Annotated in this window: 51 protein-coding genes and 1 riboswitch (1 of these 52 only partly in view); of the genes, 43 read left to right on the forward strand and 8 right to left on the reverse strand. The window is 49.7% G+C overall.

The features are described 5' to 3' along the window. The first annotated feature begins 68 nt into the window (after window positions 1-68). From AC506A_RS27455 to AC506A_RS27495, 9 genes are all read left to right on the forward strand, one after another. Entirely contained in the window at window positions 69-989 is a 921-nt protein-coding gene (locus AC506A_RS27455; RefSeq protein WP_495464188.1) for an ABC transporter permease, read from the forward strand. A gap of 3 nt (window positions 990-992) precedes the next feature. Continuing rightward, window positions 993-1,877, forward strand: coding sequence for a carbohydrate ABC transporter permease (locus tag AC506A_RS27460; protein ID WP_495464189.1), 885 nt, complete (start codon window positions 993-995; stop codon window positions 1,875-1,877). Between the two features lie 92 nt (window positions 1,878-1,969). Further along, window positions 1,970-3,517, forward strand: a complete 1,548-nt coding sequence (locus tag AC506A_RS27465; RefSeq protein WP_495464190.1) for an extracellular solute-binding protein — start codon at window positions 1,970-1,972, stop codon at window positions 3,515-3,517. Between the two features lie 69 nt (window positions 3,518-3,586). Then, complete coding sequence (locus tag AC506A_RS27470; protein WP_495464191.1) at window positions 3,587-4,840, forward strand: FAD-dependent oxidoreductase; 1,254 nt, start codon at window positions 3,587-3,589, stop codon at window positions 4,838-4,840. Window positions 4,841-4,900: 60 nt separating this feature from the next. Continuing rightward, on the forward strand, window positions 4,901-6,538 hold the full coding sequence (locus AC506A_RS27475; RefSeq protein WP_495464192.1) for a response regulator: 1,638 nt from the start codon (window positions 4,901-4,903) through the stop codon (window positions 6,536-6,538). Beyond that, window positions 6,531-8,351, forward strand: a complete 1,821-nt coding sequence (locus tag AC506A_RS27480) for a sensor histidine kinase (RefSeq protein ID WP_495464193.1) — start codon at window positions 6,531-6,533, stop codon at window positions 8,349-8,351. Before AC506A_RS27475 ends, AC506A_RS27480 begins: the two co-directional genes overlap by 8 nt. Before the next feature lie 516 nt (window positions 8,352-8,867). After that, window positions 8,868-9,332, forward strand: a complete 465-nt coding sequence (locus tag AC506A_RS27485) for a DUF8821 family protein (protein ID WP_495464194.1) — start codon at window positions 8,868-8,870, stop codon at window positions 9,330-9,332. A 156-nt stretch (window positions 9,333-9,488) separates the two neighbouring features. Beyond that, window positions 9,489-10,382: a PIG-L deacetylase family protein gene (locus AC506A_RS27490; RefSeq protein WP_495464195.1), complete on the forward strand. Its 894-nt coding sequence runs from the start codon at window positions 9,489-9,491 to the stop codon at window positions 10,380-10,382. Window positions 10,383-10,490: 108 nt separating this feature from the next. After that, the gene (locus tag AC506A_RS27495) at window positions 10,491-10,847 is read left to right on the forward strand and encodes a VOC family protein (RefSeq protein WP_495464196.1); all 357 of its coding nucleotides are present in this window, start codon (window positions 10,491-10,493) and stop codon (window positions 10,845-10,847) included. Window positions 10,848-10,986: 139 nt separating this feature from the next. Here the strand turns inward: AC506A_RS27495 and AC506A_RS27500 are convergent, their stop codons facing one another. The 6 genes from AC506A_RS27500 to AC506A_RS27525 form a co-directional block, all read right to left on the reverse strand. Beyond that, window positions 10,987-11,616, reverse strand: coding sequence for a YfbR-like 5'-deoxynucleotidase (locus AC506A_RS27500; protein WP_495464197.1), 630 nt, complete (start codon window positions 11,614-11,616; stop codon window positions 10,987-10,989). Between the two features lie 173 nt (window positions 11,617-11,789). Continuing rightward, the gene (locus AC506A_RS27505; RefSeq protein WP_495464198.1) at window positions 11,790-12,083 is read right to left on the reverse strand and encodes a Dabb family protein; all 294 of its coding nucleotides are present in this window, start codon (window positions 12,081-12,083) and stop codon (window positions 11,790-11,792) included. 109 nt (window positions 12,084-12,192) lie between these two features. Continuing rightward, window positions 12,193-12,963 (reverse strand): TIM barrel protein, encoded by a 771-nt coding sequence (locus AC506A_RS27510; RefSeq protein WP_495464199.1) that lies wholly within the window; start codon window positions 12,961-12,963, stop codon window positions 12,193-12,195. A 71-nt stretch (window positions 12,964-13,034) separates the two neighbouring features. Further along, complete coding sequence (locus AC506A_RS27515; RefSeq protein ID WP_495464200.1) at window positions 13,035-13,877, reverse strand: AraC family transcriptional regulator; 843 nt, start codon at window positions 13,875-13,877, stop codon at window positions 13,035-13,037. Between the two features lie 27 nt (window positions 13,878-13,904). Next, entirely contained in the window at window positions 13,905-14,969 is a 1,065-nt protein-coding gene (locus AC506A_RS27520) for a zinc-binding dehydrogenase (protein WP_495464201.1), read from the reverse strand. 135 nt (window positions 14,970-15,104) lie between these two features. Next, entirely contained in the window at window positions 15,105-15,473 is a 369-nt protein-coding gene (locus tag AC506A_RS27525) for a DoxX family protein (protein WP_495464202.1), read from the reverse strand. 301 nt (window positions 15,474-15,774) lie between these two features. Here AC506A_RS27525 and katG point away from each other — a divergent pair, with 301 nt between their 5' ends. The 28 genes from katG to AC506A_RS27665 all read left to right on the forward strand — a co-directional run bounded on the left by katG (window position 15,775) and on the right by AC506A_RS27665 (window position 48,664). Beyond that, entirely contained in the window at window positions 15,775-17,949 is a 2,175-nt protein-coding gene (gene katG, locus AC506A_RS27530; RefSeq protein ID WP_495464203.1) for a catalase/peroxidase HPI, read from the forward strand. 447 nt (window positions 17,950-18,396) lie between these two features. Then, window positions 18,397-20,814, forward strand: coding sequence for an RNA polymerase recycling motor HelD (gene helD, locus AC506A_RS27535; RefSeq protein WP_495464204.1), 2,418 nt, complete (start codon window positions 18,397-18,399; stop codon window positions 20,812-20,814). Window positions 20,815-21,018: 204 nt separating this feature from the next. After that, window positions 21,019-22,494, forward strand: coding sequence for an S-layer homology domain-containing protein (locus AC506A_RS27540; protein ID WP_495464205.1), 1,476 nt, complete (start codon window positions 21,019-21,021; stop codon window positions 22,492-22,494). A 138-nt stretch (window positions 22,495-22,632) separates the two neighbouring features. Beyond that, on the forward strand, window positions 22,633-22,995 hold the full coding sequence (locus AC506A_RS27545) for a DUF1304 domain-containing protein (protein ID WP_495464206.1): 363 nt from the start codon (window positions 22,633-22,635) through the stop codon (window positions 22,993-22,995). A gap of 155 nt (window positions 22,996-23,150) precedes the next feature. After that, window positions 23,151-23,525 carry a GntR family transcriptional regulator gene (locus AC506A_RS27550; protein ID WP_495464207.1) on the forward strand — a complete coding sequence of 125 codons (375 nt, stop codon included), beginning with the start codon at window positions 23,151-23,153 and terminating at the stop codon, window positions 23,523-23,525. Window positions 23,526-23,528: 3 nt separating this feature from the next. Further along, window positions 23,529-24,245, forward strand: coding sequence for an ABC transporter ATP-binding protein (locus tag AC506A_RS27555; protein WP_495464208.1), 717 nt, complete (start codon window positions 23,529-23,531; stop codon window positions 24,243-24,245). Continuing rightward, window positions 24,245-24,988 carry a hypothetical protein gene (locus AC506A_RS27560; RefSeq protein WP_495464209.1) on the forward strand — a complete coding sequence of 248 codons (744 nt, stop codon included), beginning with the start codon at window positions 24,245-24,247 and terminating at the stop codon, window positions 24,986-24,988. Before AC506A_RS27555 ends, AC506A_RS27560 begins: the two co-directional genes overlap by 1 nt. Next, entirely contained in the window at window positions 24,985-26,088 is a 1,104-nt protein-coding gene (locus tag AC506A_RS27565; RefSeq protein ID WP_495464210.1) for a DUF4097 family beta strand repeat-containing protein, read from the forward strand. The genes AC506A_RS27560 and AC506A_RS27565 overlap by 4 nt, the downstream gene beginning before the upstream one ends. Further along, a complete protein-coding gene (locus AC506A_RS27570; protein ID WP_495464211.1) occupies window positions 26,085-27,011 on the forward strand; it encodes an ABC transporter ATP-binding protein in 927 nt (308 codons plus the stop codon). The genes AC506A_RS27565 and AC506A_RS27570 overlap by 4 nt, the downstream gene beginning before the upstream one ends. Continuing rightward, window positions 27,008-27,949 (forward strand): ABC transporter permease, encoded by a 942-nt coding sequence (locus AC506A_RS27575; RefSeq protein ID WP_495464212.1) that lies wholly within the window; start codon window positions 27,008-27,010, stop codon window positions 27,947-27,949. The genes AC506A_RS27570 and AC506A_RS27575 overlap by 4 nt, the downstream gene beginning before the upstream one ends. A gap of 236 nt (window positions 27,950-28,185) precedes the next feature. Beyond that, on the forward strand, window positions 28,186-29,130 hold the full coding sequence (locus AC506A_RS27580) for an ABC transporter permease (RefSeq protein ID WP_495464213.1): 945 nt from the start codon (window positions 28,186-28,188) through the stop codon (window positions 29,128-29,130). A gap of 15 nt (window positions 29,131-29,145) precedes the next feature. Next, window positions 29,146-30,075, forward strand: a complete 930-nt coding sequence (locus AC506A_RS27585) for a carbohydrate ABC transporter permease (protein WP_495464214.1) — start codon at window positions 29,146-29,148, stop codon at window positions 30,073-30,075. 98 nt (window positions 30,076-30,173) lie between these two features. Then, window positions 30,174-31,676: an ABC transporter substrate-binding protein gene (locus tag AC506A_RS27590; protein ID WP_495464215.1), complete on the forward strand. Its 1,503-nt coding sequence runs from the start codon at window positions 30,174-30,176 to the stop codon at window positions 31,674-31,676. Between the two features lie 157 nt (window positions 31,677-31,833). Next, the gene (locus AC506A_RS27595) at window positions 31,834-33,594 is read left to right on the forward strand and encodes a sensor histidine kinase (protein ID WP_495464216.1); all 1,761 of its coding nucleotides are present in this window, start codon (window positions 31,834-31,836) and stop codon (window positions 33,592-33,594) included. Then, window positions 33,569-34,330, forward strand: a complete 762-nt coding sequence (locus AC506A_RS27600) for a response regulator transcription factor (protein ID WP_495464217.1) — start codon at window positions 33,569-33,571, stop codon at window positions 34,328-34,330. The genes AC506A_RS27595 and AC506A_RS27600 overlap by 26 nt, the downstream gene beginning before the upstream one ends. A gap of 7 nt (window positions 34,331-34,337) precedes the next feature. Beyond that, entirely contained in the window at window positions 34,338-35,861 is a 1,524-nt protein-coding gene (locus AC506A_RS27605) for an ABC transporter substrate-binding protein (RefSeq protein WP_495464218.1), read from the forward strand. A gap of 149 nt (window positions 35,862-36,010) precedes the next feature. Then, complete coding sequence (locus AC506A_RS27610; protein WP_495464219.1) at window positions 36,011-37,639, forward strand: ATP-binding protein; 1,629 nt, start codon at window positions 36,011-36,013, stop codon at window positions 37,637-37,639. A gap of 246 nt (window positions 37,640-37,885) precedes the next feature. Continuing rightward, window positions 37,886-38,971: an ABC transporter ATP-binding protein gene (locus AC506A_RS27615; RefSeq protein WP_495464220.1), complete on the forward strand. Its 1,086-nt coding sequence runs from the start codon at window positions 37,886-37,888 to the stop codon at window positions 38,969-38,971. Next, entirely contained in the window at window positions 38,964-39,836 is an 873-nt protein-coding gene (locus tag AC506A_RS27620) for a carbohydrate ABC transporter permease (protein ID WP_495464221.1), read from the forward strand. The genes AC506A_RS27615 and AC506A_RS27620 overlap by 8 nt, the downstream gene beginning before the upstream one ends. Window positions 39,837-39,850: 14 nt before the next feature. Then, a complete protein-coding gene (locus tag AC506A_RS27625) occupies window positions 39,851-40,669 on the forward strand; it encodes a carbohydrate ABC transporter permease (protein WP_495464222.1) in 819 nt (272 codons plus the stop codon). A 37-nt stretch (window positions 40,670-40,706) separates the two neighbouring features. Next, entirely contained in the window at window positions 40,707-42,044 is a 1,338-nt protein-coding gene (locus AC506A_RS27630) for an ABC transporter substrate-binding protein (RefSeq protein ID WP_495464223.1), read from the forward strand. Window positions 42,045-42,068: 24 nt separating this feature from the next. Beyond that, the gene (locus AC506A_RS27635; RefSeq protein ID WP_495464224.1) at window positions 42,069-43,019 is read left to right on the forward strand and encodes a CehA/McbA family metallohydrolase domain-containing protein; all 951 of its coding nucleotides are present in this window, start codon (window positions 42,069-42,071) and stop codon (window positions 43,017-43,019) included. 98 nt (window positions 43,020-43,117) lie between these two features. Then, window positions 43,118-43,876 carry a DeoR/GlpR family DNA-binding transcription regulator gene (locus tag AC506A_RS27640; protein WP_495464225.1) on the forward strand — a complete coding sequence of 253 codons (759 nt, stop codon included), beginning with the start codon at window positions 43,118-43,120 and terminating at the stop codon, window positions 43,874-43,876. Between the two features lie 35 nt (window positions 43,877-43,911). After that, a complete protein-coding gene (locus AC506A_RS27645; RefSeq protein ID WP_495464226.1) occupies window positions 43,912-44,715 on the forward strand; it encodes a histidinol-phosphatase HisJ family protein in 804 nt (267 codons plus the stop codon). A gap of 546 nt (window positions 44,716-45,261) precedes the next feature. After that, entirely contained in the window at window positions 45,262-45,759 is a 498-nt protein-coding gene (locus tag AC506A_RS27650) for an RNA polymerase sigma factor (RefSeq protein WP_495464227.1), read from the forward strand. Further along, window positions 45,740-46,606, forward strand: coding sequence for a DUF5666 domain-containing protein (locus tag AC506A_RS27655; protein ID WP_495464228.1), 867 nt, complete (start codon window positions 45,740-45,742; stop codon window positions 46,604-46,606). Before AC506A_RS27650 ends, AC506A_RS27655 begins: the two co-directional genes overlap by 20 nt. Before the next feature lie 450 nt (window positions 46,607-47,056). After that, window positions 47,057-48,262, forward strand: a complete 1,206-nt coding sequence (locus AC506A_RS27660; protein ID WP_495464229.1) for a ParM/StbA family protein — start codon at window positions 47,057-47,059, stop codon at window positions 48,260-48,262. An 18-nt stretch (window positions 48,263-48,280) separates the two neighbouring features. Beyond that, window positions 48,281-48,664: a hypothetical protein gene (locus AC506A_RS27665; RefSeq protein ID WP_495464230.1), complete on the forward strand. Its 384-nt coding sequence runs from the start codon at window positions 48,281-48,283 to the stop codon at window positions 48,662-48,664. A gap of 593 nt (window positions 48,665-49,257) precedes the next feature. Here AC506A_RS27665 and AC506A_RS27670 read toward each other — a convergent pair. Both AC506A_RS27670 and AC506A_RS27675 read right to left on the reverse strand, forming a co-directional pair. Then, window positions 49,258-49,965, reverse strand: coding sequence for a DsbA family oxidoreductase (locus AC506A_RS27670; RefSeq protein ID WP_495464231.1), 708 nt, complete (start codon window positions 49,963-49,965; stop codon window positions 49,258-49,260). Window positions 49,966-49,998: 33 nt separating this feature from the next. Further along, window positions 49,999-50,640: an NAD(P)-dependent oxidoreductase gene (locus AC506A_RS27675; protein ID WP_495464232.1), complete on the reverse strand. Its 642-nt coding sequence runs from the start codon at window positions 50,638-50,640 to the stop codon at window positions 49,999-50,001. 146 nt (window positions 50,641-50,786) lie between these two features. Here AC506A_RS27675 and AC506A_RS27680 point away from each other — a divergent pair, with 146 nt between their 5' ends. The 6 genes from AC506A_RS27680 to AC506A_RS27705 all read left to right on the forward strand — a co-directional run. Beyond that, on the forward strand, window positions 50,787-51,149 hold the full coding sequence (locus AC506A_RS27680) for a winged helix-turn-helix transcriptional regulator (protein ID WP_495464233.1): 363 nt from the start codon (window positions 50,787-50,789) through the stop codon (window positions 51,147-51,149). Next, window positions 51,146-51,742, forward strand: a complete 597-nt coding sequence (locus AC506A_RS27685) for an ankyrin repeat domain-containing protein (protein WP_495464234.1) — start codon at window positions 51,146-51,148, stop codon at window positions 51,740-51,742. Before AC506A_RS27680 ends, AC506A_RS27685 begins: the two co-directional genes overlap by 4 nt. Before the next feature lie 151 nt (window positions 51,743-51,893). Beyond that, on the forward strand, window positions 51,894-53,849 hold the full coding sequence (locus tag AC506A_RS27690; protein ID WP_495464235.1) for a GTP-binding protein: 1,956 nt from the start codon (window positions 51,894-51,896) through the stop codon (window positions 53,847-53,849). Window positions 53,850-53,884: 35 nt separating this feature from the next. After that, entirely contained in the window at window positions 53,885-55,120 is a 1,236-nt protein-coding gene (locus AC506A_RS27695; RefSeq protein ID WP_495464236.1) for an MFS transporter, read from the forward strand. Window positions 55,121-55,275: 155 nt separating this feature from the next. Beyond that, on the forward strand, window positions 55,276-56,838 hold the full coding sequence (locus AC506A_RS27700) for a tetratricopeptide repeat protein (protein ID WP_495464237.1): 1,563 nt from the start codon (window positions 55,276-55,278) through the stop codon (window positions 56,836-56,838). 106 nt (window positions 56,839-56,944) lie between these two features. Continuing rightward, window positions 56,945-57,137: riboswitch (cobalamin riboswitch) on the forward strand. 126 nt (window positions 57,138-57,263) lie between these two features. Further along, window positions 57,264-57,671: the beginning of an S-layer homology domain-containing protein gene (locus tag AC506A_RS27705; RefSeq protein WP_495464238.1), read on the forward strand. Its footprint extends 1,242 nt past the window's final position; only the first 408 of its 1,650 coding nucleotides appear in the window; the start codon lies at window positions 57,264-57,266; its stop codon lies off the right edge, out of view.

Consider the following 57,671-nt stretch of genomic DNA (forward strand, 5'->3'; position numbering starts at 1 on the left):
CGATGGTTTAGCTTCTACAGCGATTTAGACTTGTTCCGTACAATAAAGACACACAGACGGAAGAGGTGATGGATTTGGGCAAGGTAGGACGCCAATGGAAAGTCATCCGAAGCAATCTGGATATGTATGCTTTGGTGCTGCCGGGGCTAGCCTTTCTGCTGTTATTCAAATACACGCCGATGTATGGCATTCTGATCGCGTTTCAGGATTTCAACATTTTCAGCGGTATTGGCGGCAGCGAGTGGGTTGGGCTGAATCAGTTTGAGAAGCTGATTCGCTCGGACGAGTTTTATCAGGTTTTGACCAATACGCTATTGATCAGTTTATACAAAATTGTCATCTTGTTTCCGATTCCGATCGTCCTCGCGCTGCTTCTGAACGAAGTGCGCCGCATGTTCTTCAAGCGCGCGATCCAGACGATCATTTACTTGCCCCACTTTCTTTCGTGGGTCATTATCTCGGGTTTGTTCATCAATATCCTTTCGCCTACGAGCGGAATCGTCAATGGGCTTATCAAGTGGCTGGGCGGAGAGCCGATCTCCTTCCTTTCCGACAATGACTTTTTCCGCAGCATCATCGTATTCACGGCAGGCTGGAAGGAAATCGGATGGAACGCGATTATCTTCATCGCCGCAATCGCAGGCATTGAGCAAGAGCAATACGAAGCAGCCGCCATCGACGGCGCGGGCCGGATCCGGCAGATGATCTCGGTTTCGCTGCCAGGCATGCTGCCGACGATTGTCCTCATGTTCATCCTGCGCATCGGCAGCCTGTTGGAAGCGGGAACCGAGCAGATTCTCACGATGTACAATCCGCTCGTGTACGAAACTGGCGACGTCATCGGAACATTCGTGTACCGCATGGGCCTCGGGCAGCAGGATTACAGCTTCAGCACGGCGGTCGGATTGTTCAACTCCGTGGTGGGCTTCCTCTTGATCGTCATCGGGAACATGCTCAGCAGAAAATTTCTTCATCGAAGTATTTGGTAGGGGGTGAGCCGCTTGCGTCATAAAAAAGCCGGCGATTATGTGCTCGATATCGGAATTTATATCATCTTGACCTTTATGGGGCTAATCACCTTGCTTCCCTTCGCTAACGTCTTATCCAAGTCGGTGAGCGAAGAGTGGGCAATCGTCGCAGGTAAAGTCGGTGTATTCCCGAAAGGCTTTCAGCTAGATACGATGCGGTTCGTCGTTACGTCGGACCAATTCATCCATTCTTTTCTGATCTCCGCGTTCGTTACCATTGTTGGAACGCTCGCTTCTATTCTGATCACGGCCATGACGGCGTACCCGCTTTCGAAGAGGGAGCTTCCCGGCATGGGCATTCTGATCGTCTTGTTTATCTTCACGATGATGTTTAGCGGAGGCATTATTCCGAATTACCTGCTCTTGCGCGAATTGGGCATGCTCAACCATCTTAGCTCGCTCATCTTGCCTGCTTTAATCAGCGTTTTCAATCTACTGGTGGTCAAAAGCTATTTCGAAAGCTTGCCGCCGAGCTTAGAAGAGTCGGCCAAGCTTGATGGGGCCAAAAACTTCGGCATCCTGTTCCGTATCATTCTGCCGCTGAGCGGACCGGTACTGGCGACAGTCGGTTTGTTCTACGCCGTCTATTACTGGAACGACTACTTCAACCCGATGCTCTACATCAACAGCACATCCTTGAAGCCGCTTCAGCTGTATTTGCAGGATATCGTCATGAACGCCGATACGTCTTCGGCCTTGAGCATGAGCGCTGACGACATGATGAACGTGCCGGCAGAGGGCATCCGGGCAGCGACCGTTATCGCTTCGACAATTCCGATTTTGCTCGTATATCCGTTCCTGCAGAGGTACTTCATTAAAGGCGTGCTGATCGGTTCCGTTAAGGGGTAGGTTGGCGAGAGGCAACTATAACCGTGCATTAACTTTTTCAGGTATACCTGATGTTAATGATATAATTATAATATTCTTAGGAGGGTCATGCATTGAGGAAACTACCGAAATTGCTCACGCTTGCCGCTATGACCGTCATGCTTGCCGGATCTTTGGCGGCATGCGGGTCGAAGGAAAACGGGAACAACACTTCCCCGGATTCAACAGGCAATACAACAGCCGCAGAAAGCAACGCGGCACCGGAAGCAGAGAAACCGACCTTGAAACGATTGAACGTCTTTCAAGCGGAAGATTATGCAACCTATCCCGTAGCGAAATTCCTAGAAGAGAAAACGGGCTATAAGGTTCAGTATGATGTCCTTCCGCAAGACAAGACAGCCGAAAAACTCAATCTGATTTTCGCTTCCGGCGAGCCTTACGACTTCATCACGTTCTACAACGATTTGGCGCTCTACTCCGACTATGCTCAAAAAGGTGCTTTGACGGATTTGACCCCGCTGATTGACCAATATGGACCTAACATCAAGAACGCGGTTTCTCAGCAATCGATGGACGCGCTCAAAATCGACGGCAAGCTGTACGCAATCCCGGCTCCGGTTACGCATGAGGTCGGCTTTAGCATTCTGATGCGTACCGATTGGCTGGAGAAGGTCGGTATGTCGATGCCGACGACGACCGATGAACTGGTGAATGTTTTGAAAGCGTTTAAAGACAAAGATCCGGGCGGCAATGGCGACCAGAACGTTCCCCTGACGATCAAAGGCGACCAAGCTATGCTCGAGAACATCGTAGGCGCATTCGGCATGCCGAACCCTTGGAACGATGTGAACGGTCAATTGACTCCGCGTGTGTTTGACCCGAACTATCCGGACTATGTGAAATACGTGGCCGATTTGTACAAACAAGGCTTGCTGGACAAAGAGTTTATCATCAATAAAGACGCTACCGCCAAAGAGAAGTTCGCAAGCGGCAAAGCAGGCGCAATCATCGTTCATTGGGCGGATATCCCGGGTCTGAACGATGCGCTGATCAAGGTCGTTCCAGATGCGAAATTTGCGTACGTAGGTGCTCTGAAAGGTCCGAAAGGGCAAGCAGGCTTCGGCGCAAACTCGGGATTCGACCGACTGACCTTTATTCCGAAATCCGCGGAAAATCCGGTTGAAGCGATTAAGTACATCAACGAATTGCTGGAGCCGGCAACGTTCAAAGAGCTGGCGATCGGACAAGAAGGCAAGCACTACAAGTTTGAGGACAACGCATATATTCCAATCTTGCCGATTTTCTCCGATGAGCGTAACCAAGCGAACAACTACATGGCCGGCGTAGACGAAGCGAACTATCCACAATACTGGCAAGCTCGCGTCCGCAAAAACCCGATCATGTTCGAAGGCTTCGACTTCTTGAACAACAAGCAGCCTGCAGAAGTGAAAATTCGTAACACGCTCGGATGGTCTCCGTATTTGCCAGAGCATGCGAAGAACAATATGCGTCTGGAAGTAATGGTCGGCGAATATACGGTGAAACTGTTCGCTGGCGCCGAGTCGCTGGACGATTTGGCGAAATTCCAAGAGAAGTATAAAGCTGCCGGGGAAGAAGTCAGCGCGAAAGAAATCAACGACTGGTACGCAACTACCAAATAAAATTATTTAAGGAGGCGGCGGTTCGTTCAATGGAACTTGCCGCTTCCTTCCATTGGAGGAGAAGCCCTTATGCACCCTAATTCCTATTCATTCGAACGTCAAATCGAAACTTACGCATACGCAGATGTCGTTGTTATCGGAGGTGGGCCTGCGGGTACAGCCGCTGCGATCGGCGCGGCGCGTTCCGGCAAGAAGGTCGCACTGCTCGAGAAATCGGCGCAGCTCGGAGGTATGGGCACGCTCGGCAACGTCAGCATCTTCATGCCGATCGGCAACGTAACCGGCATCTATCGGGAAATTATCGCGGAAATGCTGGCTGAGTACTTGCCGGAGGGTCATGACGAGTCGATTGCACCGCAATACTCCCCATTCCTGCTTCGGCATTATTTGAACGAGAAAATGAAAAAGGAAAACGTTCACGTTTACTTCCATACTGAATTCGTCGGAGTGATCCGGGAAGATAATAAGATCAAAGCCGCTATTATGTCTACTCGCGAAGGCTTGAAGGCTTTCGAAGGAGAACGGTTCATCGATTGCACGGGTGATGCCCGTGTCGCCATTGACGCCGGCGTTCCGTACACGACGGGGCGGGAAGAGGATGGCTTAACGCAGCCGATGACCTTGATGTTCCAGATGACGAATACGGGCAGCCCCGTCACGCCTTTCCTACCGGAAGGTTGCTACGAGTACAAGGAAGTGTCTGACCTGCCGCAAGGGCGCAGGCTGTACTGGGAGCATAACAACAACGGCACGCTGCTCGTCAACATGTCTCGCGTCAAAGCAAACGGTGCGAAGATTGAAGAAGTGAACTACGCGGAGACCGAGGCGCTGAAGCAAGTATTCTCCATCGCCTATTATTTGCAAAAAACAGGGTACGGCAACTATTCCCTCTCTCATATTGCATCGCAGACCGGCGTGCGCGAAACGAACCAAATCGAAGCGCTCTACCGGCTGACGGAGCAGGATTTGGTGACCGGAGCACGCTTCGCGGACGTGGTGGCGCAAACAAACTACGAAATCGACATTCATAGCCCGGATGCGGCAAAAACGACAGATGAGCGTAAAATCGATGGGTACGATATCCCTTACCGCTGTATGGTTCCGGAAGCGATCGACAACCTCCTAGTGGCAGGTCGGTCGATTTCCGCGACGCACGTGGCTATGTCCTCGATGCGCGTGCAAGCAACGTGCTATGCGCTAGGCCAAGCAGCAGGCGCGGCGGCAGCGATCTCGATAGATCGCGAGACCGCAATGAGAGAAGTTCCGATGAATGAGCTGCATGAACAATTGAAGAAGCAGGGCGTCAAGTTTTTCGTTAAATAAGAAGTAAGCCGAATGGAGCTATCCACCAGATGAGACAACAAGAGCCGGGGAGGACTTTGAGTGTATAAAGTATTGATCGTGGATGACGAGCCGACGGTTAGAACCGGCTTGCGTTCCTATTTCAATTGGTCCTCCTACGGCATCGAAGTCATCGGCGAAGCGGACGACGGTGACGTGGCGCTTGAGTTCGTCGAGAACGAACTACCGGACCTTATCTTGTCTGATGTCCGGATGCCGAACATGGACGGGATTACGATGGCGCGGCAAGTTTCAGCGAAATACCCCGATGTTCAGATTATTTTCGTAAGCGGTCACGACGACGCTGAATATTTGAAATCCGCGATGAAGGTCAGCGCGGTCGACTACATCTTCAAACCCGTTAATCTGCAAGAGTTGACGGAGGTCATCAAGAAGGTTGTTGCAGATCTGGATTCGAAACGGTATGAGCAGCGCCGCAAAGAGGAAATGCGGATTAAGCTGAAGGAAGGCATGCCGCTGCTGAGGGAGAAATTCCTGCTCTCGTTGATCGGCAATGTCGCACCGAAGCACAACCTTCAAGAGCGCCTAGCTTTTCTAGGGTTGGATTTACCCGTCGAAGCGTCCTATTGGGTCATGGCGATTTCCGTCGACGATCTGGGGGAAGTGACCGCAATTCGTTCTGAGGTGGATCGGCAGCTCTTATGGTATTCGGTGCTAAACATTTGCAGGGAACTGATAGACGTTCATATGAGTGGATATGCTTTCGAGCATCAGAGTGGGGAGTTCGTTGGCATATTGCGGGCGGAGTCAGAGGAAGGCGGCGCTCAGGATGCCGCGAACGCTTTGCTCACACTGGCCGATGATATACGAAATAATTTGGAACGCTGGCTCAAAATCGGCGTGACGATCGGAATTGGCGATCGGGCGGATTCCTTGGCGGGGCTGGCTCACGGGTACAAGCAGGCGCGGGAAGCAGTCGATCACAAATGGTATTTAGGAAAAAATCGGATTATTACGATGAATAGCCTCGAAAACCCCGAGACGGTGGGCGGCGGCATTGGGAAGTTCGATCCCGAGCATCAGGAGCAGCTGGCTTCGGCACTGAAAGCGGCCGATTCGGACAAGATTCGCGAGGCGCTCGATCTACTGTTCGAGGACTTGAACCGCAATCGGCCAGACGGGCTGAAATACGGACGCAACGTATGCTTGCAGATCGCCCTCGTGGTCGGGCAGCTGTTAATGGAGCTGAACGTGCAGTCCCCCGAACTGGAATCGGCTGAATCGACATTGTGGGAAGCGTTGTTCCAGCAAGAAACGATCGGCGAGATGCGTCAAATAATCGAATCCCACTTGCTGTCGGCTTGTACTCGTATTCGCGAGAAGCGAATCGGTAAAGTTGCGAATTTGGCGGAGCGGGTTCGCGTCATTATTGACCAGAAATACGCAGATGGCAATTTGACTGTCGAGGCTATCGGCAAAGAAGTCTATCTAACGCCGACCTATGTCAGCTTGTTATTTAAGCAGGAAACGGGACAAACGATCAATGAGTATTTGACTCAAGTGCGCGTGGAACGAGCCAAGGAAATGCTTCGCGATCATCGTTATAAATTTTATGATATTTGCTATGCCATCGGGTATACGGATCCGAGTTACTTTACGAAGCTGTTCAAGAAAGCGACCGGCGTAACGCCGAGCGTTTACCGGGATAGCTATGTTTAGGACAGGCGCGTTCGGACGTTTCATTCGCCGCTTCTCAATCCCGAGGCAGTGGCTGTTAGCCTACCTGTTCTTGATCGTGGTACCCGCGGGAGTTATTTTGTACGGGTTTTATGAGCGTTCCGCCACGATTCTCAAAGATGAAGTCATTCGGACGATGCAGCAAGCGCTTAAGCAGGCTGGGAGCAATCTTGCGTACCGATTGGAACATATCGAGGACATCAGCAATTCGGTGATCATGAACGCCAATCTTCACGAGTACCTCTCCGTCGGTGAGAACGACAAGTTGATCGGCATTCAATTTCAGGTCATCAAAGATTTGCGGAATTTGGTTGAGTCTGTGCAGTCGAATTCCGATGTGTTCCATGTTCGGCTGTTCGTCGATAAATCGAAGCTCTACGCGGGCGAAAGAATTAATTTCTTCTCGCTGGAAAGCTTGAAGACCGGATCCTGGTACGAGAAGATTATTACGCAAAACGGCGGAATTGTATGGTCGGGCAGTTACGAAGAACGTTATCTGGATACCGGGAATGCCCGTATTTTCTCGGCTGCCCGGATGCTGAGGGACCCTAACGAATACGCGAAGGTGTCAGGCGTGCTGATGATCGACGTGAAGGAGCAAATGGTGACGGACATTTTGTCGACGCTTCAATTCTCGCCGGGAACGAATGTCTACCTCGTGGATCCGTACGGAACCATCGCTTATCATCCGGACAAGGCACTCGTCGGCTCGAAAGTCAGCCCAGACATGCAGGAAGCGCTTGGCAGTGGAAGCGAAGGAACGCTCTCGCTCAAGCTGGATGCGGAAGTGAATGATGTCCTGTATACGACCGTCGGCCCGACCGGGTGGAAGCTGGTCGCGCAGGGTACGAATTCACAGCTGTCTCATCGCGCGGTGAAGCTGACGCAGATGACGGGATTAACCACGCTCTTGGAATATATCGCGTTGTTCCTTCTTCTGCCTGTCGTCCTGCTGGCCATCATTGTGCGGGGAATGAATCGCAGAGTCAAACGCGTCATCACTACCATACGTAAAGAAGGCACCGACACCCCGGTGGATGTTCCGGCAGAGACAAGCGATTTCTTGCTGCTTGAACGGAGCGTCGAACACATGCTGTTGCGGGTGCGAACGCTGGTCGAGGAGAAGTACATGGCCCAAATCCATGAGCGCGAGGCCCAGCTTCAAGCGTTGCAAGCCCAGATTAACCCGCATTTCTTGTACAATACGCTGGATACGATCAATTGGATCGCGATTGGCAAGGGCGCGACCGACATCAGCCAGATGATCGACAGTTTGGCGAAATATTTCCGGCTGAGCCTTAACAAGGGCAGAAGTGTCGTCAGCGTAGAGGACGAGTTGAATTTGGCTCAAGTGTACTTGGAAATCCAACAGAGCCGGTTCCCGAATACGTTCGACTTTCAGGTGGATATGAAGCCCGGTCTCGAGGCGTATCAAATGCCGAAGCTGATCTTGCAGCCGATTGTCGAAAATGCGCTGTTACACGGGATCCGTAAAGCGAAAGCGAAGCGTGGCTCCATCGTCATCACTGTGCGGGAGGATGACGGAGAACTCCTCTTCGCTGTGTCCGATAACGGGATCGGCATGGAGGAACAGAAAGCGCTGCAGCTGCTGTCAGTGGCACCGTCCGGCGACAAATCCGAAGAATCCGGAAGCTCCTACGGACTTTACAACGTCAATGAACGCATCAAGCTTTATTCCGGGGACGATAAGTATGGTTTAAGTATCTCCTCCCAGCTTGGCACCGGGACGATCGTTACGATCCGGTTCAAGGCGGAGCCTGCGAACGGCAATTAAGAGTAATATGCTGTCAGAAACGAAAAAGTCTTCGCTCTAACAACAAGATCGCCTTTACCTTCCTGCTTGGACAGGTGGTTGGCGATCTTTTTTATAGAAGTTCTCAGCATGCTGAAAGCATCGATGCCTTGTTTGGAATGCTCTAACGAACCGTACGGCGCTTATTTGCCCATTAATGGCTTCGATATAATTGTAACGAACCGTAGAGGCTCTATTTGACGGTTTTGAAGTGATTGGGAGCCGATTATCCCCAAATAACGCCTCTACGGTTCGTTAGATTTTCGAAGCCCCGAAAATCGGCCAAATAACGCCTCTACGGTTCGTTAGATTTTCGCGGAACGCAAGATGAGGAGTGAGAGATGAGATTTGTAATATAGCGATAAGAGGGCCAACCATTCCCATTATTTTTCTCTTACATCATTTTTGGTATAATATCGGAAGATAACAGGATACATTTGAAATTTGGCTATATGCGTGTTTTGTTAGGAAATTAATGAGAGAAGATGAGGGATGGAAATGTCGTATATCGTTGATTTTAAAAATGTGTCTACGGTTGGTTTAGAGTCTTCGCCTGTTGCAGAAGCGCTTGCTGGTTTGCGTGCGAATGAAGCCCGTTACTTTATGAACAAATACGAGCATGAATTTACGGTTGTACCCGCTAGCGAAAGTCAGGAGAGCCTTGATTATGCGCATCGGATCTTGAAAGAAGAACGTGATATCGAGTTCGCGGCCAAACCGTTAGAGACGTCGCGATTTCAAGTAGAGAATATCCAATTTACCTACGTTTTCTATGAGGATGGTCTGTCGATCAATGTCATGTATACGGTTGATGACCCTAAGAAGCGAGCCGTTGGTTTTAAGCTTTCTGAGGGGATGGAGATACCAAGGGAGTTAGAAACGAAGTTTAAGTTTGCTAGGCAGAAGTCTAAATTAGCCGGAACCATTCGGGGCTCGTTTTTCGTTATTAAAGGGCAATATTAAAGGAAGCAGTGTGTAAAATATAAGTCTCTATTCCGAGTGGCGGAATAGAGGCTTTTTTGTTTGCTGCCAGCTAGCTAGAGCGGATAGATCGTGATAGGATACAAAAGTACGGAAACAACTATGCCGTAACCCCGCAACCAGAAGGAGCATCGCAACATGGACTATTTACAACGAAGACCTCGCCCTCGGAAAAGAAAATGGATCAAGATTTCGATGTGGATCGTCGCTTTACTCATTTTAATAATTGTAAGCGTCCCCATTGCGTTGAACATTTACATTAACGATCGTTCTATCGACGTAGTCGAGACGTTAATTAAGGAAGGGCAACCGAACAAGGCACTTATTATTTTCCCTCATCCAGACGACGAAGTCAGCGTTGCCGGTACTTTAAGCAAAATGCAGCACGATAACGGCACGGAACTGACGATCGTCCATTTAACACACGGAGAAGCGGGTCCAACCGGCGGGTTAGTAACGCAGGATAAACTTGGCGCAGCCCGTGAGCAAGAAGCCAAAGAGGCTGACCAGCTGCTGGGGGCCGCTCACGATGAAATATTGGATTACGGAGACGGCAAGCTGAAAGATGCTGATCCGGAGGTCATCAAGGCGGAAATTCGCCGATTAATCGAAACGTATCGCCCTTCGACCATTATCACCTACGACGATAAAGTCGGACTTTACGGACATATGGATCATCTACTGACGGGTAAATACGTTCGCGAAGTTTTTGAAGAAGATATGGGAAAGGCCGATTTTCCGGCGACCCGTTTATACTTCACGACGCTTCCCAACCCGATGATCAAAGTTGCGCTTAAAGTTTCCTCCACTTTCAAGGATAGATATCCGACAGAGCCGGGGATGGGCTTGCCTGAGCCGAACGTAGCTGTGAAAATGGCGTCGCAATCCTCAGTAAAAGGCGCCGTTGTTCGTGCGCATAAGACGCAGTGGCAAGTTATGGGCGATCTTCAGCCGATGTATGACAAAATGTCGCCGTGGTTGTACTACCGCATTTTCGACCGTGAGTATTTCACGCTTGTTGCTGAGAAATAAGCCTAGAGCAGGCGAAACGTCCCTTAAAGTGGGGGAGTGTTTGAACAGAATGGTCTAAGCCATACTAAAGGATCAAACCATTCAATGGAAGGGTAGTGGAAATAATATATGATCAACGCAGCACATATTATTTTATATAGTTCGGACGCGGATGCGGATCGGGTTTTCATGCGAGACGTACTCGGACTAGCAGGTGTTGACGCTGGTGGCGGGTGGCTGATTTTCAAACTTCCCCCTGCCGAAATTGCTGTACATCCTACAGATGGACCCAGCAAGCATGAGTTCTATTTTATGTGCGATGACATCGAGAAAACGCTTATGGATTTATCCGCTAAAGGCGTGACGATCTCGCAGCCAATCAGCGATCAGGGGTGGGGGTTGCTGGCCTCCATCAAGCTTCCCAGCGGTGCAGATCTTTCCATTTACCAGCCGAGTCATCCCGTGGCTTACGACCTTGAGAGCTGAGTTCATACACAAGTTAAGGCCATCCTGTAGTAGGATGGCCTTTATAATACCGTTATAAAGTTCCGTGGATTTGGGGAAGAAACCCGAATGGTTCTGGCAAATAACGCGCAAGTTAAAGCAATAAGGGGTGCGAGCAGGGTTAGGCTGCCAAAGCTTCCTTCGTGATCTGCTCGATGTCGATCGGAGAGCGTGCGCCTTCGCTTACAAGGTCCGGCAAAATGTGCTGCAGGAAGTAATCGACGCAGTGCAGCCGGATGTCTTTGATCTTAATCAAAGCATGTCGGTACATGACGATGAATTCTTGCTCGGAGTTCCCTTTCTGCAGCTCGGCGAATGCTTCGTAGATTTGATCCATTTTATCGGCGACTTCAAGGATTTGCCCTTCCACGGAATCATCTTTCCCTTCGCGCAGTTGTCTGCGGAAGATGGACTTGAACTCTTCGGGAATACGCTCTTCGATGAAATGGGCCACCATGCCTTCTTCGACCTGCTGTAACATGGAACGAAGCTCCAGGGAGTAGTGCTTGACGGGCGTCTTAATATCGCCGATGAAAATTTCACCGTAGTCGTGACTGCTGGTGATCTCATAGAGCTTCTTCCAGTCCACAGTGACACCATGGCTTTCTTCGATATCGGCCAGTGTTTTGGCATATTGGATGACTTTCCACGAATGCTCGGCAACGCTATGTTCTTGGAATTTGAATTTGCCGGGACAACGAATGATTCGCTCCAAGTCGGTCAACGATTGGAAATACGCATGAATGCCCATACGATCAGATTCCTTTCTTAGATAAAGGATTGGTTTGCTGCTGTCGTAGGTCCAGTATAAAGGCGAATTGTTAGCGGATCGTTAATTCGAAATTGGCAATCGGTGGCCGGATCCGACAGAATAATGAAAGAAGCTGACACCGATTGCGTATCGGCGCCAGCTTCAGTTATGCCTTAAACCTCAATATCTACACCGATACTGTCTAATCGGCCAACTTCTCGAATATAGGAGACGACGGCTTGGTGCTCTTCGTTGATCGTGTAGGCATCCAATGCGTCTTGATTCTCGAATCTCACCATAAGCACAACTTGATATTCCTTGCTTTTCTCAGCTATGTTGAGCCCCGCTTGAATGTCAGCAATCCCTGTGATTGCGACCTTTAGTGCCTTGAAGCGTTTCACGACCTCTTGAAGCTGTTCGGTTGTTGTTGTCTCAGCAAATTTCAAAAGCACGGTACGTTGAATCATGTCGTTTCCCCCTGTAATGCGGCAGTAGTAGTTTCTTGTTCATCTTACCGATTGACTGAATAGATAACAAGAGGGACGGAGCCTCGTAAGCTCCGTCCCTTTTCTGCGTTTACCCTTCAACGCGAGACAAGATCTCGTCTTTGAACTGTTGAATGGCTGCGTCGGTGTCGATCGTGTAGCCGCCTTCCAGGCCGACAAAACCGGAGAAGCCGGTACCTTTAATCGCATTCAAAATGTTTACGTAATTCAGCTCGCCTGTACCCGGCTGCTTGCGACCGGGGTTGTCTGCAATGTGGTAGTGATTAATGCGTTCGATGTAGCCCGTCGCGTTACGGATCACGTTGCCTTCTGTAATCTGCTGATGGTAGACGTCGAACACGAGCTTCACGCTTGGACTGCCCACTTGATCGATAACGTCCACGGATTCGTCCGAGCGCTGCAGGAAATGGCCTCTATGATCTACAAGTCCGTTAAGCGGCTCTAGTTCCAGTACGACGCCGGCTTGCTCGAGCAGTGGCGCCAAGCGCTTCAGCGTCTCAACCATCGTCGCGCGCTGAACGTCGCGAGGGATGCCATCTATTTCGTTGCCTGTCTGCGAAATGATGGACTTCACATTAAGCACCCGACAAGCCTCGATCGTCTGCTTAACGCCCTCCATGTAAGCGTCGCGCTGCGATTCGTCGACCAAGCTGATGAACTTCGTGCAAGTCGCGCTGATGCCAACGCCGATCCGCTCTTGTTCCTTGGCGAAACCCTTAAGGTCCTCCAGCTCCCACCACTGGTAATATTCGAGGCCGTGGAAACCGTGTTCCTTAATCTTCTCCAGATGATAAACCGCGTCTTTGCCTGGATAAGCCCCGATGCATATTGAATATTTCATGCCCACTAATCTCTCCCTTATTAGCAATGAAGGTTGATATCCGTTCTATCCGCTGTCTTGCGGGGTAAACCTCACTTCGAAACCCGCCTTTTGCGATTTAGCTCGCGGAATTGGGTAGGGGAAATCCCGACATAGGACTTGAACAGCCTCGTGAAGTTCTGTAATTCGCTATAGCCTAATCGCTCCGCAATTTCCGTTACGGATAGATCGGACGTCTCCAGCAGTGTCTTCGCCTTCTGAATACGCATTTCGCGCTGGACTTGGAGCGGGGATTTCCCGAATAACTCCTTAAATCGGTTGCTTACGTAAGTTGGATGTAAGTGAAGCTCGTCCGCCATCTGTTGCAATGTTAGCCGTTCCTCGGGCGATTGTAAGACTCGCGCCAGCATATCCAGGAAGCCATCCGACTTGGCAACGTCCATCTTTGCGTCCTTATGGTCGAGCGCGCTATTGAGAATAATGTACAAGAGCTCGAGCGACTTCGCTCGCGTTAAGATCGAGCGCGGCAAAGAGTGCGACGCCCGTGCATCCGCGGAATCCATGAATTCCATGAACACCTTCTCGAAATACACATGATTCTGCAGGTGGAACACGAATGGAATCCGGAACATTTTCATCACATCCATGACGCCTTCGATATCAAAAGTGAAGTGCCACCAAAGAAACTCGGTTGGCTCCGGCGTATCTTTGTAATGATCATGCGCCACATTCGGGGGGATGAAAGCAACCGTGCCCGGTTCGAGCGCCATCTCGTTTCCGCCGATTCTGAGCTTGGCGCTGCCTGACTTCAAATACGACATGACGTAGAAGGGAAGCGTGCGGTTCAGCGTCTTCATCTCGTTCCGGCGGTGCACGTCGAATTCGTCGATTAACAGCTCGGCATGCCTTAGGAGGTAGCTCAAGCTATCGCTCATGCCGTTCCCTTCCTTTCATGGGATGAATTAAAACGTAACCCCCAGCTTAATGCTTTGATCCGGACTCTGATCCACGTACTTCTCGTAGCCTTCGGCGGATTGCTCGAACGGGATAACCGGGTAGATGATATGCTCGCAATCGATGCGACCGCTGGCAAGAATATCCCAACAAACATCCTCGATTCTGCGCCAGCTCCAGCGCGGGTAGTCGGGGTTCGGCTCGCTGCACGCGCGGGAAAAGACGATTTTGGCGTTGTTGAAATGGGCTTCGCGGCCCAAATCCAGTCCGCCCTTAAACGCTCTCGCCCAGCCGAGGAATGCGATTGTGCCGCCGTAAGCAAGTCCTCTAAGGGCATGTTGAAGCGCGAATTCGTTGGCGCTTGTCTCTAAGACGACGTCCACGCCGAGTTTGCCGGTCGCTTTCTTGAGCGCAAGCCCAACGTCTTCATTCACAGGATCGAATGCTGCGTCCGCGCCATTCTTAAGCGCGACTTCACGCCTTCCTGCGATCGGATCGATAACGGCCACCCAGCTGGCGCCGGCTAGCTTCGCCAGCTGCGCTGTGATTTGGCCGATCGCGCCGAGTCCGAACACCGCGACTCGGTCGCCTGCCCTAACGTGGGCGTCGCGTATGCCGCCAAGCGCGAATTGGGCGGGATCGAAGCACACCGCGTTTTTCCAAGACATGCCTTCGGGCATTTTTTTCAAATAATAGTTGTGAACGGCGCTTACGATATGCGATTCGCGAATGCCGCCGTAGCTGCATACACGGTCTCCGACTTTATATTCCGTTACGTCGGAGCCGGCTTCCGTAATGATGCCAACCCATTGGTTGCCGAGGTTCCAGCGTCCAAATCCGCCGTCCGTTTCCATGTCCTTCGGATCTCTTGGCAAGAAGAGGTTCCAGCCTTCTTTATCATCATAATAATCGGCTGTATGCGGGCTTTCTCCGCGGAAGCCCGCAAGATCGGTGCCGTGCTTAGGTGAAGCATAATCCACGCGCACCTTCACTTCATGAGGCAAAATTTCGCGGTCCTCGTATGTTGTAATCGCCGCTTTGCGCGGGGCTTGCGCGATCAATTGTTTAGGCATGATACATCCTCCTGATTTTTAGATAATAATCACTTGTGAATATAAACATGATCCAATTTGTTATCGCTTACAATTTAATTATATAGCATGTTAATCCAGCAACCATTATCCAAAACCAGCAGATGCTTATCTCTTTTACAGGTTTTCTAAATTAAAACGACCGATCGCAACAAGTAAAGCTAACGCAATGAAAACGATATTCACGCCGATCTCCCGATATTCCTTCCGTTTAACATGGAACAGGGCGCCGCAAAGGACAATCACCGCAAGACCGGTTGCGGCAATTGCCGTTAATACAGGTGTGATATTCGTCGCCTGAGGCAGTATGAGGCCAAGTGCGCCTACTAATTCTGCATACCCGATAAAGGCTACGAAAGCTTGCGGAACGTCTTTTACCCATCCCCATGACGCTTTGGCTTTCTCAAACTGGAATGCCTTCAACCAGCCGGAGTAAATAAAACCGAATGCTGCAACTCCTTGTACGATCCATAATGCGATATTCATGAATGATCTCATCCCCTATTGGTTTGCTGCTATATGTATAATAGCCCCCAGGGTCTGGCAGTAGGAAGTAGGCACTTTTATGAAACCTAGTAAATAAAAAGTTACCTCGATCACGCGAAGGGGAGAGGCCTGTCCGTATTTGGCCGCACTGGACATAGGGGTGTTGGGTGGGACATATATTAGCTAGAGGCCGTGTCATGAAGAAAGTTAAAAAATGGTTGATTTCTCCTGTGAATAGCTATATAACTAATATTAGAATGATTATTATGTAATATTAATTTTAGTCATGGGAGTGATAAGGATGGAAAGTGCTAATGCGGGTAAGTGCCCGTTCAATCATGGAAGCGCTACTAGCCCCATATCTAGTGGTACGTCGAATAGAAACTGGTGGCCCAACCAATTGAACTTGAACATTCTTCATCAGCATGACCAGAAAACGAATCCGATGGGCGCAGCGTTTAACTATGCAGAGGAATTCGCAAAGCTCGACTATCCAGCGCTCAAACAGGATCTTCGTGATCTTATGACAACCAGTCAAGATTGGTGGCCGGCCGACTACGGACATTATGGTCCATTCTTTATCCGTATGGCTTGGCACTCGGCAGGCACTTATCGTACAGGTGACGGCCGCGGCGGGGCTGGAACGGGTACGCAGCGTTTCGCTCCCCTTAACAGCTGGCCTGACAACGGCAACCTTGATAAAGCGCGTCGCTTGCTGTGGCCGATTAAACAAAAGTACGGCAACAAGATTTCGTGGGCGGATTTGTTCATCCTAACGGGGAATGTCGCGATTGAATCCATGGGCGGCCAAACATTCGGTTTCGGCGGCGGCCGCGAGGACGTCTGGCATCCGGAAGAAGATATCTACTGGGGAGCTGAAACCGAGTGGCTGGGTGACAAGCGCTACATAGGTGATCGCCAGCTTGAGAACCCGCTTGCCGCTGTGCAGATGGGCCTGATTTATGTGAATCCGGAAGGTCCAAACGGCAGCCCGGACCCGCTTGCAAGCGCGCGCGACATCCGTGAAACGTTCAAACGGATGGGAATGAACGATGAAGAAACCGTAGCACTCGTGGCAGGCGGCCATACATTCGGAAAAGCACACGGCGCGGGAGATGCCGCGCTCGTTGGAGCGGAACCTGAAGGAGCTGCTATTGAAGCGCTTGGCTTAGGCTGGCTGAGCACGCATGGCTCCGGCAAAGGTCGCGACACCATCACCAGCGGTATCGAAGGTGCTTGGACTGCGAACCCAACGCAGTGGGACAATGGGTTCTTCGAATTGCTTCTCGGGTATGAATGGAAGCTCACGAAGAGTCCGGCCGGCGCAAATCAATGGACGCCTGTAAACCCGGCTAAGGAGCATCTTGCACCGGACGCGGAAGATGCGTCCGTCCGTGTTCCGACGATCATGACCACCGCGGACATGGCACTTCGCACAGACCCGGCATACGAGAAAATTTCTCGTCGTTACTATGAGAATCCGGAAGAGTTTGCAGATGCCTTTGCTCGTGCATGGTTCAAGCTTACACACCGTGACATGGGACCTCGTGCAAGATATTTAGGTCCGGAAGTGCCGGAAGAAGTTCTGATCTGGCAAGATCCTGTACCGGCGGCTGAGACTGATTTAACGGATGCAGAAGTAGAAGAACTGAAATTGAAAATCCTGAGCACTGGACTTACAGTCGGCGAACTGGTAACAACAGCTTGGGCTTCGGCTAGTACATTCCGTGGCTCTGATATGCGCGGCGGCGCGAATGGATCGCGAATTCGTCTTGCTCCTCAGAAGGATTGGGAAGTGAATCAGCCGGAGCAGCTTGCGAAGGTTATTTCTACACTGGAAGCGATTCAGAATGGCTTCGATAAGCAAGTAAGCTTGGCAGACTTAATCGTACTGGGCGGCAGTGCCGCAGTGGAGAAAGCTGCTCGGGATGCAGGCTTTGATGTGACGGTGCCATTTACCTCCGGACGCGGCGATGCAGCGCAAGAGCAAACCGATGTTGAAAGCTTTGCAGTGCTGGAGCCGGTTGCCGACGGTTTCCGCAACTATCAGAAGCAGCAGTACAGTGTCAGCCCGGCAGAGCTCTTGGTTGATAAGGCACACCTGCTAAACCTCACTGCACCGGAAATGACTGTACTTGTGGGCGGCATGCGTGTATTAGGCACAAACTTCGGGAATACCAAACATGGCGTATTCACGGATCGCGAAGGTACGCTCACGAATGATTTCTTTATCAACTTGCTTGATATGGGCTTACAGTGGAAGCCGGCAAATAGTGTCGTATATGAAGGGCGCGACCGGAAGACAGGCGAAGTCGTACGTACAGCAACAATCGTGGACCTCGTATTCGGCTCAAACTCCGTTCTGCGTGCCATTGCAGAAGTCTATGCGCAAGATGACAGCAAAGAAAAGTTTGTGCGTGACTTTGTCGCGGCTTGGGTAAAAGTAATGAATGCAGACCGTTATGACCTTTCATAATCCTCTCCGAAAGTAGACCTAGCACTTATTGGATGATCTAATTTATAGAAGATGCAGAGCGCATACCTATCTAGGTGGCGCTCTTATTCATGGCTTGGCCAGTATGCTAGTATGGTGCTTAGTTGTAGGCGATGATAAGGAGAGACCGCCTCGGTATCAACCCTTGACGTTGCCGAGCAGTTTCAACTGGATGGCGTTCCGGTTTTCGAATAACTGTTTAAGAAGACATACAAAAACACCCCGGAAAAATTTCCCGGGGTGTTTATCGTGAATACCAATTGTGCTCCAATTAGCAGCATGCTATAATAAAAGAATTCTCTGCATTTTTTGTATTAAGTCGTAGCTATTGCATCTTACTTATACCTTAATTTTAGCACAGGGAATTGCGGGTTGTCAAATATTCTTTTGCTTCTCCAAATTATAGTTTAAAGGAGTGTGTTGAGAAGGATGATACACGCAAAGGATTGGGAGAAAGAACAAGAGCGGCTGGAACTGACGATGAGCAAGCTCAGTGAAGCAATCGCCCAGCTGGAGCCTAAGGTGGATCAACTGGGTCATCAAGCGGCGGACATTCGCAAGCGATTCTGGGAAGAAGTTACGGTGAACACGAGTACCCATGAAGATTTTGAAGAGACATTCTTCACGATTCAGCAGCAGGCAGCTGTGTTGTCCGAACGGGAGCGCAGCCACCGGCAGCTCCAGCAGAAATGGAATAGCGTGAAACGGCTGCTGCAATCTCCTTATTTCGGACGAATTGACTTTAAAGAGGCTGGTCAGGATTTGATCGAGCAGGTTTATATAGGTGTGTCCTCATTCGTTGAACCGGACGGTATGAGTTTCTTGGTGTATGACTGGCGGACACCAATTGCGAGTTTGTATTACGACTACTCCCCTGGCGAGGTTGCTTTTGAAACACCAGGAGGATCGATTACGGGGACGATGACGCAGAAGCGGCAATACCAGATTCGCGACGGGCGGATTCAGAACGTGTTCGACTCCAGCATAACGATCGGCGACGAATTGCTGCAGCAGGTGCTCGGCAAGGGCGCAGATACACAGATGAAGAGCATCGTGGCAACGATTCAAAAGGAGCAAAACGCCATCATCCGTGACGATACGAGCCGAATGCTTATTGTACAGGGAGCGGCCGGCAGCGGAAAGACTTCTGCGGCTCTGCAGCGGGTGGCGTACTTACTATATAAGCATCGCGATAAGCTTACGTCTGATCAGATTGTTCTCTTCTCGCCTAATCCGATGTTCAATAGTTATGTGTCTACGGTCCTTCCCGAACTGGGTGAGGAGAATATGCAGCAAACGACCTTCCAAGAATATCTGGACTATTGGCTTGGATCAAAATTTCAACTGGAGGATCCCTTCGACCAACTTGAGTACGTGCTAACCGACGATTCGACTCCGGGCTACGTATCCCGGCTAAGCGGTATTCAATATAAGTCGTCGGAAGCGTTCCTTCAAGCTCTTCACGGCTATGCGTTATGGCTGGGGCAGGAAGGCATGCGGTTTAACGGGATTCGATTCCGCGATCGGGATTTAATTACCGCTGATCAGATCAAATCGAAGTTTTACAGTTACGATACATCCATTCGCCTGACCAATCGCATTACTTTGCTGAAGGAATGGTTACTGAAAGAGCTGAACAAGCTGGAGAAAAAGGAGCAGGCTGCTTCGTGGGTTCAGGAGGAGCTGAACTATCTGGATAAGGAGCAGTATGCGGAGGCGTTTAGTGAGCTGCATAAGGATCGCGGTGTTTTTGATTTTGCCGAACAGTATGCTGAGGTTCAAGAATTCGTAACGAAAAAGCGTCGTGGAGATGAGGCAGATTTCAACTTCGCCGAACTAGAGGAAGAGCTGCTCTGTCGCATGGTCGTCAAAGAATCCTTCAAGCCCCTGCGGCGGGATGTAACCAGGATGTTGTTCATAGATGTGCAGGGGATATACACGCAATTATTCAGTGAGGATGCCGGCGAGTATCTTGAAATGACGGATACGGCCGACGTGCCCGAGCATTGGCCGCAAATCTGCGAGCAAACGAAGGAGAAGCTGAGTAAGAACGAGCTATTTTATGAGGATGCGACACCGTACCTGTATTTAAAAGAACTTATCGAAGGTTCTCGGGTGAACACGCTGGTTCGGTATATTTTCATTGACGAGGGTCAGGATTACTCGATGTTCCAATATCAGTTTCTCAAGAATCTGTTCCCTCGTGCTCGCATGACGGTGCTGGGTGATTTCGGTCAGGCTATTTTCACGCAGGCAACGAATTTGCATGAGGCCGAATCACCGCTGCTCAAGCTTTACGGCGATGCCGAAACGAGCCGAATCCTGTTGTTCCGCAGTTATCGTTCAACACGTGAAATTGTGGAGTTCACGAAGTCGATGCTGCCAGGCGGCGAGGGGATCGTGCCGTTCGAGAGGAGAGGAAAGAAGCCGCTTCTTATGCGGGCGGGCAGTGACGAGATGAGGACGATGCGAATAGCAGCGGATCTAGCGGATCTTCAGGCCGAGGACTTTGGATCCATCGCCATTATTACGAAGACAGCAGCCGAGAGCAGGGAAGCCTACGAGCGGCTTACATCTCATGGATGTCAGGGGCTGCAGCTTGTTACGAAGGAGACACCTGTCTTCGAGAAGGGGATTATGGTCATACCCTCCTACCTCGCTAAGGGCGTGGAATTCGACGTCGTGTTGATCTACGATGCTTCATCTTCAGTCTATCACCGGGAAAGCGAGCGGAAGCTCTTCTATACCGCATGTACGCGCGCCATGCACAGACTGCTGGTTTATGGGCTCGGCGAATGGACACCTTATATTCAGGCATTGGATGCCTCATTGTATGAGGTAGAATAGTAAGAATAACGCATGATTGCGGCTTCGGCACACACTGGAGGATCAACACGATACACTCGTGTACCTCTCTCGTGGTGCCGATTTTTTTTTTTGCTTACATCCAATGTTTTGAAATTTTACTTTCAAGCTAAACAATAGTGATGATCCTGCCGAAATAAATTCTAGAATAATTTACTAATTATTATTAAAAGGAGCGTTTAGCAAATGAAAAAGAAGATTTCGAAATGGTTGCTTCTTCCACTTGGGGTAAGCTTGCTTGTGCCAGGTGCAGCTGCTTATGCAGCAGACAACTCAGCACCAGCAGTAAAGACGTCGAAGGATTTTACGGATTTGGCGGGATTGGATGCAGCTCTCCAGGCTAAAATCGATGCGTTGTTGGCCAAAGGCGTATTTGAAGGCACCGGCAATGACAATTTTGGAATCAAGGAAAATATGACACGAGCACAATTCGCCAAAGTGTTAACTCTAATTTATGGTATCCCGGTCGACAACAGCACCAAGACTTCGTCCTTTAGTGACGTAGGTGGCGATAATGGTACTAACGGTTGGGCCATTGGCTACATTGAAGCGGCAAAAAAGGCCGGCATACTCAACGGTATGGGTGACGGTACCTTCGCGCCAGGTGACAATGCGACCATAGGGCAGTTAGCTACAGGTTTGGTGAAAGGTTTAGGGCAAACTGTAAACACAACCGGTACACCTTGGTACGCGGATGCCATTAGTAAAGCAGTGGCCAATAAGATCCTTCCGGAAGGAAGCGACGGAAAGAGCCTTGCTACCCGTGCTGATCTTGTAGTAGGCGCATATGGCGGACAACAAGCATACGAAGCCAAAAAAGCAGAAGAAGAAGCTAATAAGCCGACAACGCCACCGACGACAACACCGACATACCCAGGAGATACGACTGCACCAAGCATCAACGCAGCTACTGTTAACGGTAGGAACGTAACGGTAACCAGTGGAGCGAATGGTTCGATTGGCTTTAAGAGCAGTGCGTATCTGACAGGCGGAACGCTAAGCGTAAGTGAAGCTTCGACTTTGTCCATTACTGCAATTGAGGGAATCAATTTGGCGGACTATTCATCCTTATCGTTTACTCAATCCCTAACGGCCGGTTTGAACGCGCTCGACCTGATTAGCAAACTTGATGCGCTCGATCCCCAACATGACGGCGTATCCATGTCGCTGCTGAGTCAGTTGGACACAAACGAAAACGGGCTGGTAGTTAGCGGTACGCTTCGTGATTCTTCAGGCAACTCCCGTGCTGTTCAATTGACACTTCTAACTGATGATGTTGCGCCGAGCCTGACGGCAGCTACGGTTAACGGCAACGATGTGACTATTGCGAGCAACAATGGCAATATCACGGTAGGCGAAGCTTACCTGACTTTGGGAACGATCACGTCGGACGAAGACGCCACATTTACGGTCACTTCCGTGCAAAACGTGGACTTGTCGGATTATCCGTCGTTGTCCTTCACGCAGCAACTCACCGGAGGAACTGCTGCATCCTTGAATCTGATTCAGTTCCTTGGCAGCTTGGACCAACAAGGTGACGGTGTATCCGTCAGCTATTTGAAGCTTCTCGGCGACGATGCAGATCAACTGGTTGTATCGGGTACTTTGACAGACGCAGCAGGCAATGCCAGCGTAGTCACGCTTACGCTTAACTGGGACTAATAAGTACGTGTAGAAGTCAGGAGGAGATCTTCAAGGATCTCCTCCTTTTTATTTTCCGATAGAACTAAGCTTGTACCGAAACGCGGTAAGAGGTATATATAAGGTATTAACGCGATAAGGGGAGGGGAGTAGACGCTAATGACGATAATAGCTGCCATTCTGGTCGCGCTTGTCGCGGTGGAGCACATCTATATTTTAATATTAGAGATGTTCATGTGGACTACGCCTAGAGCGAGGAAGGTATTCGGTACTTCGAAGACGTTCGCGGAAGAGTCGAAGTCACTCGCAGCCAACCAGGGGTTGTACAATGGTTTCTTAGCGGCGGGGCTGTTCTGGGGATTGTTCCATCCCGAAGCCGCGGTTGGTCACCAAATTCAACTTTTCTTTCTCTGCTGCGTGCTCGTTGCCGCTGTCTACGGAGGCGTAACGGCAAAAAGATCCATTTTGATCGTACAAGGTCTGCCTGCAATTGTGGCACTGGCGTTCGTGTTGATGTCTTAAGTCCTCCTATCCATACGTTAAGCCGCTTCCCGCATAGGAAGCGGCTTTTTGGCGCAAATAAAACAAAGCCATTGACAAGCACCTCAAATTCCAACTATATTTACGGTACACTAGTTCAATAGTGCACTGGTTCGCGGTCTATAGGAGGGTCGGACATGCAACTTAATTTTGACAACCCGAAACCGATATATTTGCAAATGGTGGACGAGGTCAAGAAGGCGTTAGTCAGAGGTGAGTTAGCGCCGGGAGACAAGATCCCTTCCTTGAAGGAAAGGGCGCAGATGTCGCAGGTTAACCCAAATACGGTGCAAAGGGCGTATCAGGAGATGGAGCGGGAAGGATTGACGGAGACGTTACGCGGCCAAGGCACATTCATCAAGAACGACCCGGCTTTGCTGCTGAATATACGAGCGGAGATGGCGAACGCGGCGGTACGCCAATTTATTGAGGAGATGCGGGGGCTTGGCGTCGATCCGGGAGAGACGGAGCACTTGCTTCGCAAGCAATTATACGAGGGCAAGGAGGCTTAGAACATGGATGAACATTTCGACCAACCCTACATAGCAGAGTTACATGGCGTTCATAAACGATACTTGTTGAAACACGCGATTAACGGTATCGACCTTCAGATCCGCAAAGGAACGATCGTCGGCTTGCTGGGGCCAAACGGAAGCGGCAAATCGACGCTGCTCAAGATGATGGCGGGAATGATCTATCCGACGTCGGGCAATATTCTCGTAAACGGGAGAGAGCCGGGCGTGCTGAACAAAGCCCAGATCGCGTACTTGCCGGAGATCGACAATTTGTATGGTTGGATGACGGTGAAGGAAACGCTGCGGTTCATTTCCGGCTTCTATGACGATTGGAAGGCGGATAAAGCGGCGGATATGCTTGCGAAGATGGAGCTTGATATCGACCAGAAGGTGCGCAGCTTGTCCAAGGGAATGCGTGCAAGATTGAAGCTGATCGTTGCATTATCCCGCGATGTGCCGCTCGTCCTGCTTGATGAACCATTCTCGGGTATCGATCCGTCCTCACGCGCCAAGATCATCCGCTCGATCGCCAGCGAATTCGAATCTGCAGAGCAGACAATCATTTTGTCGACGCATTCCGTGAAAGAATCTGAGCCGATGTTCGATGACGTTATCTTCCTGCAAGGCGGACGAATCAAGCTGTACGACTCAGCGGAGAACCTGCGCGCCGAGTTCGGCTGCTCACTCGAGAACATATGGGAGAAGGTGTACGTGTAATGGCATTCCGCAATTTATTCCGCAAAGAGCTGAAGAGTGTCTGGCCGTTATACGGCGTCTTCTCCGTCGCGGTCCTTCTCATGGACCTCTTCCTCTTGTTCAAGAGAGGAATATGGGACGATAGCGTTCTGACGATGTTTTCGTTGTTACTCCCTTATATCTTCATTGCGGTGATCACGATCGGCGTGGGTTATTATCAGCTGCATTCGGAGTGGAGAACGAATTCGATTTACTTGCTGCTCTCGCTGCCGGTACGCGGATGGAAAGTCTTGGCGGCGAAGCTCGCGGCGGCCATAACGCTGTTGGTGGGCGTCATGCTGTGGATTGCAGCAAGCTTCTCGCTAACCCTGCTCATCGCCGAGTGGGATGAGTGGCAGCTCGTCTCCGATATAGTGAGCTTCAGGCCGGAGCTGTTTAACTTGATTCTGCACAGTTTCTGGCTCTACGTGTCCATTACGGTATTTGCGGTTGTTGTCGTGCAATTTGCATTCTTATGCGGACAGCTCGTGGCTCGATTGAAGTGGCTTGTCGTGCTGATTGCTTTCGTTACGGCGCTCTGGGCTACGCTCCGGGTAAGTCCGTTCTTGTCGGCGCTGCTAAGCTGGACGCCAGATATATGGATCGGCGGCGAAGGCACGGATGGCGCGTTCTTGCAGTCCGGACCGTTTATCGTTATGGCGCTCATTATCGTCGGATTAACGTGGTTGAACGGCTATATTTTCGAACGGGAAGTGGAGGTATGAAGATGACGCCGCGCTCCAAGAGAGCGATTCTTCTTTCCGTGGTTTTTGTCCTATTTATTATGATGATCATGGATATCGGGATTGGCAAAGAGGAGCCTTTCAAACGCTTCAGCGAACAATTCGCTAACGAGGAGCGAACACAAGCACATGAGCAAGCTGGCCGTGACGTGACAAGGACGGACGAGCGGCAGCTAGAGATTGCTGGAACAGAGTCAGGGCTTCGGGAACTTCAGCTCGCTGGCGCGGGTGGTCCGATTACGGTGCAGCGGGCAGCCGGCGACACCGTAAGTTTACAATACGCGGTCACGGTGTTCGCGCCGGACGCAGAGACAGCTGATCAAATGAACGAAGCAGTCACAATCGAGCAGCATAACGAGGATGGTAAGGTCACATTGGTCGCGACGGCCGGCGGGAAAGCCCTCGATAACGGTGATTACGATATCGCCTACTCGCTGCTCGTTCCGGATGGTGTCAAGCTTCGGCTCGACGTCGACTACGAATCCATTCGGCTCGAAGGCATTCATGGAGATGCTGAATTGACCTCAAACGTCGGTTTGGTAGAAATGGTTCAGGTTACCGGCAATTTAACCGTTAACGGCTCTCATGGCAGTGTCTACGCGGCTGACATCGACGGGAATATCACGATGAACAACCAATCGGGCACCGCAACGATTGAGGATGTTCAAGGCATGGTTTCGATTGACAGCATATCGGGAACGCAGTTTATCCGCCGCGTCCAAGGAGCGGTAAACGGAACAACCGAAGGCAGCTCCATGAACGTAAGTGATGTCTCCGGAAACGTTAATCTGAGCGGGGAGAACGGGGATATTCGGATGGACGGCATTCGCGGTGACATCAAAGTGGCATCACGGTCCGGAAATACGGATTTGATTCTGCCGAAGGATGGCGGATTCAGCTTCAACGTCGTGGTGAACGGCGGCAGTATCCAGACCAGGCTGCCGCTTGTAAGCGAGAACCCGGATAAGGACAACAGAACGAGTTTACAAGGTACGACCGGTACCGGCCAATGGAAAGTCGACATTACGTCGAGTAACGGAGATGTTATTATTCATACCCCAATAGAGGAGGCACAACCATGAGCAACACGCCAGTCGTAAGCTTACGTAATGTGACCAAGAAGGTCGGCAAAACAACGATTATCGATAATCTGACGTTCGACGTGCCCAAAGGCGAAATTTTCGGTTTTCTCGGTCCGAACGGAGCTGGTAAAACGACAACGATTCGCATGATGGTCGGCTTGATGTCGATTACCAAAGGCGAAGTTCTAATCCAAGGCCATAACATTAAGAACGAATTCGAAAAGGCTATCCGCCACGTCGGTGCAATCGTCGAGAATCCGGAAATGTACAAATTTCTGAGCGGCTATCGTAATTTGGTCCATTACGCACGTATGGTTCCGGGCGTGACAAAGGAAAGAATCGACGAAGTGGTCAAGCTGGTTAGGCTGGAAGACCGCATTCACGATAAGGTGAAAAAGTATTCCCTCGGTATGCGCCAACGGCTGGGCGTCGCGCAAGCCATGCTGCACAATCCTTCGCTCCTTATCTTGGATGAACCGACGAACGGTCTTGACCCGGCGGGAATTCGCGAGCTGCGCGACTACCTGAGGTACTTGACTCGGACGGAAGGAATTACGGTTATCGTATCCAGCCATTTGCTCACCGAGATGGAGCTGATGTGCGACCGCGTGGCGATTTTGCAGAAGGGTAAGCTGATGGACATCAAACCGATTCAAGAGTTTATCGGATCGGATGAACACGGCAAGTCCTATCTCATTGAAGCTGACTTTAACGACGCAGCGCTCGAGGCAATTAAGCAGATGGAAGGCATCATAGAAGTGAAGCTTGTAGAGGGAGGCGCAGAAATCGTGACCGGACGGGAACGAATCCCGCGCATTCTGTCTTACTTATTGAGCAATGGGATCGATGTTTATGGCGCTCATCCAATCAAGGTGTCGCTCGAAGATCGGTTCTTGGAAATGACGGGAGGCGAGCAGGTTTGATTAACTTAATTCAGAACGAAAACATGAAAGTATACCGCCGCTGGCGGACTTGGATCATGGTCGGTGTCATGATAGCGATCGTGTTTATCGGCAGCTTCGTGGATTGGTATTACGACAAAGACGCCGCTTCCGAGACATGGCAGAAGCAAGTCGAGCAGCAGAAGGACACCATGGTGAAAGAATTGGCCGATCCGAAAACAGACGAGGGATCGAAGAACTATTATGAAGAGCAAATTGCACTTATCGATTATCGGTTGGAGCATGATATTAGACCGCAGGGCGGCACAATGTGGAGCGGAATTAACGGTTCCGCGACATTAGTTATCTTGATTACGCTGTTCACGGTCATCATTGCCGGAGATAGCTTGGCCGGTGAATTCTCGACAGGGACAATCAAACTGCTCCTTATTCGTCCCGCAAATCGGCTCAAGATTCTCATTTCCAAGTATGTATCCATGATTCTGTTCGGCATCTTGTTGTTAATCGTGCTGTTCGTAGTATCCGTGTTGATTAACGGTTTGCTGTATCAGTTCGGCGATATGAACTTGCCGCTGGTCGGAATGGATTCGAACGGGGACATTTTCGAGCGGAACATGGTTGTTAACTTGTGGAAAACCTATCTGCTAAACGGCGTATCCACCGTGATGTATGTCACGATCGCGTTCATGATTTCGTCGGCGTTCCGCAGCAGCGCGATGGCAATCGGGTCCTCGATCTTCTTATTGTTCGCGGGAACCATATTGTCGGAGCTTATTCAGCGTTACGATTGGGCGAAGTACGTGCTGTTTGCCAACCTCAATCTTGCACAGTATCTGGAGGGGCAGCCGTACCAGGAAGGAATGACGCTTTCCTTCTCCATTACGATGCTGGTCATTTACTTTATCGTGTTCAACCTGGTTTCTTGGCTTGCGTTTACGCGCAGGGACGTAGCAGCATAAATTGGTCCATAACCTGCACCACAAATTAGCTTAACATGCAAAAAGCTTTCAATCCGCCAAATGCTGGCGGGTGAAAGCTTTTTTATTTTGGCACATTCCCCCCAAAACCTAACGTTTGTTGACTGCGGTCTTATGTTTGTTGTCTAGAATGAGGCCTGCAACTTTCTATACAATGACATCAGTAAGTATGAAAGCGCGTACACGCTGAACATGAACAAACGGAAGGAGTGGCTAACATGGACACGAAGAGCGGGCGTAAACGCTTACGAACAAGGTGGCGCACGCAGGATACCGAACTGACGTTTCTGGCCCTGCCGACGACCATTTGGTATATCTTGTTTTGTTTCTTGCCGATGTTCGGTCTCATTATTGCCTTTAAAGATTTCAAGATACACGGTGGCTTTCTAAGCAACGTCATTAACAGCGATTGGTCCGGTTTCAAAAACTTTGAGTTTCTGTTTAAGTCGAACGATGCTTGGGTCGTGATGCGCAATACGCTGGGATACAATTTGATTTTCATCGTCCTGAGCATTGCAGTACCCGTCACGTTGGCGCTGATGATCGGTCAACTGCACAGCAGTAAGGCCGGCAAAATCTATCAAACGTTAATGTTCTTGCCTTATTTCTTATCCTGGGTCGTTGTGTCCGCCATTGTTTGGGCGTTTCTAAGCTTCGATAAAGGGATCGCCAATCAGTTCCTGGCAGACCTCGGCAAGGATCCGGTGAACTGGTATATGGAGCCTAAATATTGGCCGTACTTTCTGGTTTTCATGAATGTATGGAAGGGATTGGGCTACGGCATGGTTGTCTATTTGGCGACGATCACCGGCATCGACAGCACGTATTACGAGGCCGCCGTCATCGATGGCGCTTCCAAATGGCAGCAAGCGCGATTTATTACATTGCCGCTTATGAAGCTTGTCATCGTAATGATGTTCATCCTGGCTGTAGGGCGAATCTTTTACACGGATTTCGGTTTGTTCTTCCAGGTGCCAAGGGATTCTAACTCGCTCTTCAGTGTAGCGACTACCATCGACGTTCTCGTCTATAAGCAGCTGAAGACCGCTACGGTAGGTATGGCTTCTGCTTCCGCTTTCGTACAATCCGTGATGGGTTGTGTGACCATTCTGATTGCCAACTGGGTCGTTCGTCGTGTAGACCGAGAGAGCGCAATGATGTAAAGGAGGAAGCGGGAAATGAAAACGAAGGCGAAGTATGAATCAGGTCTCGATAAATTCAACCGGATTGGGACCACGACAAATGTAAGTTTCCATTTGATTTTTATTGTATTGGCGTTGGTTTGCCTCGTGCCTGTCCTGGTGGTGCTGTCCGTATCGCTAGCCAGCGAGGATTCCATCCGCAACGATGGTTATCATCTCTTTCCGACCGCTTTTTCCGGAGAGGCTTATCACTATATTGCGAAACAAGGGAAAATGATCAGTCAGGCGCTCGGCATCTCCGTGCTCGTTACTGTCGTCGGCACTGTGCTTGGCGTGATGCTTACGACTTCAATGGGGTATGTCCTTTCCAGACCGAATTACAAGCTTAATGGGCTGCTGACATGGATCGTATTCATCCCAATGGTGTTCAACGGAGGTTTGGTATCCAGCTACTATATCAATTCGAATTTGCTGGGACTGAAAGATACGGTGTGGGCGCTCATTCTGCCGCTGGCCGTCTCCTCCTTCAATGTCATCATTTGCAAAACCTTCTTCAGAAGCACCATTCCGGATGCTCTGATCGAATCCGCCGAAATCGACGGCGCGAGCCAGCTGCGCATCTTCTTCTCGATCGTACTGCCGATTTCGCTGCCGGTACTGGCCACCATCGGATTGTTCCTATGCTTTTCCTATTGGAACGATTGGTTCCAATCCATGTTGTACATCAACGACCAGAACTTGTACTCGCTGCAGGCGCTGCTGAACAGCTTGATGAGTAACGTGGACGCCTTGGCGAAGAATGCTTCCAGCATGGGCATCAGCTATGCGGAGCTTGTCGCCACCATGCCTAAGGAATCCGCACGTATGGCTGTGGCCATCGTCATTGTGGTCCCCGTCGCCGTTGCCTACCCGTTCTTCCAGAAATATTTTATTTCCGGCCTGACGGTCGGCGCTGTGAAAGGTTAACCAACCCGAAATAAACCTGGATTAGTCCGGTTTATGATAGCTGCCGCCTAATACAGACGGTGGAACAAAGATCGTAATTAAAGGGAGGAAATATTTGTATGAAAAAGACAAAGAAGCAACTGCTTGCCATCGGTGCTGCGGCACTCCTGACAACAACCGCTCTTGCGGGCTGCGGTAATTCGAACTCCAATTCCGAATCAAGTTCCAACACAACTAATAACACACAGACAGAAGCGAACAAGCCGGCAGAATCGGGCGAAGTGCCTACGCTGGTATGGTGGACGATTGGCGGCCAAACGCCTGCCAACTTCGACAAAGCCATCGCAGCGATGAACGAATACACGGCCGAGAAGATCGGCGTGAAAGTGGACATTAAGGTAGCAAGCTGGGGCGACTGGGACACGAAGATCAATACCATCGTGAACACCGGCGAACCTTTTGACATCATGTTCACGAACAACAGCAAGTACAGTCAGCAAGTTAACTTGGGCGCTTTTGCCGATCTGACCGACTCCGTCCAAAGCGATTCGCCGGATCTCTACAAGCTCATCCCTGAGAAGGTTTGGGATGGAACGAAGATCGGTGGGAAAGTGTATGCCGTGCCGACTTACAAGGACTCTTCTTTGACTCAATATTGGGTGTTCGACAATAAGTACGTTCAGAAATATAACATCGACGGCGCCAGCATCAAGACGTTGAAAGATCTCGACAAACCTTTCCATGACATGAAGGCCGGTGAAGGCAAAAGCTTCTACCCGCTATCGCTCACGCAAGGCGACGGATTTAACGGATTCTTCAACGGCTATGACGATATGACGCTTGGTCTGCCGCCAATCGGCGTTAAAGTCGACGATGCTTCCCGCAAAGTGGTCTCCGTGCTCGAGCAGCCGGACGTCATGGATGGTCTGAAGCTGCTGCACCAATGGTACAAAGACGGCATTGTCAATCCGGATGCACCGACGAAGACTGAAGCGGACAAGGCCCGCCCATTCTTCGCGGCGCAGGCATTCCCAGGTGCGGAAACGGGCTGGCAGATCACGGAGGGCGTTGAGAAGTACGACATGTTCCAAATCTTTGGCCCGATTTACACAACAAGCACGATTCAAGGTTCCTTGAACGCGATCTCGGCCAACTCGAAATATAAGACAGAAGCTCTGAAATACCTGCAATTGGTGAATACAGATCCGAAGCTGCGTAACATGCTGGCATTCGGTGAGCTGGGCGTCGACTACGACAACGTGGATGGCGAGAAAGTGGTTGAGCGCAAAACAGATACATGGCCGCTGGCTGCTTATACGCAAGGTACGTTCTTTGACCTGGCTGTAACGAAAGGCGCTCCGGTCGATCAGTGGGATCAAGTGCGCAAGCTGAACGATCAAGCAACTTCGTCCACGAACTTGGGCTTTGCTTTGGACATCAGCAAGCTGGGTACTGAAGTGTCCAATACGAAAGCAGTTTGGGACAAATATCGCTATGAGCTGATGACTGGTGCTTCTGATCCGGTAACGATGGTACCGAAGATCGTTGCGGAATTGAAAGCTGCCGGCATGGATGCCATTACAGCTGCTGCTCAAGAGCAAATCGATAGCTATTTCAAATAAGTTACTGCAAGTCATGGAGTAAAAGGCATACAGAAAACCCGAACGGAGATAGCCGTTCGGGTTTTCTGGCACGAAATACCTGATTGCTTTTCAAGGCAACAACGTTATAAGGTTGAGAGTGGGTACGACAAAAGCCTTACTGCAAAGGAGACGCCGCATGCTTTCATTTATGCAAATTAAGATCTATCGCGGCAAATTCATTGCATATGCGGTATTTGTGGTGTTCATCGGCTTGACGATCGGCGCACTCACTTGCGCAGTACTGCTGAGTCAATGGGTGGGAAATGCTCGAAATGAAGCGGGCGGCGCGTTCACTCGGGTGGAAAATACCCTTCAATATGATGCCGACCGAATCGAAGCTTTCATGCAGCGGGTCTATTCGAACAGCGGACTGGTATCGGATGTGCGCAGCTTCTTAGGAAATACCGCAGAAGGTTATCTGACGAGCAGGCTGGAGAACAGCCATTATAATCGACCGCTCGTCTCCTTTCCTGAAGACATCAAATCCTTTCTGAGCAATGGGGGAAAGGGAGACATCACTCAAATCAGCCTTCATACCGCACTTGAGGGCAATGTGGTGAGCTTCGACAGCAACGGGAATACAAGCTTTCAGTTCCGTCTGCGGAATACGGATCCCATGTTCCACGAGACGATTCAGAAAGGTTTCGTCTACCATAAGAAGCTTTCCGATCCGAACCAGATCGCTCGCCAGTTGGGCGAATTCCGATTCCTGGTCAGCAGCGACCGGATATTTAAGACGGTGCAAAATTACCACCTGAGTGAAGCTGCGGCAGTCAGCGCTTCCGGAGACATCTACCAGATCGCCGGCAGCGGCAGTAACACGGACGAGCTCGTTCGCAGGGTAGTGGCGGACGGACGCAGTCATGGTTTTCTAAAGACGGGCTTTGCGGATGCTGTGTATTTTGTGACATTCAACTCCACGGAGTTTGATTATCGGTTTGTCAGCATCTTGGATATGGCCCCGCTGATTCGTCAGAAAGCGAGCGTACTGCTCCTTGTTTTTCTGATTGTACTGGTTGCGATGATCAGCGTTCTGCTTCTGATCGTTTACAATCTGCGTGAGGACGCGAACTTCCTGCGGCGGATTATCCTTTCCATCGGACGCGCCAAGACGGCGGATTTTACGCTGGTTAACCCGGCCCGCTACCGAAGGAACGAATACGGCATGATTGCGCGAGAGCTGGACGATATGATCCATCAGCTCGATCGACATATCCAAACCAATTATCTGCTCAAGCTTAAGCAGCAAGAAACTGAAATGAAAGCGCTTCAGCATCAAATCAATCCGCATTTCTTATATAATACGCTCGAGGTTATCCGCTCCTCCGCGCTGATGAACCGTGCCGACTATACTTCCGATGCTATCGCCACTTTAGGGGCGCTGTACCGGGACATCGTGAAGAACGAGAACATCATTCCACTCGGCAGCGAGCTAAACTTGCTTCAGAAGTATTTGAAAATCATGGAATTTAAATATCCGGAACGATTTTATTATCAGCTTAATGTGGAACCGCCGCTGTTATCCTTACCTACCGTGAAGTTCTGGCTGCAGCCGCTGGCGGAAAACTTCTTCATCCATGGCTTCAACCCCGAGAGCGAGTTCAACCTGCTGATCGTGAACGGCTGGGAGGAAGAAGATCGTTTCGTGCTGGAGATCATGGACAACGGCAACAAGATTCCCGAGGAGCGTTTGATCGAAATCAGGAACAAGCTCGCCAGAGGTGACGAAGCGGAGGCGGACCATATTGGCTTACGTAACGTGTATACAAGATTGCACTTCTTCTATGGGGTCGGTTTCTCGATGACAATCGACAACAACGAGGAAGCTGGCGTTAAAATAAGTGTATTCCTATCCAAGGAGGCTACTTTCGATGTACAAGCTACTGATCGTAGATGACGAGCCGCAGATTCTGGAGGGCGTGAAACGAACGCTGGATTGGGAGAAGTATGGCTTTGGCCAAATAGAGACAAGCGAAACGTATGAAGGTGCAATCTCGAAGGCGGTGGATTTCTTACCTGACCTGGCTATTTTCGATGTGTGCATCGGCAAACAGCGCGGGTATGACGCCATCCACAAGCTGAATGAACTGCGTCTTCCTTCCAAATATATTATGATGAGCGGCTATGGCGAATTTCAGTATGCACTGGAGGCCATCCGCTGTGGCGCGAAAGACTACCTGCTCAAGCCCGTCGACCGTACGAAGCTTCAGCAATTGGTCGAGAAGATTATTGTAGAGGACCTGCATGGAACGATCGAAGGATCGGATCGCGACGATCTGGACATCGACCCCGTGCTCGGCGTGCGCTATGATAGCTTGTCCAAGCTGACTAATCGTATCCTGTTGATCGTCAAGGCGGAGTATGCGCAGAACCTAAATTTGAAATCGGTTGCAGAACGGTTTCGCATGAATGGCACGTATCTCGGGCAGCTGTTTCTTAAGGAGACGCATAAGAAGTTCTCGGAATATCTGATGGCCTATCGGATGCTTCGTGCCCAGGAGCGTATTCAGTCAACGGACGAGAAAATTGTCAGCATCGCGCTTTCTGTCGGATATCCGAACCTGAACTATTTCTACTCCCATTTTCACGCTTATTTCGACAAATCTCCATCGGATTTGCGCAGAAAGGAATAGTGCCGCGATGCGCCGACAACAACGGAATCCAAGTCGCTACCTTGCAACCTTTGTGCTCGTCATCATGCTGACGCTTCTTGTCTCCGGCTGTTTCTCCACATCCGGCAAGGGCAAGAATGCGGTAATACCCGGTAATACGGTGAATTTGATTTATTACACAATCGGGGATCCCGATGCGGACCTTCAGATGGTCAACGATAAGATTAATGAAGTGCTGGCCAAGAAAATCGGCGTGACGATCACCTATATTAAGGTGGGCTGGCAGGAGTATGAAGATCGGCTGAACACGCTCGTGTCTGCAGGCACGCCGTTTGATATTGCTTTTGCGCCGGAGTATACCACGTATGCACAGCGCGGTGCTTGGCTGAAGCTGAATGATTATTTGTCCAATGTGGGTAAGGATATGTATGATGCCATCGACCCCAAGTTCTGGAAAGGCGTTCGAATGGATGATGGCAGCATCTACGGTGTGCCGACCAATAAGGAATTAGCGGTGCGTGATCAATGGATGTACCCGGAAGCACTGGTGAAGAAGTACCGCATTGATATTTCGAAATACACGACGTTAGCTTCCCTTGAACCGCTGTTTCAGATAATCAAGGAGAAGGAGCCCGACTATCAACCGATGGAGCTTGATAAAGACTCCCAGAACTTCTTCGCCTTGGACGGTTTCGAATATGTATCGGAGAAGACGCTTCCGCTCATGGTGCGGGTGCTGGACCCCAGTTCCCCGGTCGTGAATATATTCGAAACGAAGGAAGCCCGGAGTATGCTGGATATTCTTCGGCGCTACTACGTCAAAGGATATATCAATGAAGATGCAGCCATGCGGGAGAGCCAAGGACTGAAGCGTGGCGTGAAGGTGTTCTGGAAGGCAGCCGGGGGCGGACCGCTGTCGGAGAATAGTTGGAGTAAGGATCGCGGTTATAAGCTTGTGGCTTATCCGGTAACACCTGCGCTAATCACAACGGAATCGATGCGTGGAGGGGTTATGGCCGTCAGCGTGGATACGAAACATCCCGTCGAGAGCATAAAGTTTCTCAATCTGCTGAACACTGATCCTGAGGTCCGCAACCTGTTTAATTTCGGCATTGAAGGCGTTCACTATACCCTGGACAGCAACGGTCAAGTGGTGCCGAAGCCTCCTGAGGACAGCGACGGTAATCCGATCCAAGGCGCGCAGCCAAGCTATGGAGGCGTGCAGTACACGCAAGGTAATTGGTTTATCTTGAAAACGATGGGCGGCGAATACCCGGATCCTTCGGACAAGTGGAGTCAGTTCCGTGCCAGCAACAAAGAGGCCGTCAATTCGAGCACGCTCGGGTTTACGCCGGACTTGTCCCGAGTGCCAATCCAAGTGCAGAACATCCAGATGGTTTGGGAGAAGTACTTTCCAAGTCTGATGACCGGCAGCGTAGACGTAGATGCAGTGCTGCCAAAGTTCAATCAGGAGCTTAGGCAAGCAGGGATCGAAGAAGTACGCGCTGATGTGCAAAAGCAGCTTGATGCGTGGCGAGCGACCCATTCCTAGTCCTCAGATAAGGTGTTGCTTCTGTTTTTGAGATTGTTTATACTTCGAAGAGTGCACCTATACCAATAATTAGGTGGTCAATCACGAGAGTTCTAGAGCAAGCAGCCTTCATGTCATGAACATCAATGACTTCATAAGGGTGGTGCGAATTGATCATTTTTGATTACTTTGTTAATCTTTCTATTTTTTCACTTATGGTCAGTACGCCCTTAGTCATCCGCTCGTTCATTCTACGTCGATCGCTGAAGCAGATGCGCCTGTGGATCGGTGTTTATGCAGGGCTTGTTTCCGTTATTCTCGTCGTCTTGTCCGTCAAACAACAAGGCTATTCCTACGACATCCGATATGCGCCCGTAATTCTGGTATATGCCTATCTTGGGCCTGTGCCGGGAATAATTGCGGGCTCTTTCTCCTTAATTACAAGACTGCTTTCCGGTGGTAATTGGCTGCCGGCCATCATAGGCTGGGTCATCAACATAGCGATTCTCACCGGCCTATATAGGTACATCCCTCGTCTTACGCCACTTCATAGAAGTGCGGTGTTATTCGGAGGCTACATCGTTGGCTATCTGTGCACCGTGTTTACTTTTCACATTCTACTGGCCCTACCGCTCTTTCATTTGCAATATTTGCTATTTGTGATGTTAGGCGTAGTCATAGGGGGGCTGCTTATTGAATCCAATGAGAGACTCCGAAGAATCATTGCAGAGAAGAACTATATGGAGAAGACATTGGAAGTAAGTGAATCCCAATACCGGCTAATTGCCGAGAATACATCGGATCTCATCGTTCTTATGGATAAGGATTATTCCGTTAGTTATTTCTCGCCATCTCATGAGCACATATTGGGGTATAGACGATCTGAATTGGATGGCGTTGAATTGTGTGCGTTCGTCCATGCAGACGATGTGGTCATGTTCCGAATCGCGATCAAAAAGATGTTCGAAGATAGTGAATCACACTCCCTGGAGTTTCGGCTGAGGCATAAAGAAGGTCATTGGATCGAATTTGAGTCCCGTTGCAGACCCGTGGTGGGAGAGGCGGGTAGTATTGAGCACGTCGTTATTATTAGCCGCGATATCTCTGAACGGAAAAAGGCGGAGGAATTCCTGCTGCAATCGGAGAAATTGTCCGTTGTTGGGAAGCTGGCAGCCGGCGTGGCCCATGAAATCCGAAATCCGCTGACAACCATGAAAGGGTTTCTTCAAATTTACAAGAGGGAAAATCCTTGGATGAAAAACAGTGATTTACTCCTGAGCGAGCTGGAGCGAATCGAAATGATAACCAATGAGTTTCTTTCTTTGGCTAAACCTCAATCCATCCAGCTTACCTACACCGATATGAAAGAATTGATCGAGTATACGGTCGAATTTCTGTCCCCACAGGCGCTTCTAAACAATATTGAATTCATCCGAGGGTTCGAAGGATCCCAGTTCCCGATCACATGTGAAAAAAACCAACTCAAACAGGTATTTCTTAATATATTAAAGAACGCGATCGAGTCCATGCCAAATGGCGGCGAGATTCACATCAACTTACGAGTAGAAGCAGAAGAAGAGTATATCATCTCGATAAAAGATCATGGCTGCGGGATTCCCGAGGAGCTGCTGCCTCAATTGGGACAACCTTTCTACAGCCTGAAGGAAAAGGGAACAGGGCTCGGACTTATGATCAGTCATCGCATTATCAAACAACACCATGGCAGTATTACGTACCAGAGCAAGGGGAATGAAGGAACCTTAATTGAGATTAGGCTGCCGGTCGGAAGAGTAGGTTAGCAAGGGTTCAACAATAGCTTAAGACGAAGAGGCAAATGCTCCAATCTGCATGCAGATGGGGCATTTGCCTCTTTGTTTTATCTCGCTTTCAGAATAAAGGAACATAAAAGAACAAAAAAATCACATAAGGTAAAATTAACAATATATTCATTCGTAATTGATCTCCATTTTACACTGCATGCTTATGATTTGAAGTGTAGAACAGGTACCGAAGATAAGGTTTGGGAACAGGAAGGAGTGAGAGCTATGGCTGCAATTCACTTGAAAGAAATCGTAAAAACGTATTCGAATGGAAAAACCGTCATCGAGAATTTGAATCTTGAAATTAAAGACCGTTCTTTTACGGTGTTGTTAGGTCCTTCGGGCTGCGGCAAAACGACAGCTTTGCGAATGATTGCGGGACTTGAGGAGGTTAGTGCCGGGCAGCTGCACATTGGCGATCAGAATGTCACAAAGACGGAACCGGGGGAACGGGGCATCGCGATGGTCTTCCAAAACTACGCGATCTATCCTCATATGACGGTGCGAAAAAATATTGAATTCGGTTTAAAAAATATGAAGCTTCTCAAAGAAGAAATCGGGAAGCGCATTAAGCAAGTGGTAGATATGGTCGGGCTGCAGGAGTACGTGAGCGCGAAGCCTTCGACATTATCAGGAGGCCAGCGTCAGCGAATAGCACTGGCAAGGGCGATCTCGAAGAAACCCGAAGTGTTTCTGATGGACGAACCGCTATCCAATTTGGACGCCAAGCTGCGCAATCAAATGCGAAGTGAGCTCATCGAGCTGCACCGCAGTTTGAAATCAACTTTCGTATTTGTCACGCATGATCAGATCGAGGCGATGACGATGGCGACGGATATTGTGATCTTCAATCACGGGCGCATTATGCAGCAGGGGACTCCCAAGGAAGTGTACGAGAATCCGGCCAATCTGTTTGTTGCGACATTTATCGGCGATCCGGGCATGAATACGATTCAATTACCGGAAATCGGTACGATCGGCTTTCGTCCTCAGAAAGTGAAACTTACGATGCAGGCGGATTTTCAAGGCGCGCAGATCAGCGGCATGGTGATGACTAAGGAAATGCTGGGGATGGATCATTTATATCACGTTGCAACTGGCCTTGGTACGATCATTATCAAGACCGAAGTGGACTTGGGGTTGAGCGAGCAAGTTCATCTCTATTTATCCGAACAGGATATGTACTATTTCGATCAGAATGAGCAGCGCACGAGAAATGCAGGGCTTATCGAGTCCGCGTGGAGCAAGCTTGCTTTTACGGGGGGTGTCACCGTGACTCGTAATCACTTGGTTGACCACGCGTATGGTTAACAGAATCATTCGAAACCCGTACGTGCTCATCGCCCCAGCCGTCATTCTCGTATGCGTGTTTTCCTTATATCCCATCCTCTTCGCTGTGCGAGTCAGCTTCATCACTTGGGACACGGTGTTAGGAACGAAAAGTTTTGTCGGATTGAAAAATTACATTAACATTTTTCATGATCCTGTGTTCTGGAAGGTGCTCCGAAACACGTTGGTCTATACCTTCTTCACCGTCATCATCGGCCTCGTATTCGCTTTCGTGCTGGGGATATTTTTTCAGAAAAATAAGACGGTCGATAATCTGGTGCAAAGCATTATCTTCACGCCGCACATTCTGTCCAGTGTATCTGTAACCGTGATGTGGATGTGGCTGCTGGATCCGAACAAAGGCATTATCAACTATGTGCTGGATGGGCTTGGACTGCCGACATTGCAATGGATGATGAGTCCGGATACGTCGCTAATGTCCATTATTATCGTCTCGATTTGGAAGGGTCTCGGCTATAACGCGATGATTGTCATCGCCGGACTTCAGTCTATTCCGAGCTACATCTATGAAGCCGCCAAGCTGGACAATGCCGGCAGATGGACAAGGCTGTTCCGCATTACCTTGCCTTTGCTGTCGCCAACGCTGTTCTTCTTGCTCATTACAACGACAATTTCTTCGTTCAGTTCATTCGATATCGTGAGCTTGATGACCAAAGGCGGTCCGGAGAACTCCTCCAATTTAATTGTGTACTGGATTTATCAGGTCGGATTCCTGCAGTTCAACATCGGCAAAGCAAGTGCAGGCTCCGTGTTGTTCATGATCATGGTCAGCTTGATTGCAGTCGCCAACTATCTATTCTTCGCCAAGAAAGTCCACTATCAGTAAAGGAGGATTAAACAGTGAGATACACGGTCAACGGTATGCGATTCCTTCTGCTCATTGCGTTAGTCCTCATGTTTGCTTTTCCGTTCCTGTGGGTGGTTAGTACGTCCCTGAAAACGTACGTGGAATCGATCAAGTTCCCGCCGGACCTGCTGCCCCATGTACCGCAGTTAATTAACTATAAGAAAGCATGGGTGAATATTCATTTCTTCCATTATGCGATGAACTCGGTTATTGTAACGGTCGCCGTCGTATTCGGACAGCTTCTGGTTTGCGTGCCGGCAGCCTATGCGTTCTCTAAGAAGAAGTTCAAGTTCTCGGGGTTCTTCTTTGCACTGGTTCTGATCGATCTGGTGCTGCCCTCCCAAGTCACCTTCGTCCCGTTGTATGTGCTCGTCAGTGACTTTGGCTGGCTGGATACGTATTGGGCGATGATCATCCCATTCACGTACTCCTCATTCGCGATTTTCTTCATGACCCAGGCATTCAGGCAAATTTCGGATGAATTGATGGATGCCGCTAAGCTGGATAAAGCAACAGAGCTGCAGATCATTGTCCAGCTCATGCTGCCAATCGCCAAGCCGTTCATCTTGACGGCCATGTTGTTCACCTGTGTGTACAAATGGAACGACTACTTCTGGCCGCTTATCTTAACCAATTCCGAAACGGTGCGAACGCTGCCGATGACGGTCAAGGGCCTCATTGCCGATTCCCATGGCGTGACCCACTGGAATGAAGTGATGGCAGGCAACATGATGCTGATCATCCCGATTCTCATTCTGTATCTGGCCGCGAATCGCTTCATCAAGACGGCTTTTGTATACGGTATTAAGTAACCCTTAATATAAAAAACGAGTGGAGGCTTAGAGACAAATGAAATGGAATGCGAAACATGCTGCAATTATGGGGTTCTTGGCAACGACTATCGCGGTAACCGGCTGCTCTCCGAACACAACGAATGAATCAGACAGTACACAAGCAGGCACCAATGCAAATACGAATGAGGCTGCAGCAGGGGAGAAAGTGAAAGTCGACTTCTGGTCGATCTGGGATCCGTCCAAAGGCAACGGGAAGCTAATCGCAGATGCCATAGTGAAATTCAATGAACAGAACCCAGACATTGAAGTCGTGATGTCCGGACAAGGCGGCTATGACGGCGTAGCGGAGAAGCTCGAAGCTGCACTCGTTGCCAAGAATACACCGGTAATCGCGCAAATCGAAGAATCCTTCCTGGCTCGTTACAATCCGATCGCGGCAGATTTGAGCAATTATATGTCCGCATCGACCATTAGCAACTATAACGAAGGTTTGACTCGTTCCAGTTATGTAGACGGCGTATTCAAAGCGGCGCCGATGAACCGCAGTACACCGATACTATACATGAATGCGGACTTGGTGAAAGCGGCGGGCTTGGATCCGAAAGGACCGAAAACATGGACAGAGCTTCAGGAGTATGCGAAGAAACTGACGGATCCGCCTAAAGGCATCTATGGTTTCTCCGGCTATTGGGATACGGATGCCTGGTTCTGGGAGTCTGCTGTTTATTCCTACGGCGGCGAAATGGTCAGCAAAGATGGATCGCAGGTTATGTTCGATAATGAAAAGGGAAGCAGCATCGTAGCGCTGTTCCAAAACATGATCAACGATAAAATCATGCTCAACGCTTACAGCGCGCAAGAAAATCAGTCTGATCTGATTAAGCAAAACTTCCTGGATGGCAAAGTTGCCATGGATCTGGATTCGATCGGCTCCATGGGCGAGCTGGTTAAGAACGCTAAGTTCAACGTCGCCGTGGCATTCCAACCTCAAGAAGGCGGAGAGAACAAGGTCGTAACCGGCGGCGCGAACCTGATCGTGATCGACAAAGCGACAGAAGAGCAGAAGAAAGCGGCAGGCAAGTTCCTCGACTTCTTGGCGCAGGACGACAACGTGATGAACTTCTTCCAAACTACAGGTTACTTGCCAACGACGAAGTCAGCGCTGGAAACACCGGAAATGAAGCAATGGCTGCAAGAGAAACCGCAATACCAAGTGGCGATCGATCAATTGCAATACGCACACAGCCGTCCTTGGCAGAAGAACTGGAAAGCCATGTACACGTCCATTGTGGAGCAATTGAAAGGCGCTTTGATCGACACTTCGAAGGATCCGAAACAGGTCATTCACGATACCGCAGTCGCAGCCCAACAAATTATCGATGAAAACAAATAAGACGAATTCGAAAGGAGCATGATCATGGTAACCAAGAACAGTTTCATGAACGGCGGCAGCTGGTATAAAGGCAACTTGCACGGTCATTCCACGTTATCCGACGGCGCGTTGACGACGGATCAGCTGCGAGCAGCCTATAAAGAGAAGGGGTATCATTTCTTTGCGCACTCGGAACATGATTTCTTCTCCAACTTCGAGCATGAGAATGAGCCGAATTTCATTACATTGCCATCCAGTGAAGTCGGTATTACGATGCCTAAAGGCGATTGCCGAATCTTCCACCTCCACGTCATTATGGGGACGGATGAGCATATGGCTGCGGCGACGAAAGAGCAGTTCAAGCATATGGAGCCGATCCGTTGGCCGGATTTCGTAAGCTTCGAGACTGCGCAGGAATTCATTGATGATATGGTGGCTCGAGGCAATATCGTGATGTTTAACCATCCTCATTGGTCCACGGTGGAATGGGAAGACGTCTATGCGCTGGAGAACCTGTTCGCGCTGGAAGTCTACAACCACTGCTCGGAGTGGATGGAGAACATGGGCAATTCCCGTGTGATGTGGGAAACGCTCCTGCGCAAAGGCAAGAAGCTGTGGGGCACAGCGACCGACGATAATCACAACCGCTATCCGCTTGATTCCAAGTACTGCGATTCATTCGGCGGGTGGGTCGTGGTCAAAGCTGCGGAACTGACACGCAATGCCGTTGTTCAGGCATTGGTAGAAGGGAGCTTCTACTCCTCCACAGGACCGGAAATTTATGATTTCCGCATCGAAGATGATGAAGTGATCTTCGAGTGTTCACCGGTAGAGCGCATCTATATGAATGGCGATCTTCGTCAGTATCAAATTGAACTGGGCGATAATATAACGTCACTTCGCAAAAAGTTACGCGGAGACGAGAAATTTATTCGTATCGAATGTTATGATAAGTTTGGTAAATTTGCGTTTACCAATCCTATTTACTTAGATTAGTCGCTCGATCTGTAGATCAACCCGGAATGCAGATCGGCTGTATTTCGGGTTGATTACTTGAATGGAGTAGGTGAAGCATTGTGCTGCAGGTTGAAAGAATGAGCATGATTGTGGCGGAATTGAACGCGAAGGGCAGAGTGACCGTTAATGAACTCGCTGAACAATTGAACGTTTCCAAGGTGACGATTCGCCGGGATCTGGATGCGTTAAGCCGGGAGAACAAGCTGGTCATTGTACACGGGGGGGGCATCAAGCCAAACTTCACGCTGTACGAGGCGCCTTACAGCCAGCGAAACTCGATCTATATTCAAGAGAAGCAGCGCGTTGGTGTGAAGGCGGTTGAACTGATCCAGGATTATGATGTGATCGCGCTTGGCGTAGGCACGACGACCATTCAAATCGCCAACCACTTATTTAATAAAAAGAACCTGACGATCATCACAGGATGCATTCAGGTATTGAATAGTCTTATCGAACGCAAGAAATCCGGGTATTTCACGGGGAAGCTAATTTTTCTAGGCGGTGAAATCGATACGGATCAAATGTTTGCTTCGGGCTCGATGACGATCGAATTGCTGGAGAAGTTCCACATCGACAAAGCCTTCATTGGGGCGAATGGTTATTCGATCGCCGATGGCATTACGACCTATGACATTGATGAAGGCAATTTTCTGAGAAAAATGCTCCAACGCTCGAATAAAGTGCATGTCGTCATCGATCATTCGAAGATCAACGTTAAATCCATGTACAAATACGCGGAATATCATGAAGTTGATTATGTGATATGCAATGAAGATCCGCCTCAAGAATGGATAGATAAGCTTGCCCAAGAAAGCGTGGGCTGGGTAATGGCGTAATTCGAGGCTATCATCACGAAGGAAGGTTAACGTTCATGCAAGTACCCAAATCGATTGTCGATCAGCACGTACATTCCTATTATTCACCTGACTCAGAAGAGAAGTTGGACCCTATTGTTGCTCATGCCGTGAAGCTGGGTAAGCAGGCAGTCGTGACGACGGATCATTTTGACTATGACTGTAAGTATTTCAAGAAAGACGTCCTGATCGATATGGTCAGCTATGAACGTGAGGTTGACGCACTACGCCAGCAGTATGATATCGAAATCCGCAAGGGCATCGAGGTCGGATATCGTAAAGATTATCACGAAGAAATCAACCGTTATCTGGACAGCTATTCATTCGATCTGGTGCTGCTGTCCGCTCACAATAACGGAGTGCTCGACTTTGCGGAGGAGGCTTTCCACAATCAGCCGATGGATGTTGTGTTGGCGGATTATTTCTCGCATGTACGTGATGCCGTCGATCGGATGGATAATTACGATGTTGTTGCGCATCTCGATTACGTCGCTCGTTATACGAAGATGATGGTAAGCCGTACGGATTACGAGCGCTGCAGCTCGATTCTATACGATTTGTTGACAACGATCATTCGCAAGGAGAAAGTACTCGAGCTGAACACGACCGGGCTGTTCCGGCAAGGATGGATTCATCCGCATACGTATTTAATTGAGATGTACTTGGATCTGGGCGGCAAGTGGTTCTCACTGGGATCCGATGCCCATCGACTTGGCAGTATCGAGCAAGGCTTCGGCGAGGCAATCGCATTATTAAAGTCGTATGATATTCATGAAGTCGTGCAGTTCCGCAATCGAGTTCCGCAGCTAGTGCTGCTATAAGGTTATACAAGCATAGGGTACCCATTAGGGTGCCCTTTTTTTTGTTAGTAGGGAAACACATATTTGATATAAGGTCGGTTTTTTAGCTTCCGCCACGGCACGAGAGCAAACTTCATTATGTTCTGTACTTCCGCGATGAGCGCATACTTTGTCGCATTCCAACTCTAACGGTTGTGACAGTGGTTATTTGGCCTAAATAGACCCTTTTTATATTCTAACGGTTGCCAGAGAGCTTATTGCAACGTTTTCCACTGGGAATCGACCCATTTGCTGCAAATAACGTCTGTCACAACCGTTAGCCTTTCAAAAAGGCTTATTTTTATGAAATAGCCACGCTGGCAACCGTTAAAGTTTTGTTCATGAAGCGTAGACAACAAAGTGACTGTCTGGACTTTTACGGGCAGTCTAAGGGTACCCATTAGGGTGCCCTTTTGTTTTTGTTCAAAGACATTATTTTATCGAAATAACCGCATGCTAAAAAAAAATTCGCCCCAATGAAAAATATGAGCGTGCTCAGTTGTATTACAAGTGAAAGGAGGTGCTGAGGTGTACGATTCATATGAGCTCAATGAATCCGTGCGACAGGCCTTGGATCTATATTCGCAAAGCATGATCAAAATTGCTTTTGCCTACTTGAAAAATATAGCGGATGCAGAAGAAGTGACGCAGGAGGTGTTTCTCACCTATTTGCAAAAGCGACCTGTATTTGAGTCCAGCGAACACGAGAAGGCGTGGCTGATTCGAACAACCATCAATAAAAGTAAGAACATGCTGAAAGCCGGGTGGTTTAGAAACAGGAACCCAGTCCCAGAAGACCTAAGCTACCTCCCGAAGGAAGAAAACGACGTTCTGATGGCCGTTCTGGCCTTGGACAAGAAGTATCGCATTCCGATTCATCTGCATTATTACGAGGGCTATTCCATTCAGGAAATCGCAGCTATTATGCAGGCCAAGCCGGCGACGGTCGGAACCTGGCTTGCAAGAGGACGCTTAATCTTAAAAGAGAAGATTGGAGGTCTCGAGCGTGAAGAAATCTGTTTATAAGTCTGCGATGTCCCACGTGAAAACAAGCGAGGATTTCAAAGAAGCAACATATACGAAGTTGATGCAAGAAATGCAGAAGATGGAAAATGAAACACAAACCAATACAACTAACCAAAAGGGGCGAGTGAAAATGGAAAAAGTAATGACAAAAAAAGTAACAGGTTGGACAGTCGGTATTGCAGCATGTGCGGTGTTAGCGGTGAGTATCTTCACGCTAACTAATAATTCGACACCTACTACTCCTCCTCAGACTGCAATTGTAGATACAGCAAAGCCGCCAATCATGGGCAAAGTGAGAGTTAATATTGATGGTGTGATCTCTGAAGTGAGCGCAGACGGCAAAAGTTTCAAAGTAGGCGATCTGTGGGTTGAAGTAACGGATCAAACACAATGGGGCAGCAATGAACCTACGGCAACTGCACCGTCCGAAGATCTGCTGTCGAAAGAATTTAAAGTCGGCAATATCGTGTCGGGCTTCACATCGGAGGATGTAAGCACAGGCAAAGTGAAAGCAACTGTGATCTACAACAACATGGCTCCACAGACAGGAGAGTCAGGAGAGCCGACAAAACCAGCTACTACGGGCAAAATGATGGCTAATATCGATGGCGTTATTACAGAAGTAAGCGCAGACGGCAAAAGCTTCAAAGTAGGCGACCTGTGGGTAACGGTAACACCGGAAACGCAACTGGGTATCGATGGCCCAACTGCTGCTGCACCATCGGAAGAGCTGCTGGCCAAAGAATTTAAAGTCGGTAATATCGTATCCGGATTTACATCCGAAGATGTAAGCACAGGCAAAGTTAACGCTGCACGCATCTACAACAACATGGTTCCACAGAAATAAGCTAGTCGGTAGCTCCAGAGATGGAGAAGCGCTCAGGCTGTCGAGATAACCTCGACAGCCATTTTTTTGTCTATGTTGCATGAACAAAACTTTAACGGTTGTCAGCGTGGCTATTTTATGAAAATAAGTCTTTTTGAAATTCTAACGGTTGTGACAGGCGTTATTTGCAGCAAATTGGTCGATTCCTTGTGGAAAACGTTCAAATAAGCTCGCTGGCAACCGTTAGAATATAAAAAGGGTATATTTATGCCAAATAACCACTGTCACAACCGTTAGAGTTGAAGGCCGGCCACCGATGAGGTGGTCTTTTTCTATTGGCAGGCCCCAATTTCCGACAAATTCATATGAGAGAAGACTAATGTGCGGTGGGACTCTGGTTAGATGCTAACTCATACTTGGTGTGTCAAAGTAATACCGAGGGATGCATTTAACCTAAGGAGGAAATCGATAATGAACTATCATTTCTTTGTAGGCAACGATAACGGAAACAGTGAGCATGATCTGATCATTGACGGCAAATTGATTCAGCAGCCGAATGTGAATTGTAGAGTGGACGAGCTTCCGTGGAGCGAGGAGCAAGCACCGGAGAGCTTCGTGAGAAATTTGCAGGATCAATTAGTCGTTACGGTGGATTCGCCTGCCGCGAGGCCGGGGATGTATTATGTCGGGAAGTTTGCGCTCGAGAGCGGCGAGATTATTGATACGATTCAGATTGGCATCGATTCGAAGAGCGAGATGGATTTGCCGATCATTAATACGCTGGCTCAGATCGCCGCGTTTGCCGTACAGAAGGCATTCGAGGATGAGAAGAAGATACCGTCGCAAATTGATGTCGAGGTCGATATGGCGACCGCACTGCCTGTCACGCAGCATACCGATGAGACTTCTGCGAAGTTCGAGAAGCGATTTACTTCCGACATGCATCATGTGACTGTGCACTTAGGCGTACAGCGCGTAGCGGTCAAGATCAGCTTCCTATTCGTGAAGGTTGTTCCCGAAGCGACGCCGGTTATTTTCACGCTGCAGAAGGATGCGGCGGGGAACTGGAGAGAAGGCGATATCTTTGCGGATTTTGCCGCGACTTACGGAATCGAGAAGAAATTTAACGGCAGCTATTTCAAAGATAAACGAATCCTTCATGTCGATATTGGCGATGGCTCGACGGAATACCCGATCACGGAGGGCAATAAGTTCCTGCGTCAATTCATTCACGGCAGCCATCACGGGGCCGGTTATGCGATTGAGGAAGCGCTGCAAGAGTTTAACCGACTGATTCATCTGCCGGATAGCCCGAGGCAGTTCTTCAGCGATGTGCTCAAGAATTCGAAGCATAAATACCATGCACGGGCGCTCAAAACGTTACGCAGGCCGCTTGAGAGCCAAGTGAAACAAATCGTGCAGCATGTCAAAAAACAGCTTACAAAGGCGCGCAATGAGATCGATCTCATCTGCGTATACGGCGGCGGCAGCATTCTTATGCGCACCGTCTTATATCCGTATTTGAAAGAGGCTTGCGATGAACGGGAGATCAAATTGCTCTATATTCCTTCGGATTACGCGGTGGAGTTGAATGCGTCGGGACTGGATGCTTTCGTACGAGGCAAGATCTATGAAGCGCTGAAGACTAAAGCGGAGCAGCCAGCACAGTTGGCCTGATAGGTTGAGGTGACTTTGATGAAGAAAATGAAGCTTCCCGGCGGCAATATCAGCCTCAAAACGAAGAAGACAGAGGACCCGCTTGTCATGGCTTGGCTGAATGCGCAGTCGAACCTGATGGATTCCTTTCGCTATTTGGTGGAGAAAGAAATCATGCTGAATGGGGTTCGTAATTTACAGGCCTATATCCCTATGGAGAGAACTGGCTTTCAGGACTCCTCGGACCTACTAGCAGCAGAGGCTTATCGTCAAATTACGACAGATAGACAGCAGGTGGCGGCGGCGATCGAGGAGGAAGAGGAAGCGGGTAGCAGCGAGTTCGATTCTTCTTCCGAGTTGGAGTCGGAAACGGAAACGGATATGGAAGAAATCGATGAGGGAGATATCGAGGCGTGGAGCTGATGCCAAGTGTTACGAAGTAATACGGAGTAATACTTCGTGTTACCAAGTAACACCAAGTAAGAGTGTCGAGAACCCCACATGCTTATAACTGCATAAAGACCATCTTCCGACCTGTAACGGTTGTGACAGTGGTTATATAGCCTAAAAAGCCCGGTTTTATTTGCTTACGGTTGCCACCGAGCTTATTTGGACATTTTCCGAGGGAACTCAATCATTATGCAGCGAATAACAATGCTCACAACCGTTATAATTTTAAAAGACGTACATTTCATGGAATAGACACGCTGACAACCGTTAAAGAATCAATGGGCGATAACGGAATTGCGGCCGCACAGCCGCACACGGCCGCAGCAGTGCAGAACATGAAGAAGGTTGCACTCAGACAAACCGATAACGAAGAAACCCAGCGTTTATAAAAACGTTGGGTTCCTCTACAATCTGGGAAGGCTCTCAGGCTGTCGAGACTTTGAACTGCCTGACTCGGTGTTACCGCGAAACACTCGGCATTACCCGGTAACATGAAGTGCGATTAAGAAAGCCCCTTCCCTCAGCTATCATCTGAGGAAGGGGCTCTATCTCTTGATCAGCGCGGGTTACTTTTGCTCCGGAACGGCGCAAATCCCGTCGATACAACCGTCGCCGTCCGCCTCCGAAGTCTCGAGCGGCTGCCGGTCGCCCCATGCCTGCTGCAGGGCCTGCAGAAACATGGTCTCTTGTTGGGCGCCCGACAACGTCTGCTTGCGGTCGATGATGAAGTACGGAACGCCGCGTATGCCGAGCGAGCGGCCATCCGCTTCTTCGCCGCGTACGCGGTCGGAGAACTGCTCTCCCGCCAGCATGGATAAAGTCTCCTTACGATCAAGCTGGGCTGCCTCCGCAATGTCGGCAAGCGTATCGGGCTGGCTAATGTTTTTATTTTCGCTGAAATAAGCTCGGAATAACAATTCGGATACCTCGGCACCTTTACCGGCTTTCTCGGCGAAATGTCTTAGACGGTGCGCATCGAATGTATTCGTCAGCACCAAACCGTCGAAATCAAAATCGAGCCCGTCTGCGGCTGCTTGCTGAGCTAGATTACGATTCATCGTGATCGCTTCTTGTCGGCTCATGCCGTATCGGCCGGATAACATGTCGTAAACGTCATGCGGCACATGTTTTGGCGAATGAGGGTCCAATTCGAAGCTGCGGTAGATCACCTGAATCTGATCGCGATGCTCAAATACGGCCAGCGCGTTCTCGAAGCGGCGTTTGCCGATATAACAGAACGGACATGCAAAGTCCGACCAAATCTCTACTTGCATAACAACTTGCCTCCCATTGGCATTCTGAATTCTTTATTCTGCCTCGCCTACAAGCGTAAATCGTTCATTGACATGCTTCGGCTGTTCGATTTCATCGAGTACGGCGATCGCATAGTCGGCGTAACTGACATAGCTTTGACCCTGACTATTCAAGATAACATGATCTTTACCGAGCGTATAAGCGCCTGTTCGTTTGCCATCGGGATTGAAGAAGGCAGCGGGGCTGATATACGTCCACTTAATCGAGGTTGTAGTTCTCAGTTCATCAAGCTGTTTCCCCGCATTGGAAGCGGTCGGATACACGAAATCCGGGAATCCCGGCGTATCCATGAGCTTGGTTGTGTTCGCTTCGTCGACGAAGAGGCTTCCGGCACCGCCCACGACGATTAATTTGGTGCTCGGCGTTTCTTCGAGGGCTTGAACGAGCGCTCTGCCGGCATCGATGTATAGATGTTCCTCTCCATCCGGCGCTTTATACGTATTCACGACGACTTCGAAGGATGCGAGATCAGATCCAGAGAGAGCGAAAATATCTTTCTCAAGCACATTGACGTTCTTAGCAGTGATTCTCGAAGCATTTCTCACGATGGCCGTTACTTCATGGCCGCGATCGGATGCTTCTTTCATAATAAGACTGCCGGCTTTGCCCGTAGCACCAATGATGGCGATTTTCATGGTTTATTCCTCCAATTTCTTGCTTGCAGTAGTTGTGTTTTGCTGTATAGTCCAATAGTATAGGGATAACTCGATTTTCGGTAGTAGGCACATTTTTATAACATAGTCACATAAATAGGACCATGGAGAACGGAGGGGGATTTACAATGGCCCGAACCTTATTCGAGGGAAGCATCCCCGAGGAACAAATCGAGGTTTGCCCGGTAACGGAAACGCAGAATGTCATTGCAGGCAAATGGAAAATCATTATTTTGTGGCATCTGAGAGAGACAAGGCGCTTCGGAGAGCTGCAACGTTTGGTGCCCGGTATTTCCAAAGGCATTCTGACCAGCCAGCTTAGAGAGCTTGAGAAGGATCAAATGATCCACAGAGAAGTGTATCAGGAGGTCCCTCCCAAAGTGGAATATTCCTTGACGGAAGCGGGGAGGAGCTTCATTCCGATCCTGGAGAGTATGGGGGAGTGGGGTAGGAAGTACACCAAAGGCAAGAAAGGAGGCGACAGCATTTGAGCAAAGAGTTGATTGCTGCTGCTGAACGAGGCGATACGACGAAGGTGGCCCGCCTTCTGAACGAAGGGGCAAACATCAACGAGCAGGATGCCAGAGGAAGAACGGCGATGATGGCCGCAACGCATACGAATAAGCCGGACATGGTCCGATTATTGATTGAAGCCGGGGCGGATATCAATTTGCAAGACAATATGCGCGATAATCCCTTCCTCTATGCGGGCGCCGAAGGGCTGCTCGATATTCTCAAGCTCCTAATTACAGCAGGTGCGGACACCAAGCTGACCAACAGATATGGCGGCAATGCACTCATTCCTGCTTCTGAGAAAGGCCATGTGGAGAATGTACGTGTACTGCTAACGACCACGGATGTGAACGTCAATCACATCAACAATTTAGGCTGGACTGCACTGCTGGAAGTGGTCATTCTGACAAAAGGCGGACCGAAGCACCAACAGATTGCCAGGTTACTCATCGATCACGGAGCTGACGTAAATATCGCAGATCGAGACGGCGTTACGCCGCTGCAGCATGCTAAGCATAATAGTCGCTTTAAGGAAATTGAACAGATGCTGCTGCAAGCAGGAGCTCGATAGTACGAGATGTACCTCTAAGACCAAGGGTCTTGGAGGTTTTTCTTTTGCACAACAAACTCAACATTCGGCTCGCCGCCGTGCGTGGTGTGATATGATAATGGGCAGGTGTGACCGAAAGTAATCCCATAGTGAAATCAAGGTGATTGATACGATGAATCGTAAAACAATTGGCATGTTCGCTCACGTGGATGCAGGCAAAACCACTTTGGCCGAGCAGCTGCTGTACCATACGCACAGCATTCGGGAGCGCGGTAGAGTCGATCATAAAGATGCCTATCTCGACAGCCATGACATCGAGCGGGCAAGAGGAATCACGGTGTTCGCGGATCAAGCCGTCATAACCTACAAGGGAGCTACCTATTATCTGATCGATACGCCGGGGCATGTCGACTTCTCGCCGGAGATGGAGCGGGCGGTCCAGGTGATGGATGCTGCGATCCTCGTCATCAGCGCAGTTGAAGGTATTCAGGGGCATACCGAGACGGTCTGGCAGCTGCTTCATAATCGTCGTATCCCGACGTTCCTATTCATTAATAAAACCGATCGGATCGGTGCAGATGTAGACCGAGTCCTCGAAGAAATTCGCATGCATCTGACAGCGGATGCCTGTATGATTACCGGGCAATTTGCAGATGGCATAGTCGGAGAAGCAGTGATGGAATGCATGGCGGAGCGGGACGAAACGTTGTTAGACACGTTTCTCGCAGGGACGGAAGACAATGCGTTCTGGCTGCGAACGCTGCAGGATCAGATTCGCGGGCGCAGGCTCTTCCCGTGTGCAAGCGGATCGGCATTGCAGGATGTAGGCGTTATCGAATTCATGGATCAACTGCATCAGCTGACTACAGTGAATTATGACGATCAAGCCCCTTTCGGAGGGCGTGTCTATAAAATTCGTCATGACCATAACGGTGTGCGTTTGACCTATATCAAGGCTTTGAGCGGTACGCTGAAGGTGCGTGATGAGCTGTGTTATGGGAGCGGAGAAGATCAGATATGCGAGAAAGTGACACGGCTCCACATGATTAACGGGAGCAAGTCGCAGGCGGTTGATCAGGTTTCGGCAGGTGATCTGTTTGCGGTGACCGGACTTTCAAGCGCCGAGGCGGGGCAAGGCTTGGGCCTCTATTCGGACAAACTGGTCTACGATATGGTGCCTACTCTTACGGCAAAGGTGATTTTCGCCGAATCCTTGAATGTGAAGGATGTGCTCAAAGCCTTCCAGGTGCTGAATGCTGAGGATCCGTCCTTGAATGTCATCTGGGAGGAAAGCTTGCAGGAGATCCACATTCATGTGATGGGTCTCATCCAACTTGAAGTGCTGGAGCAGCTCGTAAGGGAACGATTCCAGTTCGCCGTCTCTTTCGGCAGCCCGGAAATTCTGTACAAAGAAACCATCACGTCGATTGTGAACGGATACGGTCATTTCGAACCGCTTAAGCATTATGCCGAGGTGCATTTGCGCCTGGAGCCGGGTGAGCGAGGCAGTGGATTGACGTTCATGAATGAATGTCACGCGAACGATCTGAGCATTGGCAATCAAAATCTAGTCAAGACGCATCTCTACGAACGCGACCACCATGGGCTCTTAACAGGCATGCCGCTCACTGATATTCGGGTGACGCTGCTTACGGGCGCCGGCCATAATGAGCACACGCATGGCGGCGATTTTCGCGAGGCAACGTTCCGTGCGCTAAGACAAGGGCTGGAGAAAACCGACAACATCCTGCTTGAGCCTTATTACGAGTATAAGATCAAAGTGGAAATCGACTACATGGGCCGCGTGTTATCCGATGTTCAACGGGCCTCAGGAGTGTTCGAGCCGCCGATAACGACAACTACGCACGCAGTCATTACGGGCATAGTGCCTGTTGCTACTTTCATGGACTACAGCACGGAGCTGGCTTCTTTTACGCATGGCAGAGGGATTGCGCACTTCGTCTTCGGCGGTTATGATCGTTGTCATAATGAACAAGCGGTGATTGAGCAGAAGAATTACCGGAAGGATGCGGACCCGCTGTACAGCTCGTCGTCGATATTTTGCGCGAAGGGTCACGGGTATACGGTCGCTTGGGATGAGGCAGAAGCGAAGATGCATTTATTATAAGGTTGTTTGAACTTGATTAGGGGAGGGACCTCAAAGTGGCAAAAGCATTAACCAAATCGATTCCGGTGGGCGCTACCGTTTTTCCGATTATATTTGCGATAAGTATCGTTCACTTGCTGAATGACACGATGCAATCGACTGTAACGGCGCTGTTTCCAATCTTGCGCGACTCGCTGCATTTAAGCTATAAACAGATCGGGTTTATCGCCTTCGCAATGAACATTACGGCCGCGGTCATTCAGCCGATGGTCGGTATGTATGCGGACCGTCGGCCAAGGCCTTTTATATTGCCACTAGGAGTGTGCTTTACGCTGGTCGGCGTTGTAGCGCTCGCGTTAGCACCCGAGTATGCGTATATCGTGATCGCCGTTATGATGATCGGCATCGGGTCGGCTATCTTTCATCCCGAATCTTCGCGAGTAGCCTATATGGCTGCAGGTAGTCAAAGAGGGCTGGCACAGTCGATATTCCAAGTTGGCGGCAATATTGGCGGTGCGCTCGGACCGATTATGAGTGCTGCGATCTTCGTGCCGCTCGGGCAAATCAGCGTCCTATGGTTCTCCATTGCGGCGATCGCAGCCATTCTGATTCAGACCTACGTCGCACGTTGGTATCGGGATTATGGACTGCAAATACGTTCCGCAGGAGCCAAGAAGAAAGCAGCATCGAGCGTTAAGAACGGTTCTGCTGCTGCGAGAATCGGATTATCGCAGAAACAAATTACCTGGGCCATCGTTATTCTTGTTTTCTTAGTGGTATCGAAGCATATTTATATGTCCAGCTTAAGCAGCTATTATAGTTTTTATTTAATGGATTCGTTCGGGGTTTCCGTGCAGCATGCGCAGTTATTTCTGTTTGCGTTTCTGGCGGCAGCCGCGGCAGGCACATTCTTTGGCGGACCGCTTGCCGACCGCTACGGCCGGAAAAACATCATTTGGTTCTCGATTCTCGGTACCGCGCCGTTCTCGCTTCTGCTGCCGTATTGCGACTTATTTTGGACATGCGTAATGTGTATCTGTGCGGGGTTCGTACTGTCATCGGCGTTCTCCATCATTGTCGTGTTTGCGCAGGAGCTGCTGCCCGGCAAAGTGGGCCTCGTATCAGGGTTGTTCTTCGGGCTTGCATTTGGTATCGGCGGCTTGGGCTCGGCTGTTCTGGGCTGGATCGCCGATGCGACGAGCATTGAATATATGATGAAGCTATGCGCGTACTTGCCGCTGCTCGGCATTCTCGCCATATTCCTGCCGAAGGATGAGAAGCTGCATGCCTGATGACCATCTCGTCATGTAGGGATCAATAACTGTAACAAAGGGCGCCAATTGTGGCGTCCCTTTTGCTATTTTCGTAAAGTAGTGCTACATATTAAGAGATACTTTCGTCCATACTCGTTCCCTTAATGGTGACATAGAAAGCAGGTCTACAGTGAATGGCAGAACATAACCGACAGCAGTTTCGCTTCAGCGAAGCACCAATTTGGGATTTGCAGCGCAATTATTACGAAGAAGAAGGCATGAAGGCTTGGAACAATGACCAAGTCCCGCAATATATATCGAGTAATCCGATGATGGCTACCTCTTATGCGGAGATGATTTTCGGATTTCTTCAAGATCGGGCGGGTACGGGGGATCTTGCTGAACCGGTGACAATTATTGAATTGGGTGCGGGTGCAGGGCGCCTTGCGTTTCACACCCTGCATAAACTGTGCGAGCTGCGCGATTATGCCGGTATCGAGCTGCCGCCGTTCCGATATGTGATGACCGACCTGGCAGCCAAGAACGTAGTGGCTTGGCAGAATCATCCCGCCATGCAGCCGTTCATTCAGGAGGGACTGCTTGATTTTGCAAGGTTTGATGCTGTAGCCGATACAGAAGTGCACTTGGCCGTAGCGCAAACTACGATACGTCCGGGTGATTTGAAGCAGCCGCTGCTGATCGTCGCCAATTATTTCTTTGATGTGATCCCGCAAGAGTTGATTTATGTTAGTGATGGAGAAGTCTATGAGTGCGATATCAGTGTCGAGTTTCCGGATAATCTCAAGGAGCTTACGACATCAGAAACCATCAAACATATGAAGCTGAATTACGTGAATCGCTTGGCGCCTGCATACAAAGAAGCAACCTACCCCTATCATGATCTGATCACGATGTATGTGCAGGAGCTAGATGATTCTTATATCCTGTTTCCGGTAGCCGGGCTGACCTTATTGGATCGGCTTCAGCAGCTGTCACAGGCAGGGTTTCTGTTGATCACGGCGGATAAAGGCGACCATCGGCTGGAGCACTGGAACCTTGCCGAGCCGCCGGAGTTCTTTCATCATGGCAGCTTCTCGCTAAATGCAAACTATCATGCGATTCAACATGTGTTGGAGCAAAGAGGTGCACTGTCGCTCTTTACGAAGGAGCATCATTATAACGCGATTAATGTCGGCTGTATTCTCATGCTGGAATCACCGATGCGTTATGCCAATACAAGGCTGGCTTTTCGGCGGTTTGTAGAACGCTTTGGGCCGGATGAGTTCTTCAGTATGAAGGAGTGGGTCGACCAGCATATTGGCACGATGGGGCTGCAGCAAATATTGGCCTTCTGGCGGCTGGGTGGGTATGATGCGGAGTTCTTTATCCAATGCACGAAACAAATTTCAGCTCTGCTGCCCGAGGCTGGCGAAGAAGAATTACTGGATATTCAAAATGGCATACACATCATGTGGTCATCGTTCTATGTGATGGAGCAGCGTTATGACTTGGCGCTGGACGCAGGTTTGCTGCTATTCGAGATGGAGTTCTACGATGACGCGAAGGCGTTCTTGAGCTTATCGATTGAAACCGATGAAGATGAGTCCGTTCCGACTGTCTTATTCTGTCTGGCGATATGCAGCTATGAGCAGGGAGATAAGGAAGCGGCGATGGCATACTTGCGTGAGGCACTGGTTCAAGAGCCTGAGCATGAGGATGCCTTGGCACTTCTGCAGGCGCTGACAGCAGAAGAGTAGAATAAGTATGGATAGAAGAAGGGCGCTCCTTGCGGGCGCCCTTTTGTTTTTGCCATAGCGGCAATGGATAGACAAAACCATCGTTCTTCTATAGTATGAATAGCAATTGAATAGAACTAGTCAAGGTGCACGCTTAGTCGATAAGCGCTGCTTAATAGGGAAGTTCGGTGAAAATCCGGCGCGGTCCCGCCACTGTAAATGAAGAGCTGATCTAGGATTTGCCACTGGCCCATAAGCCGGGAAGGCATAGAGAAGCGTTGACGCATAGCCAGGAGACCTGCCTTGATTTGATTTCACAGACTCTACGGATGATGGAGGCGGTGCTTTTTTGTTGTCTTTGCTTGTAGTTGACGACGCTGGCTGCCTTTGATTCTTAATGAATCAAGGGCTTTTTTTTGTTTATCCAAACCACGAAGGAGGCAGTTATGAACAAGTATGCCAAGCTAGTGTCCCTCTTGATCGTTCTGTGCCTGGGCACTGCGATTATAGGTTCCATCGGTGTGTCCGCAGCATCATCAGCAGCATCCATCAAAGATGTGGACAGTGCCGTCAAGGAAACGGCCGAATACATGCTGACCACGGTAAAAGAACCACAATTCGGCTCTGTTGGCGGTGAGTGGGCCATTATCGGACTTGCGCGTTCCGGCTACAGTGTACCGCAAAGCTATTATGATGCTTATTACAGCCGTGTCGAACAAGTTGTCCTTGCGAACAAAGGTAATCTTCACGATAAGAAATATACCGAGTACTCTCGGCTAATTCTGGCATTAAGGGCAATCGGTGCAGATCCTGCGAATGTTGCCGGCTATAATCTGCTCCTGCCTTTGAGCGAT

The organism is Paenibacillus sp. N22P23, assembly GCF_059383735.1.

Bases quoted from the DNA above. Each gene is read 5' to 3' on its own strand.
- AC506A_RS27455 (WP_495464188.1), top strand. From the start codon at position 69: ATGGATTTGGGCAAGGTAGGACGCCAATGGAAAGTCATCCGAAGCAAT.
- AC506A_RS27470 (WP_495464191.1), top strand. From the start codon at position 3,587: ATGCACCCTAATTCCTATTCATTCGAACGTCAAATCGAAACTTACGCA.
- AC506A_RS27480 (WP_495464193.1), top strand. From the start codon at position 6,531: ATGTTTAGGACAGGCGCGTTCGGACGTTTCATTCGCCGCTTCTCAATC.
- AC506A_RS27485 (WP_495464194.1), top strand. From the start codon at position 8,868: ATGTCGTATATCGTTGATTTTAAAAATGTGTCTACGGTTGGTTTAGAG.
- AC506A_RS27490 (WP_495464195.1), top strand. From the start codon at position 9,489: ATGGACTATTTACAACGAAGACCTCGCCCTCGGAAAAGAAAATGGATC.
- AC506A_RS27495 (WP_495464196.1), top strand. From the start codon at position 10,491: ATGATCAACGCAGCACATATTATTTTATATAGTTCGGACGCGGATGCG.
- AC506A_RS27500 (WP_495464197.1), bottom strand. From the start codon at position 11,616: ATGGGCATTCATGCGTATTTCCAATCGTTGACCGACTTGGAGCGAATC.
- AC506A_RS27505 (WP_495464198.1), bottom strand. From the start codon at position 12,083: ATGATTCAACGTACCGTGCTTTTGAAATTTGCTGAGACAACAACAACC.
- AC506A_RS27510 (WP_495464199.1), bottom strand. From the start codon at position 12,963: ATGAAATATTCAATATGCATCGGGGCTTATCCAGGCAAAGACGCGGTT.
- AC506A_RS27515 (WP_495464200.1), bottom strand. From the start codon at position 13,877: ATGAGCGATAGCTTGAGCTACCTCCTAAGGCATGCCGAGCTGTTAATC.
- AC506A_RS27520 (WP_495464201.1), bottom strand. From the start codon at position 14,969: ATGCCTAAACAATTGATCGCGCAAGCCCCGCGCAAAGCGGCGATTACA.
- AC506A_RS27525 (WP_495464202.1), bottom strand. From the start codon at position 15,473: ATGAATATCGCATTATGGATCGTACAAGGAGTTGCAGCATTCGGTTTT.
- katG (WP_495464203.1), top strand. From the start codon at position 15,775: ATGGAAAGTGCTAATGCGGGTAAGTGCCCGTTCAATCATGGAAGCGCT.
- helD (WP_495464204.1), top strand. From the start codon at position 18,397: ATGATACACGCAAAGGATTGGGAGAAAGAACAAGAGCGGCTGGAACTG.
- AC506A_RS27540 (WP_495464205.1), top strand. From the start codon at position 21,019: ATGAAAAAGAAGATTTCGAAATGGTTGCTTCTTCCACTTGGGGTAAGC.
- AC506A_RS27545 (WP_495464206.1), top strand. From the start codon at position 22,633: ATGACGATAATAGCTGCCATTCTGGTCGCGCTTGTCGCGGTGGAGCAC.
- AC506A_RS27550 (WP_495464207.1), top strand. From the start codon at position 23,151: ATGCAACTTAATTTTGACAACCCGAAACCGATATATTTGCAAATGGTG.
- AC506A_RS27555 (WP_495464208.1), top strand. From the start codon at position 23,529: ATGGATGAACATTTCGACCAACCCTACATAGCAGAGTTACATGGCGTT.
- AC506A_RS27560 (WP_495464209.1), top strand. From the start codon at position 24,245: ATGGCATTCCGCAATTTATTCCGCAAAGAGCTGAAGAGTGTCTGGCCG.
- AC506A_RS27565 (WP_495464210.1), top strand. From the start codon at position 24,985: ATGAAGATGACGCCGCGCTCCAAGAGAGCGATTCTTCTTTCCGTGGTT.
- AC506A_RS27570 (WP_495464211.1), top strand. From the start codon at position 26,085: ATGAGCAACACGCCAGTCGTAAGCTTACGTAATGTGACCAAGAAGGTC.
- AC506A_RS27580 (WP_495464213.1), top strand. From the start codon at position 28,186: ATGGACACGAAGAGCGGGCGTAAACGCTTACGAACAAGGTGGCGCACG.
- AC506A_RS27585 (WP_495464214.1), top strand. From the start codon at position 29,146: ATGAAAACGAAGGCGAAGTATGAATCAGGTCTCGATAAATTCAACCGG.
- AC506A_RS27590 (WP_495464215.1), top strand. From the start codon at position 30,174: ATGAAAAAGACAAAGAAGCAACTGCTTGCCATCGGTGCTGCGGCACTC.
- AC506A_RS27595 (WP_495464216.1), top strand. From the start codon at position 31,834: ATGCTTTCATTTATGCAAATTAAGATCTATCGCGGCAAATTCATTGCA.
- AC506A_RS27600 (WP_495464217.1), top strand. From the start codon at position 33,569: ATGTACAAGCTACTGATCGTAGATGACGAGCCGCAGATTCTGGAGGGC.
- AC506A_RS27605 (WP_495464218.1), top strand. From the start codon at position 34,338: ATGCGCCGACAACAACGGAATCCAAGTCGCTACCTTGCAACCTTTGTG.
- AC506A_RS27615 (WP_495464220.1), top strand. From the start codon at position 37,886: ATGGCTGCAATTCACTTGAAAGAAATCGTAAAAACGTATTCGAATGGA.
- AC506A_RS27620 (WP_495464221.1), top strand. From the start codon at position 38,964: ATGGTTAACAGAATCATTCGAAACCCGTACGTGCTCATCGCCCCAGCC.
- AC506A_RS27630 (WP_495464223.1), top strand. From the start codon at position 40,707: ATGAAATGGAATGCGAAACATGCTGCAATTATGGGGTTCTTGGCAACG.
- AC506A_RS27635 (WP_495464224.1), top strand. From the start codon at position 42,069: ATGGTAACCAAGAACAGTTTCATGAACGGCGGCAGCTGGTATAAAGGC.
- AC506A_RS27640 (WP_495464225.1), top strand. From the start codon at position 43,118: ATGAGCATGATTGTGGCGGAATTGAACGCGAAGGGCAGAGTGACCGTT.
- AC506A_RS27645 (WP_495464226.1), top strand. From the start codon at position 43,912: ATGCAAGTACCCAAATCGATTGTCGATCAGCACGTACATTCCTATTAT.
- AC506A_RS27660 (WP_495464229.1), top strand. From the start codon at position 47,057: ATGAACTATCATTTCTTTGTAGGCAACGATAACGGAAACAGTGAGCAT.
- AC506A_RS27665 (WP_495464230.1), top strand. From the start codon at position 48,281: ATGAAGAAAATGAAGCTTCCCGGCGGCAATATCAGCCTCAAAACGAAG.
- AC506A_RS27670 (WP_495464231.1), bottom strand. From the start codon at position 49,965: ATGCAAGTAGAGATTTGGTCGGACTTTGCATGTCCGTTCTGTTATATC.
- AC506A_RS27675 (WP_495464232.1), bottom strand. From the start codon at position 50,640: ATGAAAATCGCCATCATTGGTGCTACGGGCAAAGCCGGCAGTCTTATT.
- AC506A_RS27680 (WP_495464233.1), top strand. From the start codon at position 50,787: ATGGCCCGAACCTTATTCGAGGGAAGCATCCCCGAGGAACAAATCGAG.
- AC506A_RS27690 (WP_495464235.1), top strand. From the start codon at position 51,894: ATGAATCGTAAAACAATTGGCATGTTCGCTCACGTGGATGCAGGCAAA.
- AC506A_RS27700 (WP_495464237.1), top strand. From the start codon at position 55,276: ATGGCAGAACATAACCGACAGCAGTTTCGCTTCAGCGAAGCACCAATT.